Here is a 53,503-nt window from a genome sequence, read left to right as displayed (position 1 = left end):
TCCTTCTTTATGAGTTCCCTGATAGCTTCCCGAATTGCTTCACTTCTGTTGGGATACACCCCTCTTTTGACTAAGACATCAAGAGCATTTATGAGTCCCTGTGGCAGCTGGACACTAATGATTCTCATCTTTGCCATTCTGCCCACCATTACATGAGTGCATCTAACGTATATCTAGTTTTAATTAGTTAAATACTTTTTGCCTCTGCTTTAATATTGGCATATTATTAATTTCAAAAATTTTTAAAAAAATTGGAAGATAATTAAAATATTTTTATTGAGTACACATTTCTGTATAAGCAAAAAATTTAATAAACAACGAAGCAATAAGCTTGGGGAGATAGAATGAAGGTATTAAACTACGGCACAATTAAGATCGCAATTGCAAAGATTTTGCTCGATGATATTGCAGATATTTTTGAAATTCTCCCAGATAATGTCCAAATATTGAACGTAAAATGTTGGGAACAGGTAGCTTTTTCTACTATATTGGCCCTAAAATCGTTTGAAAGAAAAACAAACAAAGCGAAAACAATTAAAGGGGAGATACTTCTTAGGGCAAGTGGAACACTTCAGATCAAAGATGCTATTAAAGCGGTGGGGGCAAAAAAAGGCGAGAACTTCATAGTAGCATTTGGAGACAATGCAGAAAAAGTTCTCCAAGAAATACTTTCAAAGATACCTGCGGAAGAGATACCATTCAATGACTGTGAAAAAGAGGAAGTAAAAAAACTCTTTGAAAAGGCTGCTTTAGTCGATGTTCTCTAATACCGGCGTGTTCACTTATTTTCTGGCAAAATTTCGAAGAATTTTTATTATTTGTGCCCAGTTTTGAAACTTTTCTCTCGATAAATTTATAAGAATTTGGCATCACTCATAAATGCTCTTGGAGGGATGAATCATGCGTTATAAAAAGCATAAATATTTCGTTGCGGGTCGTATAAATCTTATCCAGAGATCAAAGATTAGGGAGCTTTTTGAAAGGGCATCAAAGATGCAGAACGTCATTTCCCTCGGAATAGGCGAACCAGATTTCGAAACCCCTCAAAATATAAAGGAAGCAGCAAAGAGAGCTCTCGACGAGGGGTGGACTCACTATACACCAAATGCAGGTATTCCAGAGCTTAGAGAGGCAGTTTCGGAGTACTATAAGAATCACTACGGATTGGATGTCTCAGCAGAAAGGGTAATCGTAACGGCTGGAGCTTATGAAGCCACTTACCTTGCCTTCGAAACTCTGCTGGAAAATGGTGATGAAGTAATAATCCCCGATCCGGCTTTTGTATGCTATGTTGAAGATGCAAAGGTTGCAGAGGCGAAGCCGGTTAGGCTGCCCCTAAAAGAAGAGAACGGCTTTCAACCTGATCCAGATGAGCTTCTTGAACTTATTACCAAGAGAACGAGAATGATTGTGATTAACTACCCGAATAATCCCACTGGTGCAGTTTTGGATGAAGAAGTTGCAAAGGCTATAGCGGATATTGCTCAAGACTACAACATTTACATTCTTAGTGATGAGCCCTATGAGCACTTTCTATACGATGGGGCAAAGCATATACCAATGATAAAGTATGCCCCCGATAATACAATCCTGGCAAACAGTTTTTCAAAAACTTTCGCAATGACCGGATGGCGCTTAGGATTTGCAATAGCTCCGGAAGAAATAATAAGGGACATGATAAAACTCCACGCTTATATCATCGGAAACGTTGCCTCTTTTGTCCAGGTTGCGGGAGTTGCGGCCCTTAGGGAAGAGGCAAGCTGGAAAGCTGTGGAAGAGATGCGCAGGGAATATGCGGATCGGAGAAAACTCGTTTTAGAGCATTTAAAAGAAATGCCCTATATAAAGGCTTTTGAGCCAAAAGGAGCATTTTATATTTTTGCCAACATAAGGGACACGGGAATGAAAAGCGAGGAGTTTGCAGAATGGTTGTTGGAGAAGGCAAAAGTAGTTGTTATTCCAGGAACGGCTTTTGGACCTAATGGCGAAGGCTACATCAGAATAAGCTATGCAACAAGCAAGGAAAAGCTCTTAGAGGCTATGGAAAGAATGAAAAAAGCTCTTGAGGAGCTTTAGTTCTTTAATATTCTTTTTGAGGTGGTAACGTGAAGGAGATCCTTTATGTCTTTGTTGCAATATTCCTTGCAGAATTGGGAGACAAGACTCAGTTAGCCACAATTGCCTTTGCTTCTAAGTATGGGTGGATCAAGGCATTTTTAGGGGCAATTTTTGGTTTAGCATTGGTCAATTTGATTGGGGCAGTTTTAGGGGACAAAATAGGCGATGCATTGCCCCTTGAAGTTATTCACAAGGGAGCCGGCATTTTGTTCATTGTCTTTGGAGTACTGATGCTGCTTGGAAAGCTGTGAGGTGATAACTATGAAACGCTGGAAATCCGTTATATTGGATACGCTGGTCATGACTGCAGGATTTGGAACTTTAAGCATGATGAGTGTTGCAAAGCCGGATATAATTTCCCACTTTGGGATAAGTGCCGAGGCTTATGATCTCCAGCACGTGGCATATGTGTTTGGTCTTTTTATAGCGTTCTTGCTTGGACACACAAGGCTCTACGAAGGGAGTTTCAAAAGAAGTGTTGCTATAGCTCTCAGCTTTGCAGCGATACCCCAAGCTTTGATCCCTTATGTTGGGAACTGGTATTTGGTGGTCTTTCTCAGGTTTATCCAGGGTTTTGTTGTGAGCTTGGTTCCCCTGTTCAGCACCCAGATAGCCAATTACTTTGTCGCAGAAAGGCCGTTTGCTAAAGGTATTATCCTTTCAGGTATATTTTGGGGAGGCGTTTTTGGTTCAATGAGCGCCAAATATCTGGTAAGTGCCTTTGGATGGAAAACGGCTTTCCTGATAACGGTTGCTATAATGTATGCCGTTCTTTTGATATGGTGGCTATTTACGGAGGACTTTGAGATAATTCACAAAAAAGAAGGTAGAGACAAGGTAAACATCTGGAAGATGAAATTTACATGGGTGCTTGGATTCACTTTCTTCCCAGCACTATGGGTTATCTTCACAATTGTTGGTTTCTCATCCTCCCTGGGATACGAAGCCGGTTGGAGCAAAAACCAAGTAGCCACTTTAAGCACGAATCTTAACATATCAAAAGCCCTTTGGTCAATAATTATGGGATTCGTTGGCTTCCAGCTTTCCAAGAAAAATCCAAGTCCAAGAGGCCTCTTTAAGGCCATCGTTCAGGTTATGATACTTTCCTACGCTATGGCGTTTGTTGGGTTAAGCGTTTACTCTAGGGCAATGCTTCAAGGGAATTACTCATTAGCATTAGCTTCAGTATGGCTTATTGGTGCTCTTCAAGGTACAGGGCCGGCATTCTGGACTTCTGCTCCAGCAACTTATCCAAAGAGCATTTATCCTCGGGCATCCTTTGCTTTGGGACTAATTTCTAACTCAGCAAATGCAATTGCTCCCTCTATAACGGAAGCCCTAGCAAGGCATAGTGAAGCATTAGCACTCGCAGAGCTTGCTTTTATGCCAATACTAGGAATATTGACTTTAATAGCAGTGTCGAGAATGAAGCTACCTGTGGAGGAACTCGGAGATGAGGCTTAAACCCGTTGTTTCTCTCTTCTTTTTCTTAATGGGAGTATATTTTGCTGGAATGGGCGTGTTGAGTTCAAGTGAGAGATCAACTGCGCTTGGGTTTTTTATAATCGCTCTGATTCACTTCCTTATTCTATTGGGGATTTTGCTAAGCAGGGAGATTGTTATCCAAATAGGGACATATATAACACTTCTGGACCTTATCTTTGGCATACTGTGGGTATTAGTAAGCTTTGAGCCCGCATCTGCTAGTTTAACTTTTCTGGCAGCAATTTGCCTTGTGCTGATAACCAGCGACGAATTTAAAAATGAAATAAAGTTTGGTTATTAATGAGGGTAATGAAAGGAAAGGGGTACATAACGGAGATAAGTCCAGACGGCTATGGGCTTTTGAAGCTGAAGAAAGAGGTTTATGTTCCTTACACTGTTATTGGAGATTTTGTGGAGGTTAGAAAAACATTCAGGAGGTTTGGACGTTTAATCGCGAAAGATTTCACAGTTCTTGAGGAGTCACCTTTGAGACAAAATCCGAGATGTCCCTATTTTGGAAGGTGTGGAGGCTGTTTTTGGCAGCACGTAAAGTACAAAGAACAGCTGAACCTTAAGATAAAACTCTTTGAGAAGATGACCGGAATTATGGCCCCAATAAAAGGTTCTCCCAAGCTTTGGGGCTTTAGAAACATAAGCAATTTTATTGTTTCAACGGAAGGCATTGGATTCAAGCAGAGGAACTCTCAACGTATTGTGAACATTAAGCAGTGCCCCGTTTTTTCTAACCGTACTTCGAGGTTCATAAAGGCTTTAAAACAGTTCATGGAGGAAGAAAAACTTTCCCCGTGGGATCCAAAAAAGAAAAGCGGCGATGTTCACTACCTTTCCGTTAGAGAGGGGAAGTTTACCGGGGAAACTATGGTGAACCTAATTGCACACCTTGAAAAAGCCTCACAAAGCTTCCCTGATTATTTTGACTTCGCAGATTCCATCTATTGGAGCTTTAAAGAAGATCCTAAAGACGACCCTAAAGGCATACCAAAACTTGTAAGTGGGTCTCCGTTTATAAAGGAGAAAATTGAGGGAACTATTTACTTGATACATCCAAACAGCTTTTTCCAGACAAATTCCTATGCCCTTTCCATACTTTTGAGGACTGTTTTAAATTTTGTTGAAGGGGAGAAAGTTCTTGACCTTTATTCTGGTGTGGGAACCTTTGGAGTGTTTTTAGCAAAGGAAGGAATTAGGGTTAAGGGAGTTGAAATAAACCCCTTTGCAGTTGAAATGGCAAATAAAAACGCTGAAATAAACGGTGTGGAAGCAAATTTTTTGGTAGGGGATGCCGAATCTTTCCCGATAAGAGATTACAATACAGTTATTGTCGATCCTCCACGAAAAGGTTTGAAAGATGGCGTAAAAACCCTAAAAAGAGAGAAACCAGAAAACATCGTTTATGTCTCATGCAACCCGCAAGCATTTAGCAAAGATTATTCCCACTTGAAGGAGATTTACAAGGTAGAGGATGCCATTTTAGTTGATATGTTCCCACATACTTCTCACATGGAGGCAGTTATAAAGCTCAAGCGGCGTTGATTTTCTTTATAAATTCTTCTGCACTTTTGGGAATCCTTATTCGAACATAGCTGTTGTCAAGGTTCATGAATTCCTCACCTGGTACTGTTAAAATCCCCTTACTGAGGAAATATTGGTAAGTATTGCCATTTCCACCACAAAGGAATATTGGTGTTGATTTGTCAGTTTTTGCGATGTGAAAGTTTTTACCTAATGTTCTCATGAGCTTCTCCTTGTTTTTTCTTGTCTGCTCTACCGTTTTTCTTAGAAAATCTTGATCCTCTAGGGCCTTTAAAGCGGCAACAAGTGAAATCGTTGTTACCGAAAAAGGAAAGTCAACTTTGGAAATTGCCTTTTTCATCTCATCGCCTTTAACAATGCAATATCCAATCCTCAGACCAGCCAGCCCAAATCCTTTAGAGAAAGACCTTGTAACGAGGATGTTTGGAAACTCAAGGTTTATTGCTGAATTTTTCTTGCTCATAAACTCTCCGAAAGCTTCGTCTACTATCACCACTACACTTTTTCTCTCTGCCACTTCTGCAATTTCCTCAATTTGTTTTAGCTTTAAGACCTGCCCTGTGGGGTTATGTGGATTGTCGATATAAATGAATGAGGTCTTTTCTGTTATCTTCTCTATTATCTCCCCAACGTCTATTGTAAAGTCGTTTTCTTTTCTAAGGGGGACATACTCGTAAACTGCCCCGTTTAATCGTGCGTCGTTGATATATGGAAGAAACTGTGGAGCGTAACCAAGGACGACTGAACCCGGGGAGAGGAGCTTGTTGATCTTCTGAAGACATCCCATGGAACCTGTCCCTAAGAAAATTTGTTCGCTTTTTACACCCCAATACGCTTTTATAGCCTCTTTGAGCCTTTCCTCTTCCCTTGGGTAGGGATAAACAGCTTGAGGGCGGATGTTTTTAATCTCCTCAATCACTCTGCTAGAGCACCCAAATGGGTTGTATGCGAGGGCACAGTCCAAGTATTCCCCTTTTGGCAGGTTTTTCCCGTAGTCTTTACCTATCTCTTCAATGTCCTTTGGAAGCATCAATATCACCAAAAATAAAAATTAAGGGGTTGAGGCCTTTGAAAGTTTGTAAAGAGCCCATATCAAAGGTCCATAGACTATGAGCACTACAAACAGGGCTATTATGTACACTGCATCCATTTGGATCACCCCAGCAGGAATTGTGAAATGTATATTACAGCTATCACTATTGGGTATAGGAACTTTACCCAGGGCTTCCAGAGTTCTGGCACATCTATCAGGGCTCCTTTTTTAAGTTCCTCATATGCTTTGTCTACTCCAAGCTTTATCAGTGCTAGAGCGGCTATTAAAGCTCCCAATGGCCCTATGTAAACCGTTGAGATGTTAATCAGCCACTCAAAGTAGGATGGATTAACTGCAGAAGGTGCCCCTACTAGGAAAGTTAAGAGCCCCAAGAGGATTGAAGCGTTCCTTCTGCTCATGTTGAGCTTTGTAATAGCTGAGTCTACATAAACTTCGAGCATTGAGACCGTTGAAGAAAGCCCGGCGAATATTAGCAAGAGGAAGAATAATGCGCCAAAGAACATTCCTCCAGGCATTTTCTGGAATACCATTGGTAACGTTACGAAAACTAACCCTGGACCGGCTGTAGGCTCAAGACCAAACGAAAAAACCGCAGGAAATACTAGAAATCCAGCTGTAACGGCTACCGCTGTATCCCCAAAGGCCGTTGCTATTGCTGATAATGGGATGTCGTCTTTCTCTTTTAGATAACTTCCGTAAACTACCATTGTAGTTCCTAAGACGCTTAAGGAAAAGAACATCTGCGACAGGGCTATCATCCAAGTTTTTCCACTCATCACTTTGCTCCAGTCTGGAAGGAGATAGAACCTCAAACCTTCATACGCATTTGGCAATGTAACGCTCCTTATCGTTAATATCACCAGTAGCACAAACAGAGCAGGCATCATGACCTTGTTTGCCCTTTCAATTCCCTTTTGAACGCCCATAGCTACTATGGCTACCGTTATTGCTATCACGATAAACTGCCATAAGATAGCCTCTTTACTGAAGGCTAGGCCGTCAAAAAACGCCCCTGGATTAACTCCCGTCAGTTCTCCTGTTAGAGAGGCTATGAAATACCTAAGTATCCATCCAAGCACCAGGGAATAGAAGGCAAATATCATGACCATTATCGCATTTACAAGTATTCCAAGGTATTTTCCTCCCGGCAGTGTTTTGGCAAATGCCTCTATGGGCCCTCCTTTAGTTGCCCTTCCCAGAGTCCACTCCACTGTAAGGCCAACTACTCCCACTGCAAAAAGCAACACTAAGTATGGAAGCAAGAATGCCGCTCCACCGTAGAGACCTGCTCTCATTGGGAACATCCAGATGTTTCCTAGCCCTACTGCACTTCCTACTGCAGCTGCAACAAACCCTACTCTACTTCCCCAAGTTTCTCTTGCCACAAACTACACCTCCAAAAGGTTTTATTGGATCAGCGCCAAAAACAATCCCTACCTTGAATTAATAATAGAAGAGGTTCACCAACTATACTCCCAAAAACACTCACTCCTGAACGTCATAGGGCATCAACGCATTAGAATGTTCTTCCCCTATAAAAATATTTTCCAGTTTTGTTTGTCATTATGTCAAAAAAGTCGAAGCTGAATAAGGGTTTTTGGTTATTCGTAGAGAATTATGCACTCAGGAGGAACAAATTTAATTATACGAACATTCTTCCCAGCTTTGTAAATTCTGTAGCCTTTTTTCCTCAGACATTCAGCATCTACCAAGATAGCCACCACATCTCGTCCATACCTACGCCCTGTTTCGTAGGCCTCTTCTTTGCTTGTTGTTAGATGGACAAACTTTCTTTTCATCGATTTTATGCCTTCTTTTAGTATCTTTTCAAGGTTTCTTCGAGGAGTTCCATGATAGAGAACCTTAACTTCAACATCTTCCTCATGATCCAAAGAAACATCAAAAGTGTGTCCGTATCTGGCTCTTATTTTGTTTCCTCTAGTCTCAAACCTGCCCTTTGGGTCGTTCTCGATTATCCAGAGGAGGTGCTCTTTTTCTACCCATGGATAGGACTTTTTAACAGCCCTGACAACCTCTTCAATATTGGCGAAACCTTCTTCATCTACCTCAACGTCAAATTCCCAAGGAGCGTGCCTTAAGATGTAGCTCATTAGTTTGCTAATTTTAATCCTTTCTCTGCTCCTCAAGAACTCGTCTTTGCTCCTCATCATTTTAAAAAATAGAAAAAGGATCATTTAAACTTTCTCAATGCCATTTCAGCTGCGACTGTAATCGGGTCTATTGTGGGGCTTATCGGAGGAGCGTAGGCAGTTTCTCCATAGGCTATATCCTCCACCGTTGCCCCCTTCTGAGCGGCAAAGCTAAGAGCCATTATTCTGCCCCATACCCTCTCTCCACCAACTATCTGAGCTCCTATTAATCTCCTGTCTTTCTTTCTAAAGATCAGCTTCACGGTTATTGGTTTTCCTCCGGGATAATATTCTGGCTTTGTTGAGCCCTTGAATTTGCCCACAACGACGTCAATTCCTTCTTTACTTGCCCTCTCTTGAGTTATCCCAAACGTCCCAATTTCTAAGTCAAAGAGCTCAGTTATGGCAGTGTTAAAAACGGGTCTGAATTTTACGCCTTTTCCAAAGACATTTTCCGCCGCCACCTTTGCCATTCTTACTGCCGTAGTGCCGAGTTGGCTTAGCGTTCTTTTTCCCGTAACCGCATCGAAGACCTCAGCACAATCTCCAATGGCATAGATGTCGGGATCGCTTGTTCTAAGGTATTCATCAACAACAATCCCTCTGTTAACTTCCAATCCGGCTTTTTGGGCAAGATCGACGTTAGCCCTTACACCAGTTGCCACAAGAACAAGATCTGCTTCAATCTCTTCTTCTCCTATTTTAACAGCTCTCACAGGGTTTCCAAGAATCTCACTTACTGCAACGCCGAATTTAAACTCTATTCCCCTTTCCTCAAGATGGGACTGGACTATTGAGGCAATATCCTTGTCCAGCATTGTTGGGAGCAAATGCTCGAGCAGTTCGACAACAAGAACTTCCAGTCCGAGCTCCCTAAATGCCACCGCCCCTTCTAATCCTATCAAGCCCGCTCCGATCACAACGGCTTTTCTTGGTTTTCTTTCCTCCAGATATGCTTGGATTTTCTTTACGTCCTCCATTGTCTTTAGGGTAAAGACCCCCTCACTTTCCACGCCCTTTATTGGAGGAACAAACGCTTTAGAGCCTGTGGCAAGGATGAGCTTATCATAAGGGACTTCACCTTTGTCTGTAATCACGACCTTCCTTTCTCTGTCTATTTCCTTTGCCTCAGTGTCCAACATCATCTGAATCTTCTGTTTTTCGTAGAATTCGTTTGGAAATACTATGATGTTTTCCAGCTTTGGTATCTTCCCGCTTAAAACAAAGGGCAACGCACATGGAGAATACTGCATTGTTTTTTCTTTTCCTATCACGATGATTTCCGCTTTTCTATCAAGCTTCCTTGCAAAGAGGGCAAAATTACTTCCTGCTGTTCCGGAACCGATAACCACTATTCTCATAATTATCACCAAATAGGAGAAAAGCCAGAGAGTATAAAAAAATTGTGAACTCAAGGTTCAACTAGAGTGCCCTTGTGTTTGCCCTTTATTGCGTCGAAAAGGTTTCTTGCATCATCCTTACCGATAATTAGGGTTCTTATTTTGCCCCTCTGAATGAATTTAGCCGCTAACGCATCAACAACACCACTTCCACCTGCTTTGCTCTCGCTCTGCATAGCTATTTCCACGAGCTTCTCAGTTGAAATCCTCTCCAGCTTCTTTGCGTTTGGATTCTTTTTAGGGTCGCTATCGTAAACGCCATCAACGTTTGTTATAACCACCAGCAAATCTGCTTGGAGATACTCGGCTAAGAGAGCAGCAACGGCGTCTGTTGTATGTCCGGGATGCGTTCCACCCATTATGGGTATCTTTTTGAGTTGCATTACTTCCCACGCTTTTCTAAAATCGCTCACCACAAACGGGTACGCTTTTTCTCTGAGTGCCGCTATTAAGAGCATTGCGTTGGCCCTTGTTATGTGTATTCCGATATAGTCTTTGAATGTTTCATTTGGAGTAAAAGCCTTTGCGGCGTGAATGTATTCTCTTGCCACTTTTCCTCCTCCGACGACGACTGCTACCTCGTGATCTTCGCTGATTTTTGTCAGCTGATAGGCAATCTCCTCTATAAATTCAACATCAGGCTTGTCGGGAACTAGAACAGAGCCTCCAATGTCGAATACTATCCTCATGGTAACCCTCCATAAGTAGGAGCCCTTTGCTTTATAACGTTTTCCAAAATTAAAATAAAAAGTCAGAGCTCAAAAAATCCCTTCCATTTGATAAGACCAAGTAGAAACTTGTGGGGGAGCTTGTCGTGGTATGGATAAACTCTAACGGCATAGTGCCAGCAGGGATGGCCGAGATTTTTGAGTGCGTTCCCTTCATAGCGGTAAAGCCATCTGTTGCCTCCGAGACTTTGAGGGTGTTTAAGCTCTATGACGTAGGGTTTTTCTATTGCGTATCCTTCTGCTTTGACTCCATAATAAATTTCAACCTTTACATCCTCTGGGCTTAGGCCGTCGAGGTTTACTATAACTTCAACTCCAGTGGCATCATGGGTTATAATGCGCTCTATCTCTACTTTATCCCAAGAGTTGAAGATCTTCGCTTTCCACGATGCAATTTCCCTTGCTGCTTTAAAGCTGTCTCTCTGGAGAAGGATAGCATTTGCCAGAGCTTTTGAGTAGAACTTGTCGACGTACTCTTTTACCATTCTGTGGGTGCTGAACCTTGGTGCAATGCTCTTTATGCTCTCCTTCATCATGTAAATCCATCTTGCCCTGTTCTCGTAGTATGTGGGGATTACTTCATTTTCGAGAAGGTTATAGAGGCTCTGAGCGTCTCTAATGTCATCTTTCTCTGTTTCCGGTTCGAGACTTTCATCTCCTATGACCCATCCGTTTTTGCCGTTGTAACCTTCGACCCACCATCCATCATAGACGCTCAAATTCAAAACGCCGTTTAAACCTGCTTTCATTCCACTGGTTCCGCTTGCTTCTAGTGGTCTTCTTGGATTGTTGAGCCACACATCGACCCCTGCCACCATGGCCCTTGCAGAGCCCATATCGTAGTTCTCAAACACTATGATTTTGTTCTTAAATTCAGGCATCTGGGATACTTCATAGACCCTCCTGAGGAACTCCTTGCCTGCTTCATCCCTTGGGTGAGCTTTTCCTCCAAAAATTATATACACTGGTCTTTCTGGGTTGTTAACTATCTTTTTCAGCCTCTCCAAATCGGTTAAAATTAGCGTCGCTCGTTTATAGGTTGCGAAACGCCTTGCAAAGCCTATTATTAAGGCATTCTCATCTATTTCGGGGAGGGGTTCTTCAATCCCAAGGCGCTCGTTTCTCTCTTTTATCTTCCTTTTGATGAGTTCTATAAACTCTCTTTTTGCCTTTAAATGAGCTTCCCAGAGTTCCTCATCTGGAATTCTCTCCACTCCATACCAGAGACCCTCGAGCTCTGCATAATCTCTCCAGACTCTCCCAATATACCTATCGACGAGCTTCTTTATCTCGTTATGAAGCCATGTTTTTGTGTGAACGCCGTTTGTGATGCCCTCTACCGGAATCTCGTCTAAAGGAACACCGTTCCAGAGGTGTCTCCACATTTCTTTAGTTACCTTTGAATGGAGCTTACTCACAGCGTTTACATAGCTCGAGGTTCTTATTGAGAGGAGGGTCATGTTAAACTGATCTCCCTCTTTGCCTAAATTAAGGAATTCATCCTTTGGAAGGCCTTCAAGGAATTTGGCAAGTCTTTTCTCAACTTCTGCTATTGGGAATTTGTCATGTCCAGCTGGCACGGGAGTATGGGTTGTAAAAATCGTTGTGCCCCTTACGACAGTTAAAGCTTCCAAAAAGTTTAGACCTTCCTCCATATACCATGCTATTCTTTGGAAGTTTGCAAACGCTGGATGTCCTTCATTAAGGTGGATAACAGCTGGATTAATTCCCAGCATTCTTAAAAGCCTCATTCCACCAATACCTAGAAGTATCTCCTGCTTTATTCTCTTGTCTATCTCAGCGTTGTAGAGGTAGTCACAGATGCTCCTATCATCCGGAGAGTTTTGAGGAACATCAGTATCGAGAAGATACAACTTTACCCTACCGACATTGACTTCAAAGGCTCTTGCATATACTATTCTATCCTCTATTGGCACTTCTATGAGGAGTGGCTCTCCTTTCTCTGTGGTTAGGGGCTTAATCGGCATCTCCTCTGGGTTGTACTCTGGAAACACCTCTATCTGTCTTCCGTCTTTGTCGATTTCCTGTTTGAAATATCCGTGCTTATAAAGGAGGCCTATACCTATAAATGGTATTCCCAAATCGCTTGCCGTCTTTATGTGATCACCGGCGAGTATTCCAAGTCCACCGGAATAAATTGGGAGGCTCTTGCTTATCCCGTACTCCATACACAGATATATTACGGGCTCTTCCCATTTTGGATAATTGGTTGAGAACCATGTGCTTTCTGGGTTCATGTAATGCCTGAACTGATCAATTACGAGTTCATAGAGGTTTATAAAATCATCATCTTTTGAAAGCTCCTTTAATCTCTCCTCTGGAGTATCGAGGAGAAGTTTAACAGGATTTTTATATTTCCGCCAGTGTTCGGGATCTATTTTTTCCCAGAGTTTTGTGGCTCTCCTATTCCAGCTCCACCAGTAGTTATAGGCTAGATCCAAAAGACCTTCCAAATTTTCTGGGAGTTTTGATTTTATCTGATTAACAACAGTTTCCATGATATCACCCCACAAGCTTATGCAACTTTGTTACTCATTCGCAGTGATACATTATAAGGATTTTGGAGAAAATAAAAAGCGACGAGCGAATTCATATTAGAACCTTTTTGAGCTTCCTTTTTGCTTCTTCTATGCTCTTGGGTATTTCCAGTCCAAGACTTGAGAATAAATCTACCAGGGGAGGAACATCTAAATTATGATCTCTGAGAAGGTCTGCGTTTCCTAAAATCTCCTCTGGACGTCCAACTTTTATAACTTTGCCTCCATCTAAAAGGGCTATCCTGTCGCAGAGTGTAAGATACTCAGCTTCGTGAGAGGATAAGATTATAGTCTTTTCTCCTCTGAATTTCTCAATTAACTCCCTCAACATTTTCTTTCCCCGGAAATCAAGGTTAGCGAAGGGTTCATCAAACACTAAAATCTCCGGTTCCATTGCAAGTACTGTCGCTATTGCTACCCTCTTTTTCTCTCCAAAGCTAAGTTCTTTTGTTTCTCTGTTTTTATATCCCTCCATACCAACAAGCCTTAGGGCTTTTTCAACCCTTTCTTCTAATTCTCTTCCCCGCAAACCAAGATTGTAAGGGCCGAAAGCAACATCGTCAAATACCTTGGGGGAAAATAGCTGGTCGTTTGGGTCTTGAAACACTATTCCAACTATTTTTCTAACTTCTTTTGGATTTTTATTGACTTCTATCCCGTTTACAATAACTTTGCCCGTTTTGGGTTTCAATATGCCGTTTAGATGCATTATAAGGGTTGATTTCCCTGCTCCATTTGGGCCCAGAATTCCAAATACCTCCCCGTCGTTTATTTTAAGTGAAATACCCCTCAGCACTTCTCGGTTGTTATACGAGAAATGGATGTTCACGAGTTCTATCAAAGCAACGCCACCCCCAATGCGATTAGGGTTAGAACTATGGGTTCAACTCTTCTTTCTTCTGCTACTTTGGGAAATTCTCCAAAGCCCCTCGAAAGCATTGCCCAGTGTATTCTCACACTTCTCATGTATGCTCTGGCAAATATCTCGCCTATAAGCATTCCTAGCTTTTTATAGTACTCTATTTTTCCAATGTTAAATGCTCTAGAATCAAGTGCCCTTTTCATCCTAAGGGCCTCTTCTTCAAAAAGTTCAAGATATCGATAGGTGAATGCAAGAGTTAGCACCAGTATTCGCGGAAAGCGAAGGGTTTCCATCTCGGCTAATATGTAAGGGAATCCCAAAGAATTTGAGACTACAACAACAGCGGAAGATGAGAGAAAGGCCTTTCCAAGTAGGATGGAGAATCTTTGAAGGCCCTCGTAGGTTATTACTCCAAGGGGAGTCACTACTACGGGCTTTCCTGGTATAAATAACGCCAGAATAAAGAGTAGTCCCTCAAAGCCCAAAAGAAATCCCAAATGTTTAAAAAGCGCTCTTTTTGGTTTGAGTAATAATATCAAAGCCATCAGCACTGGGAGAAAATAAAACAGCTCAACTAAGCTTGTTCTTGTAACGATCAGCAGTGCATAAATAAAAATAAAAATGAGGTACAAGTCAGACACCTTTTATCAGTTTTCCAAGTCCGTAAGCTATTCCAAAGACAAGTGTTATCCCAATTGCTCCCATTATAAGACTTTGTCCCCATGTTTCGCCATAGTCGAGAGGAGCGCTGTAAACTGGAGATTCCTCCAGATGTACTTTTTCCATTGTTGCTTCAAGCCCATCTGGGTTTTCAGATGCAAAGGGCAAGGCAATTGCGAGCAGGATAAGGATTATGAGCAATCCTTTTATGATGTTTCTCATGCTGGAACACCCCCTATCTCGGGGAGTTTAGACTTGAGAGCGTTCACCACAAAGAGAGTTATTAAAGCCTCCCCAATCCCTATTACTGCATGGTAACCTACCATCAGACCCAATACTTTTCCAAAAGGCAAGCTGTGACTTATGCCTATCTCTATCGAAGTCAGAAATGCCCCTAAAACCACTGCTGACCAAGAGGCGAGGGCTATCCCAAACGCTTCATTGAAGTTCTTGAGCTTGGAGTATATCCAGTATCCAACAAAAGCCCCAACTATCCCCATGTTTAGTATGTTTGCCCCTATGGCAGTTATTCCACCATCTCCAAAGAGAAGGGTTTGGATCAATAGTACTGTGGTCATTACAAGCACTGCTGCATATGGGCCCAAGAGCACCGCTACAAGCACGGCTCCAAGTAAATGTCCGCTTACTCCCCCTATAATTGGGAAGTTTACCATCTGAGCAGCAAAGATGCCAGCCGCAAACAGCCCCAAAAGAGGGATTTTCTCTTCTGGGAAGTCCTTTAACTTCCTTAATGAATACGCAAGGATCCCAATTGTCACTGCATATGTTACCACTATCACGGGAAGACTCAACAGCCCATCGGGGATGTGCACATAGCTCACCTCCTCTGATTATCTAGTAGCACTATGTCTTAGTAAGGTAACACCAAATAAAAGCTTTTTTAAAACCTTCCTTTTCCAACTAGAGGTTGCTGTAATTAGTTCAAATAAAACACCTAAAGTGTTAAATAGTTTGGAGGTCAAGATAGATTATACGGAAACAAAAAAGTTTCCAAATATGAGGTGAAAAGATATGGGATTTAACAAAGTTTTTTCTCTGCTGTTGGTCTTTGTTGTACTTGGAGCTACAGCAGGGATAGTAGGGGCAGTGCCTGCTGAGAAAGTTCGAGTGATAATAACAATAGACAAGGACTTTAACGAAAACTCCGTCTTTGCACTTGGGGGCAACGTTGTTGCAAGAGGAAAGGTATTTCCAATCGTTATAGCGGAGCTTCCTCCACGAGCAGTTGAAAGACTAAAGAATGCTAAGGGTGTCGTGAGAGTAGAGTACGATGCGGAGGCCCATATATTAAAGGGCAAACCACCGGGAGCAGGTAAGCCAAAGCCTTCACAACCAGCTCAAACGATTCCATGGGGAATTGAAAGGATTAAAGCCCCGGATGTATGGAGCATAACTGATGGTTCAAGTGGTGGAGTAATTGAGGTTGCAATCCTCGATACTGGAATTGATTATGACCATCCAGATTTAGCGGCAAATCTCGCGTGGGGTGTAAGCGTACTTAGGGGCAAAGTGTCTACAAAGCCCAAAGATTACAAAGACCAGAATGGCCATGGGACTCATGTTGCGGGAACTGTAGCGGCACTCAATAATGACATTGGAGTGGTAGGAGTCGCTCCAGCTGTGGAGATTTATGCTGTTAGGGTTCTTGATGCAAGTGGTAGAGGATCTTATAGCGACATAATCCTTGGAATAGAGCAGGCATTGCTTGGCCCCGATGGAGTTCTCGACAGTGATGGAGATGGAATAATAGTGGGTGATCCAGATGATGATGCGGCTGAAGTCATAAGCATGAGCCTTGGAGGTTCAAGCGATGTTCAAGCCTTCCATGATGCAATAATAGAGGCATACAATTACGGAGTTGTCATCGTAGCGGCAAGTGGTAATGATGGAGCATCAAGTCCAAGTTACCCTGCAGCTTATCCAGAGGTTATAGCCGTTGGTGCAACTGACATTAATGACCAAGTACCTTGGTGGAGTAATAGGGGAGTAGAAGTTAGTGCTCCAGGCGTTGATATACTAAGCACGTATCCGGACGATACTTATGAGACACTTAGCGGTACTTCAATGGCAACACCTCACGTTAGTGGAGTTGTAGCATTAATCCAAGCAGCACACTACAACAAATATGGGTATGTCCTTCCAGTTGGAGTGTTTGATGATAATACCACGAGTACTGTTAGGGGAATTCTACACGTGACAGCTGATGATGTCAATTCAAATGGATGGGATCCAGATTATGGATACGGAATAGTTAGAGCGGATTTAGCCGTTGCCACTATTGGCTGATTCCTTTTTTATTTTTCAGAAACTTTTAAATGGAATATTCTCGTACTACTATTTTGGTGATTTATATAGAGCCAAAAACAGCTCTCAATATAAGCAGATTCATTGTTTTCCTAGGATTTATAACTGCTCTCATCTATCAAAGGGTGGATCACATATACCGGACCCTTGTGGCCTTAATTGGCCTTTACATCCCGGATGTGGTTGAGAGATATTTCTCAAACCCCCATCCTAGATTGAGACAATTTTTGGCTCCAATCTACAACAAAAAGACGATGGTACTCTTGGGAGTTTTTATAGCGGTTCATGTTTCTCTTGTAAATGTTCCCTTCACTACGGTTGACCTATTCCACAAAGAATGGAGAAACGCGGACATGATAAGCCACTTCCTTGGAGGAATGGTTGTTTGGGCTATAATTGCTGAAGTTCTCCTTAACCTATCAGATGGAGGGTATTTAAGGTTAACAAGAAGAAAATTGGTTCTTTATTCTTTTTTGGCTCTTTTCATTTTAAGTTTTGGATGGGAAGTTGCTGAAAAGCTTAGTGAAAGCGAAATTTCGTTTATTCATGAGGATGCTGGGAATAAACTGAGGGACATCATTATGAACACATTTGGGGGATTGTTTGCTCTGTACTTAGTTCTCAAAGGAGGGTACCCATTTGAAATGGATTTGAACCATTAAGCAATCGAAAACTTTATTAACTTAATGTAACTAAATCTTATCTCGGAAAGGTTTAAATGGAATGAAAACCAATATAAAATTGAAGGAGGTGTCAAGAATGGTCGGGATTTCTGTCCAGGAAGTTATGACAGAAAAATTTGCAAAAATCGACATAAACGCCCCCCTTTCTGAGGCGATTGGAATTTTTGAAAAAGAAGATCCGGATTTAATTGTTGTTTTTGATGGAAAGCTGTATAAGGGTGTATTGACCCAAGACTTGATAATCCGCTCCCACTTAAAGTGGGATCCGACAAAGGCTAAGGTTAGGGATGTATACAAGCCCGCACCCGTTGTAAAACCTGATGAAGATCTAAGTTTAGCGGCTAAACTTATGATAGAGACTGACTTACGTTCACTCCCTGTTGGGGAGGATAAGAACAATGTTATTGGTGTAATAAGCGATATTGCCCTACTTGAGAGGGTTGCCAAGGAAGAATTTGGAAAAAGACCCGTAAAAGAGTTCATGAGCAGCGATGTAATCACTCTCAAACCGTATGATACCGTAGCTAAGGCACTTGCAACAATGAGAGATCATGCTATCTCAAGAATTCCAGTTGTAAACGAAGAGGGAAAGCTCGAAGGCTTGGTAACACTGCACGACCTGATTATCAGGTTTATAAAACCCAGATTCAGAGCACAGTTTGGAGAAGTAGCTGGAGAAAAAATCCCACCGTTCTCAACTCAGCTTAGGGAAGTCATGTTTAGAGGAGTGATAACAATAAAGCCTGAAGCAAGCGTTAGGGAAGCCGTGGAGTTAATGAAGGAGCACAACATCGATGGGCTTGTTGTAGTTGATAATGAAAACGTAGTTAGAGGAGTTCTTACGGTTAAGGATCTCCTGCTCCCAATATCAAGAATGGTTGAGCAGAAGGCCAGGTTCTACTTACAGCTTGGTGGAGATGCCCACTATTTAAGTGACTTTACAAGGGAGAGAATAATCTCCGACATAAGGAGATTTGTTGAGGGGTATGAAGACCTTCTCGGAAATGAAGGAATAATATACCTTAGGATCAGGAGATTCCCGGAGAAACTCCGCGGGGTTCACCTCTACCAAGCAAGGATGAGAATTGTGACTGACAAAGGGCAGTTTATAGCCACGGGTGAAACATGGGGAGCAATACAGGCAGTTCATGATGCCTTGAGGGCCATAGAAAGGCAGATACTCCAAAAAGTGGAGCTTCAAAGAGAGACAAAGCACACCAGGAGGTTTATAGAGTATCTTGGCTTCTGAGTTTTCTTTTTTATATTCTGTTGCTAAATTCTCTTTCTAGAAGTGCCATCTGCTTCTCGGTTAGGGTTCTCGGGTCTATTATTAGAGCTATAACCTTTCCCTCGCTTACAACTCTATCCTTCAAATCAAATAGGAACTTAACGGCACTCTCAAATCCATTTTCTATCATTAAATACTCGAATCCGTCCATGTAAACTGCATTGTAACCGCTTTCAAGGTTCTTGGTTAGGAGATGAATCAAGATATCTATTCTCGTTGGCGAGACTGGATAGATTTTCCCGTCTGCTTTGATGCTACTCTCTTCCATTTTTGTGAGCCAGTAAACTAAAGTATTTTCGGGAACTTTTTCTTTTGGTGGGTTTCTTGTTATCATGATAACGTTTTGGTCAAAGAAATTTGGGATTAGTTTTTTCAGTTCTTCTTTGCTTTTGAAGATAAATGCGCCCTTAACTTCTGGAGGCTTTTGCTGTTTTGGCTTTTCAAATACTGCCATTTCGGAGGGATGTATTGCAAATTTCAATGCTCCAACTGCAGCCATTAATCGAAAAACTGCTGCCAGCAGAAATGCCACTGATGCAATTGACTCAATGTTTCTTGTAAACGGGTATGTTAAGTTTATTGCTCCCAAAAGAATTAATCCCCACGGAAAGAGTTCCTCAAGTGTGTTCTTGGAGATCACGTAGTTCCTCAACATGTATCCAACATAAATTAAGGAGGCTCCAAAGACGAAGCTGGGAAATGATGATTTGATCGCAAATGAATGTTCAAACCTGTCAAAAAACTCCGTTGCAAGTAGAAAGAGCCAGATATATGCTGCAATGGCGAATATCCCTAAAGTTACAACATCCCTAAACTCGCTCCTCTCTTTCCTTAGCTGAATTCCTCCCCAAGTTAGCAGGCCAGCTACAAAGAAATTTGGTATCTTAGAGGCAATGTCATACGCCTCTGGCCTAATGGAAACACCAAGAGGAGTTAGGATATAACTTTCCACATCAAGGGCGTTTACAAATAATGCAACGGTTATTAATCCCCATCTTTTTTCCCTAGTTTTTGCGGCTTTATAAAACACAGCAAGGAAAAGCAACCATCTTGAGAGGAAATTAAGGTAGGGAATGAAAGCCACTCCCCTCACCTTTCTATAATCTCTTTTTCCTGTTTAGCAACAACCAGCACATTGGGAGGGACGTTCTTATCAACTATCACACCTGGGCCAATAAAAGAGTTGCTTCCTATTTTTCTTCCCGGATATATCGTTACGTTAATTCCTGTTTTCACGTTGTGCCCTATTATCGCTCCCAGTTTCCTTCTTCCGCTATCTTCGAGTTTGCCTTTTATTTCCACCTTTATAGTTTTGTTGTCGTGTCTTAAGTTAGCCGTTATTGTTCCAGCCCCTAGGTTGGTGTTTTCTCCAACAATTGAATCTCCTACATAGTTCAAGTGAGGAGCGTTGCTGTGATCCATTATTATTGAGTTTTTGATTTCAACGGCGTTTCCTATGTGGCACTTGTTTCCAATGCTTGTGTAGGGTCTTATAAAGCAATTAGGCCCTATTTTGGAGTTTTTCCCGATTTTCACTGGCCCTATGATGTATGATCCGCTTCTAACAACCGTCCCCTCTCCTATTTCCACTGGGGGGAGAATTGTTGCTCCTTCCTCCACAATACCTTTTATACTGTGCCGGAGATGGTTTTTGAGAATGTACTCGTTTAGCTCTAAGAGGTTCCACGGTCTTCCTATATCGTTCCAGTAGCCCTCATAAACCGCATAGGTTACTTTCTTGCCTTCTTTTATCATAAGGTTTATTGTGTCCGTTATCTCGTATTCTCCGCGCTGGCTTTGTGGGGTGTTCTCTATGAACTCAAAAACTTCTGGCTTGAATAAGTAAATTCCTAAGTTTGCGTATCCGGAAACAGCTCCGGGCTTTTCTCTAATGCTCTTTACGAGCTCTCCCTCTACCTCCACCATTCCGAAATGGGTTAAATCCTCAAACCTCTTCACAAGCAACGCGGCATCAGCACTACTTTTTCTGAAGGACTGTAAAAGAGTTTTTATGCCTTCCCTCTCAAAGTATATGTCCCCGTTAACTGCCAAAAACTCCTCATTTTCTACGTATTCAATTGCGGAATAGATAGCTTTTGCTGTCCCTTCTCCTTCTACCTGCTCCACGTAGGTTATTGGCTTCCCACCGTATTCGTCTCCTAAGTAATCCATGAGCTTTTCCTTTTGATACCTCACAACTACTATGAACTCATCAACAAAGGGATATATATTTTCAAAGACGTAATCTATTATCGCTTTATTTGCAACCTTGAGCATAACTTTTGGTCTATCGTCTGTGAGTGGTCTTAGTCTTTCACCCTTTCCAGCCGCGAGCACTACACCCTTCATGCCAACACCCCCAAAAGAGATGCTATCAAAGCTATGAAACCAAAGAAAATGCAGAACTTGGAAAAGTTAAGCCGCTTGGCAATTTTCAGCATGACCTCAATCATAAGGAGGCTAACTACAAATGCAGTTATAACTGCAGCTAATGGGATTGTTAGGGGTTCAGAAGTACTTGAAACCTCGGGTAGCTCTAGAAATAGCGCTCCTGTAATAGCGGGAATTGCCATTAAAAAACTAAGCCTTACAGCTTTTTCTTGTTTTACGCCTAAGAGCAATAGACTCCCCACTGTCATCCCCGATCTTGATATTCCCGGGATTACTGCTATTCCCTGCGCCACTCCTGCAACTATTGCATCGAATATTGTAACTTCCTCTTTTTCCTTTTTTAATCCTTTTTCCAGCTTTTCCAAAGGAGCTTCTTGAGCTTTCTTTAAGATTACACCGGTAAGTATTAGGGCTATACCTATTATTCCGTTAATTGCTTCTCCATTGAATGAAGATGCAACAATCTTGAAAGTTTTGTAAATGGGCAGACCTATTATTCCCGTGAATAGGGTGGAATAGAATAAGAACCTTTCCTCTTCTTCCCATCTAAAGAGAATTAATTTGAGCAGAATTCTGCCCAGATCGTATCTAAATTTGAAAAATAAGGCCATGAGAGTCCCCAAATGCAAAAGCAACGAGTAAGAATAAGCCTGTTCTGGGGGAATCTTGAGAAGGTTTATTAAAAATAGCATTACCTGTCCAGAACTGCTTATTGGTAACCACTCCGTAATCCCTTGCAGTAGTCCAATAAAAATGGCTTGGTAATACTCCATTGCTGTCACTATGAAAAATAACTAAAGTATGATAAATAAACCTTTCGTAGCTCAAAGGTAAAAAATTAAGAGAAACGATCAAATTTGAATCTCTGGATTGGTTTTAGGAGTAAATAATATCAGATAACTTCAGCGAAGGCGAATTTTCTCTTCACACTGTTAATTACAATCTCTACTTCGTCCCCAACTTTTGTGTTTGGAACGAATACTACAAACCCTTTGATTCTAGCAATTCCATCTCCACCTTGTCCAATACTCTCTATCTTTACCTTATATCTTTCTCCAACCTTAACTGGAGCTTCAAATCTTCTTCCACCAAATCTATCTCCATACATTTCCAACAATCTCCTTTCAAATTTTCAGCACCCTAGAAGAGCGCTGAATTTAGTTCTTTTGAAGGTTTATAAAGGTTTGCATTTTGTTTTGACCATGTACAATAGTAATAGTTGGGGTAATTAAGAGTTGCTTAATGCATATTATTGTACTGCATAGTCTGTAACTTGGCAGAAGAAAACGCTTTTCTACATAACCTTTGGTTAAAAACAAGGCTTTTTGTACCTTTATTGTTAATTTAGACTTTTACAAAAGCCTTTTAAAAGAAATTGTTGAAATCTATATCGACAGAAGTAAAAACTGGTGAGAATTGGAGCCTAAATTGAAATTCGAGGTGGGAAAAATGAGTTTCATTGTTGCATTTATATGGTCGCTCGTGCTCTGGCTTGTACTTACAGCAGGTACTAAGGGAATGCTCTGGAGCACAGAAGAGGTGATAGCAGGGATTATATTCGCTATGATAATTGGGTTTTCAACAAGGAACATCATAGGAGAAAAGACACAGAGATTTCTAAATCCAGTAAAATGGCTTGGGTTTATTGTTTATGCATTGGGTCCCCTCTTCTGGGGAATGGTAAAAGCAAATTTAGACGTTGCTTATAGAGTGATTACCGGAAAAATAAAACCTGGAATTGTTAGAGTGCCCGTTGATCTTGAAAATGAGGCTCAATATACTATACTGAGCAATTCAATTACTCTCACTCCTGGAACTCTGACTGTAGATGCCTGTCCAGAAGAAAAAGCCCTCTACGTTCATTGGATTTATGTAAAAGAAGAAGAGCCAGAAAGTTCTGAGCCTGTCGCAGGTTCTTTTGAAAAATGGGCAAGGAGGTTGGGGAGATGATTTTTGCTGAATTTTTCTATGGAGTGATGGCAATCGCCCTTGGAGCATTTATAACTTTGATTCGCATCATGTTTGGCCCCAGTGTTCCCGATAGAGTTGTTGGCGTCGACACATTAAATACCCTTGTTGTAGCTGGAATGATTCTCCTAGGAGTAGCCTATGATAGAGTGATCTACATCGATATAGCCATAGTTTATGCTCTGCTCAGTTATATTGGGACTTTGGTAATTGCCAAGTATCTTCAGGGGGGATTAGAATGATTAAAAGTATAATCTACCTTTTTCTAGCAATCAGTATTACCTTCAACTTGCTTGGGAGCTTTTCACTTCACAGATTCCCTGATGTTTATACCCGATTACACGGAGCCACAAAGTGCACAACCTTTGGGACAATATTTGCTGTTTTGGCCGTGATCGTTCATGCGATTTGGCAGATAAAAGAAACAGGTGATCCAAAGTACCTCCAAATGGCATTGCACAGCTTGGTTGCTCTGATAGCTTTGATGCTTACAAATCCAACAGGAGCTCATGCAATAGCGAAAGCTGCACATTTGAGCGGGTATAAACCAGCAAAAGCCGTGATCGATGCATATGAGAGGAAGTTGAGAGGTGAAGAAGCATGAACGTATTAACCGTTGATATGGCGATTCAGGCGGGACTGCTTATTGGGATACTCCTTTCCTCATACTGGATGATAACTACAAGGGATTTGCTTTCAGCAGCTTTGGCTTCTGCAGCCATGAGCCTCCTTCTTAGTTTGGAATTCTATATGCTCCATGCACCAGATGTTGCTATAGCGGAAGCGGCGGTTGGTGCGGGCGTTGTTACTGCAATAGTTGTTTATGGAATTTCAAAAACAGAGAGATGGGAGCGTGAGGGTCCATGAGAAGGACTTTCGGAGCATTATCCTTGCTCTTTATATTTGGGATATTACTCCTAATCGCTAATCCAAATTATGGCTTAAAATTTGGTTTAGGTGGAGAAGACTGGCAAAAATATCGCTACACCGACCAGTATTACATAGATCACGGAGTTGAAGAAGTGGGAGGAACTAACGTTGTTACTGACATAGTCTTTGATTACAGAGGATACGATACCCTTGGAGAGGCTACTGTTCTTTTCACTTCAATAGCGGGAGCTGTTGCATTGCTTAGAAAATGGAGGGATGAAAATGGGGAGTGACATGGGGCTTATAGTTAAAACAATGGCGAGGGCTACGATACCTCTCATTGGGATCTTTGGAGCTTACGTGATCTCTCATGGTCACCTTACCCCCGGAGGAGGCTTTCAGGGAGGAGCAACAATTGCTGGAGCAGGGATATTGTTCCTTATAGCATTTGGTATCAATGAGGCCAAAGAAAAGATAAACAAAAGCTTATATTCTGCCCTTGAGGGGTTAGGAGGGCTAGTTTTTCTAGCAGCAGGCATGCTTGGTCTTGGTGTAGCGTTCTTTTACAACACATTGTGGCACAACGGCCCAATTTTCAATGGAGAACCAGGTACACTTCTCTCAGCGGGTTACCTCCCAATAATGAACTTAGCTGTAGGGCTGAAGGTTTATACTGGACTAGTGAGCGCTGTTTTCGCAATGGCCCTTTTTAGGAGGTGGAGGAAGTGATACCTCTCCAATTTGTTACAGCATTTTTAATGATTTTCATGGGCATTTATGCGTTCTTGTACAAGAGGAACCTCATCAAGCTAATCTTGGCTCTCAATTTAATTGATGCAGGCATACACCTCTTGCTGATAAGTCTTGGATACAGATTGGAAAACGGAGTTTTACCCACGGCACCAATTTACACCGGGTATGAAACATTAAAGGGCACTCCAATGGTTGGTCCAATACCACAGGCTTTAGTGCTCACAAGCATAGTCATTGGAGTTTGTGTGCTTTCATTGGCGATGGCACTGACAATAAACGCCTACAGACACTACGGAACACTTGATGTTAACAAGTTAAGGAGGTTGAGAGGATGACGCTCCCGTTTCTGGTTATACTTCCATTATTTGGGGCATTTTCAATGCCAATAGTTAGCTTACTTGGGAAGAAACTCAAGGAGTATTGGGCGGTTATCATCAGCGGCGCTACATTTGCAGTTGCCGCCAAAATATTTTATACGGTATGGAAGACCAATGAAATCATCCTTTATACCCTTGGAAGCGATAATCCAATTGGTCGGGGAGTGAATTTCCCGATCAGGATTGTGTGGGAAGTGGACTTATTTGGGGCACTCTTAGCCTTAACAATAACTTTTGTAGGCTTTTTGGCGATAATTTATTCTCTCGGATATATGAAGCATGACACTGGCCTAGAGAAGTACTACACGCTAGTGCTTGTTTTAGAGCTAGGAATGTTGGGAATTGTTGTTACCGGGGATATTTTCAACTTCTACGTATTTTTGGAGATAATGAGCATTGCAAGCTATGCTTTAGTTGCCTTCAGAAACGACACGTGGGAAGGAATTGAAGCAGGGATTAAATATATGTTCGTTGGCTCATTGGCAAGTTCCTTTATTCTCTTGGGCATCGCATTGCTTTATGGTCAGTATGGAACGCTTACAATGAGCTATCTCGCCATAAAAATAGCCGAAAATCCAACACTTGTGGCAAAAGTGGCTTTGGCTTTCCTTATTGGTGGGCTGCTCTTTAAGAGTGGTGCGGTTCCGGTTCACATGTGGCTAGCTGATGCACACCCGGCAGCTCCAAGTTCAATCTCTGCAATGCTCTCGGGATTAGTCATCAAAGCTGGTGGAGTTTATGCTATAGCAAGGATAATATTCAGCATTTTCAATCCAGGATTGCACACATACTTGAGAACATTCAATGCTCCCGCAATCAATATGGACGTAATTGGCTGGGTTATAGTGTTCTTTGCTTGCTTAACACTTCTTGTGGGAAATGCCATGGCGGTAGTGCAGACTGACATGAAGAGGCTTTTTGCCTTCTCAAGTGTAGGTCAAATAGGATATATCATGCTTGGAATTGGAATCGGAGTCCTCGCTTATGGCACTAGAGCAGGGGAATTAGCGCTGGCTGGAGCGATATACCACATAGTGAACCACGCATTGATAAAGGCTCTCCTCTTCCTTGTGGCGGGAGTTGTTATCCATGAAGTTGGCACAAAGAACCTTAATGAATTGAGTGGACTGGCAAAAAGAATGCCGTTGACGACGTTCTTCTTTATAATTGGAGCAGCTGCGATAATAGGTCTCCCACCGCTAAATGGGTTTGCGAGCAAGTGGATCATTTACGAAAGCTCCGCTATGTACAATCCAATCTTAGCTGCCATTGCCGTTGTTGGCACAGTGTTCTCTCTTGCAGCATACACTAAAGTGCTCTTCACGTTCTTGGGCAAAGAGAGTGAGAGAGTAAGGGACGCAAAGGAACCAGAAAAGAGCATGTTACTTCCAATGCTGATCCTAGTGGTAGCAATAATCGTGATGGGGCTCCTTCCATGGCAAATAAGCGACAAAATAATGATACCGGCTGCAAAAATGCTTGAACAACTCAATGGTGAGTACATACTTGCTCTCTTAAAATTCATTGGAGGTGCATGAAATGTTCGGTTATTGGGATGCTCTCTATTTCATTTATGCTTTCTTAATTGGCCTGGTGATTAGCTACTTACTCATGAAATGGGCAGAAAAAGTTAGCACTGGCACTAGGAGAGCAGGAGATGGAACGAAGATATACATCAGTGGTGAGGATCAAGATAAAATTATCCCTCATTTTGAACACCTTAGAGGTCACTTTACAGGGAGACATGTAATGTGGGGTTTGATAAGAGGGGCCCACAGAATGTTTTTGGTGTTTAGAAGGGAGCACACTGGTCTTCTTACAGATTATGTTGCATACCTATTGCTCACTGTAGCAATAGTGCTTGGAGCGCTCGTCATTGGGGGGTGAAACTATGAGTGAGAGAGAAATACTTGAGAAAAAAATTTCAAAACTTTGTAAGTATCTTGGGAGATCGCCATGGGTGTTTCACGTTAACAGTGGTTCATGCAATGGATGTGACATTGAGATAATAGCCGCTCTCACACCTAGATACGATGCGGAGAGGTTTGGGGTAAAACTTGTTGGAACACCAAGACATGCGGATATCTTGTTGGTAACTGGACCTATTACAGATCAAAGCCTTGAAAGGGTTAAATTGATATATGAACAAACTCCCGATCCAAAAGTTGTTGTTGCTGTGGGAGCATGCCCAACTGGTGGCAGCGTATTTTTTGAGAGTCCCTTTACAAATGCCCCCCTAGACAAACACATCCCTGTGGACGTTTTTGTTCCAGGATGTCCTCCCAGACCAGAGGCAATACTCTATGGTGTGGTTCTAGGATTAGAAAAGCTCATAAAAAAGATAGAAGGTGAGAAAGAATGACCCCTGAAGAGTTCTTAGAGATAATTTTAACAAAATTCCCTAATGTTGAGGGAGAAGTTCGTGAAAACAAACTTCCCCATCCAAGAAAGAGGGTTTGGATAAACGTCGAGAGAGAGAACTTCAAGGATCTTATGAAACTTATCAAGGAGATTGACCCTAAAGCACAGTTTTCCATAATAATAGCTAGAGATGGTGGAGAGTATTTAGAGGCTAAATATCATCTTGAACTATTTTACGAGCAAACTCCCAGTATCTCCCTTATAGTTGGAACTAAATGCCCCAAAGATGACCCAAAACTTCCCACTGTTACAGATGTGTTTCCGAGTGCACTCCCCTATGAGAGAGAAGTTCAAGAATTCTTGGGATTGTTCTTTGATGGGATACCCGACCCAAGAAAGCTGTTTTTACCAGAAGACTTTCCAGAGGGCGTTTATCCTTTAAGAAAAGATGAGAAAGGTATTAGCAGTGAAATGATAAAGAACGCAGGCCATCCTTACAAAATGAAAAAGGAGGGTTAAAAATGGAGAATAGAGTTGAATATTGGGTTAAAATCCCAATTGGTCCTATTCACCCAGCACTTGAAGAACCTGAAAAGTTCATCATTACCCTTGATGGAGAAAGAATAGTAAATGTTGATGTAAAGCTTGGATACAACTTGAGAGGCGTAGAATGGATTGGCATGAGAAGGAATTACATCCAGATACTTTACCTTGCTGAAAGAATGTGTGGGATATGTTCTTTTTCTCACAACTATACGTATTCTAGAGCAGTCGAAGAAATGGCGGGGATAGAGGTACCAGAGAGAGCCGAGTACATAAGGGTGATAATAGGAGAATTGGAAAGAATCCACTCTCATTTGCTCAATCTTGGAGTTGTAGGGCACGCTATAGGCTATGACACTGTCCTTCACCTAAGCTGGCTTGCCAGGGAGAGGGTTATGGATCTCCTAGAGGCAATAGGGGGGAACAGGGTAAACTATGCTATGAACACAATTGGAGGCGTGAGGAGGGATATAGAGGATAAGCACAAAAGGGCGATTCTGGAGATGATAAAATACTACCGCGAAGAAGTCATGCCAAAGATTGAGGAAATATTCCTCTATGATCCAACTGTTGAAGCTAGACTTAGGGATGCAGGAGTCATACCCAAAAGGGTAGCCATTGAGTACAGCGCTCAAGGTCCAACAGCAAGGGGGAGTGGCGTTGAGAAGGACGTTAGGTACAATGAGCAACTGGGAGTTTATCCAGATTTGGGAGTTAAACCAATAACTCCAAAGGAATTCACGGGAGTTATCAAGGGAGACGTGTTTGATAGGATGGTCGTCAGAGTTGGAGAACTTTGGCAGAGCATGGGGCTCATAGAAAGGGCTTTAGACCAAATGCCAGAAGGAAAAATAAAGGCATTTCCGAAGGATAACGTAACTTTGATCCGGCTTAAAAAAGCAGAAGGAGAGGGCATCGGTAGGTATGAGGCTCCAAGAGGGGAGCTCATTCACTATGTGATGGCCAACCCTGGAAGCGAAATTCCAGAAAGGTGGAAAATGAGAGAACCTACTTTTCCAAACCTCTTTGCAGTTGCGAGAGCACTAGTGGGAGAACAGCTTGCTGATGTGCCAGTTGCAATAGCATCAATAGATCCCTGCCTGAGCTGTACAGATAGAGTAGCCGTTATAGATGCCAAAACCGGCAAGAAAAAAGTTCTTACAGAAAAAGATCTTCTCAAGGCTTCAATTGAGAAAACAAGAGAAATTAATCCCAACATAAAGGCAAAACCAGAACCCGTTGGGGGTTCTTGTGGGGGTGTTAGGCTATGACCATCGTTTATTTAACTTTGGGGCTAATAGCGATTTACCTTTACGTCTCCTCTGCTTCTCTCCTTTGGGAAGGAATAGATAGAAAGCTCGTTGCGAGAATGCAGAGAAGAATGGGTCCTCCTATACTCCAACCGTTTTATGACTTCCTAAAACTGGTGAGTAAAGAGTCCATAATCCCAAGAGACGCCAATAAACTCTTTGAAATCGCTCCGGTATTAGCTTTAGCATCTTCAATAGCCCTATTGGCTTACACTCCTCTTGGATTTGAGCCACTCTTAGCAACAAAGGGTGATGTAATAGTTTTCATTTATCTACTTGGTCTCATAGCTTTCATAAGAGTAATCGGTGCCGTTAGCTCAGGCTCTCCATATGCACAAATAGGGGCTCAGAGAGAGATAATTATGCTTGCTTCCAGGGAAGTGCCTATGATGTTAGGACTCTTTGCAATACTCTGGCGCTTAAGCAAGCTCGGAGTTGAAAAACCCTTTAGCCTGGGAACATTTTATCAGTACAACATCTGGGAAATTGGCACTCCTTTGACGATCGTTGGTACATTTGTTCTCCTTATAGTGTTCTTGCTCTGGCTTGCAAGTGAGATTGAAGTTGGTTACTTCAACATTCCGGAGGCAGAAACGGAAGTAGCAGAAGGGCCCATGGCCGAATACAGCGGAAGACATTTAGCATTATTTAAGCTAAGCAATGCTCTAAAAGAATTCGCGAGTGCTAGTTTAGTTGTGGCTATCTTTTTCCCATGGGGTATAAGCGGGTACATCGGTTTAACCGGTATTGCAGCAATGGTTCTTGACTTAGTATTCCATACGCTTAAAGTTTTTGCAGTGCTTTTTGTTAGTATGAGCGTATTTAGAGCTATAACCGGAAGACTCAGGATTACACAGGCAGTTGGCATGTTTTGGAGCAGGATACTTCCAATGAGTCTAATAGGCGTATTGTTGTTGGTCATAGACGTTCTGGGGGTGATTGCATGAAGATTCCCCCAACTCTCTCCGTAGTTTTAAGCAACCTCTTCAAAAAGCCTGCAACAAACCCATTTCCTCAAAGTGATCCAGTTCCAACTCCAGAGGGATTTAGGGGGAAACTAATTTATCACGTGGATAAGTGTATAGGCTGTAAGCTCTGTATTACAGTTTGCCCAGCAGGAGTGTTTGAATATGTGCCAGAGCTCAAAAAGGTGACCCTCTGGCTAGGAAGATGTGTCTTTTGCCAGCAGTGTGTCGACGTTTGTCCGGTAAATGCACTAGAGATGAGCAATGAGTTTCTCTTGGCTACTTACGATAAATACGACGATAACCTCAGATGGCTTAAAAATGAGGAAATTGAAGAAATGCTTGCCAAACAGGGAGGAAAAACAAAGAAGTATCGCATAATTGCAGAGAAATGTAAGGGATGTACACTATGTGCCAGAAACTGTCCTCAAAATGCTATTGAAGGAGCACCTGGGAAAGTGCATAAAATTGATCCAAATAAATGTGTTGGATGCGGAATATGTGCAACGGTATGTCGCTTTGGTGCAATAGAAGAATACGAAGAGTGAACGCTATCTCTTTTTCTCTGTTACTTTTATGGTTCTTAGCTGAAAATTCTGTCCATTTATTGTCATAACCCTCAGATTTTTTAACATCACTGAACTTTTTTGAACATTTTTGTATTCTTATGTTCTATTTTATGTAAAGCTTTGTTACCTTTATATTTGTCAAATTACATGTTTTTAACCTTTTGTTAAAGAAACGTATTTAATGGATTTTGGACAAGCAGATAATGGAGATAGTTTGAAATATGCTCTTAAAAGGTTTAAAACCTAAAGTTGAGGTGGGAGAATGCCCTTTACGACATCTTTCCTATGGTCGTTGATTGTGTACCTGATCTTAACAGCAGGTTCCGGTAGTGTTTTACTATGGAGCCCGGCAGAGCTAGTGGCGGGAATTATAATAGCAGCTCTCATAGGTTATGCAACGAGAAACATAATGGACGAAAGACTTGATTATTTCTTTAATCCAAAACGATGGGTGCTTTTCCTGATTTATGCAGTAGGGCCGTTCTTTTATGCCATGGCAAGGGCAAACCTTGACGTTGCTTACAGAGTTATAACAGGAAAGATAAGGCCAGGAATAGTGAAAATATCCCCGGGATTAACTAAAGATGAAAGCAGGACTCTTCTTGCAAATTCAATAACCCTCACTCCTGGAACATTTACTTTGGAAATTGACGATGAAGGGAACCTATACGTGCACTGGATTAACGTTCCGCCTGGAAAAGAAAAGCCAACTCCCGAAGAACTTTGTGGATACTTACCAAAATGGGCAAGGAGGATTGCGGAATGACGCCTGAAAGTTTGTTTATGGGGGCAATGATACTGCTCTTCCTTTCAGCCACATTAACGATGATAAGAATGCTAATCGGACCAACAATTCCTGACAGGGTTGTGGCATTGGATGCCTTAACAACCACGACTGCCGGTGCTATGGTTCTATATGGAGTAATTACGGAGCAAGCGGTGATTATCGATGTTGCACTTGTCTATGCGGTCCTTAGCTATATCGCAACTCTGTATATAGCGAGGTACTTAGTAAAGAAGAGGGTGGGATTGGCATGATAGAAGGAGTTTTGGCAATACTCCTTGCAATTGGAGTTGGGTTTAATCTACTAGCCAGCGTTGGAATACTGAGGTTTCCAGACGTTTACACAAGGATCCACGCCTCGACAAAATGCACTACCTTTGGAACAATTTTCATAGTCTTGGCAACCGTAGTGTACTCAATTTACAGATGGCTTCCAAACCACGACGCAAGATGGATCACAATAGGAATTCACTCAGCACTTGTGGTGATCTTCTTAGTACTAACAAACCCAGTTGGAGCCCATGCAATTGGTAGGGCAGCTAGAAAATCCGGGATAAGGCCTTATGGCGCTGTAATAGATGAACTGGAGGGATACTATGAACTTTGAAAACTTTTTCTGGATTCTACAAATCTTCATTGCAATCGGCCTAATAGGGAGCTCAATAGCCGCCATTAGGTTCAAAAACTTAATTGCTGCTGTAATAGCAATGGCAGTCTTTAGCTTAGCTCTTTCCGTGGAGTTCTACGTTCTACAAGCTCCAGATGTTGCTATAGCAGAAGCAGGTGTTGGAGCTGGACTTACAACAGCAATGTACCTTCTCGCTATCAGAAACACCACCGACGAGGAGGTGATAGAATGAGAAGAGCACTCGGATTATTTGCGTTCTTATCGTTCATAATCTTCCTTCTAGCTACAGCTATAAGCTTGAGACCTTTTGGAGAACCTCCTCATGCAGAGATGGACACTTACTTCATAGAGCATGCCCAAGAAGAAGCCTCTGCAAACAACGTTGTTACGAGTGTTGTATTTGACTACAGGGGTTTTGATACTCTGGGAGAGGCAACAGTCCTTTTCACCGCAGTTTCTGGCGTTCTAATGGCATTAAGACACTACGGAGGGAAGGAGAAATGACCACCACAATCATAAGAACAACAACAAAAATTTTAGCACCTTTAATATTGGTATTTGGTTCGTATATCATTCTACATGGTCACCTAACACCTGGTGGAGGTTTTCAAGGCGGGGCGGTATTTGCAAGCGGCTTAGCTCTGCTGATAGTGGCAAACAACAAAGAAAAGGTCAAGGAACTCTTCGATAAGGTTCCTCTAAGTCAGTTAGAAAGCCTTGGAGCTTTGGGATTCTTGGGAATTGGTGCATTAGGCCTTATGGGATATACGTTCTTGAAAAACGTAATTGCAAACAGCGGATTCCTCTTTGGAGCACCAACACCTAAAGGGATCAATCCGGGTTATCTTAACACCGGTGGAACGCTTTCGTACCTCAACATCTTCGTAGGAACGAAGGTATTAGCCGGTCTTACAAGTATAGTTCTGATATTCTTCCTTATACTAAGGAGGGAGAGAGATGAATGGTAGTGTCTTTGTGAACTTCCCGTTTATCGTAGTTGCAGTGCTGCTTGCTCTCGGCTTTTACACAATCGGATTCAAGCGGAACCTCATAAAGGTCGTAATTGGTGTTGAAATCCTTGAAGGAGCAGTAAATATGTTCATTGTGGCGTTAGGTTATGTAAAAGGTGGCTACGCTCCAATTTATACTCAGGCACCGCCTGAAGCTGTAGGAAAAATGGTTTTGCCAACGCCACAGGCACTAACGCTTACGAGCATAGTTATCGGTGTTGCTGTAACCGCTCTAATGCTGGCTTTTGCCGTTAACATCTACAAACACTATGGAACTCTCGACGTTACCAAGATAAGGAGGTTGAGAGGATGATTGAGCACTTACCTGCCTTAATGATTGCCGTTCCCTTATTTGGAGCATTTACAGCACCCCTATTTAAGAAACACTACAAGGAAGTCTCAATATGGGCAATTATAATAACCGGCATAACTGTAATACTCTCCCTCCTGCTTGCCAAGGAAGTGGTTACCGGGGGAATAATGGTCTACGTCTTTGGAGCAGACAAGCCAACCCTCGTGTTACCCTCTGGTTACTCTGTTCCAATAAGGATCATGTTTGAAGTAGACGCTATGAGTGCCTTTATGGCAATATCCGCAACGCTGATGAGTTTTATAGGGGCTCTCTACTCTTACAGCCATGTAGATAGAGAAACAGGTCTTGAAAAGTACTATGCCCTGTTAATGCTCCTTGAGGTGGGAATCCTTGGCATGGTGCTTACGGGAGATCTCTTCAACCTCTTTGTGTTCCTAGAAATAGCTGGTATAGCGGGATCTGCATTAGTAGGATTTAGGAACTATCGCGGTGAAGCAAGCGAAGCGGGAATAAAATATCTCATTGTTAGTGCTGTAGCCTCTTTAATGGTGCTCTTTGCAATAGGTATACTCTATGGACAGTACGGAAACTTAAACCTCGCATACATAGCCAAGAACGTGTCCTTTAACATGGTTGATATGATTGCGCTTGGATTGCTCTTTACGTCCTTTGCAATGAAATGTGGTGCTGTCCCAATGCACTACTGGGTGCCGGATGCGTATACAGAAGTTCCTGCAGGAATAAACCCACCCCTCCTGGTAGCGACTTACGCAAGCCTTTATGCCCTCTTTAGGGTGAGCTTCACACTCTTTGCAAACGTTGTAGTAGATTTGGCAAGAGTAGGATGGATCATGTCTATCCTAGGAGTGCTTACAATGTTCATAGGCGTTACAATGGCTCTGGTGCAGAAGGACGTTAAGAGACTAATGAGCTACCACGCTATTTCCCAGACCGGCTATATGCTTCTTGGTGTCGGTGTTGGTTTGACAGTCTTACACGATCCTTCAAAGCTCGCTGAGTTCGGAAGAGATGCCATGGCTGGTGGAGTGTTCCACATAATAAACCACATAATCTACAAAAGCTTACTCTTGATGACCGCTGGAGCTCTGTTCTACGTTACGGGAACGAGGAACCTTAATGAGATGGGAGGATTGGCTAGGAAGATGCCTATAACCGCAATAAGCTTCATGGTAGGAGCCGCTGCAATATCTGGCTTGCCGCCGTTTAACGGATTTGCGAGCAAACTTCTCATATATGAGACATCATACAGGCTCAACCCACTCCTAACGGTGTTTGCAATGGTTACCAGTGTTTTAACTCTGGCTTCGTTCGTCAAGGTATTTGCATCAGCCTTCCTTGGTCCTCCGCTTGAAAAGTTCGAGAATACAAGAGAAGTTCCCAAGCCAATGATAATTGCAATGATAATCCTAGCAGCGCTCTGTATAATCTTCGGTCTCTTCCCGAACTTGGTACTTGACAAGCTTGTTTATCCGGCTGTTGATGCGTTAATTAACTTTGCTCAATACCACAGCTGGGGTGGTCTGGCATGAGCTTTACACTTACTACTCCTTCGGGATTTTGGAATCCACTCCTATGGCTGCTATTCCTAGCCCTCTTTGGCATAATAGCCTATCTGATATACTCTAGGGGCAACCCCTCGTATAAGAAGGATACCGAACAGATAAAGCCCTATTTGAGCGGTAATCCAGAGCCTACAAAGGAAAAGGTTCAGGTAAAGGCTGGAGACATCTATTGGGGATTCATTGAGGCTTTGAAAGGATACTACAAAGTACTCCAAGCAATCCATACCGGCGACATGAGAGACTACATTTTGTGGTATCTTGGCATTGGGGCTATAATAACATTCATACTAATTGGAGGGGTGTAATATGGGCAAGCTGACCAATTTTAAGCGCTCTCTTTGGGTTTTCCATGCTTCAGGGGGTTCATGTAACGCATGTGATATTGAAATAGTGGCTGTGCTTACTCCAAGATATGACGCAGAGAGGTTTGGAATAAAGCTCGTTGGTTCTCCGAGACATGCAGATGTTTTACTTGTCACGGGAGCTATTCCAAGAGACTTTGCTGACAAGCTTAGGCGTATCTACGAACAGATGCCCGACCCAAAGGCCGTTGTTGTAATAGGGAACTGCGGAACCACGGGAGGGGTCTTTTACGACTCTTACAACATAGCTGGACCCATAGACGAGATAATACCCGTAGATGTCTATGTTCCGGGGTGTCCTCCCAGGCCAGAGGCAATAATAGACGGAATTGTAAAAGCATGGCTCAAGATTGAGAGGCTTGAAAAGGAGCTGGAGGGGAAGGAGAAATGACACTAACCGCTGAAGAAATCCTTGAGAGGTTAAAGGAAAAACTTGGAGATGCGATATTAAACTATGAGATAAAGGAATACAAAATGGGTGTTAAAAGGCCTAGAACTTATCAGGAAATCTGGATGGAGATTAACAAAGATGCTTTCAGGAAGGCAGTTGAGGCAATATTCGAAATAGACTATCCGCATTTACACTTTATAGCCGGAGAAGACGTTGGCGAGGTAATCAAGATGATATACTCCTTTGGGGTCTTCCACTCCCATCCATGGGGTGAAGTGAGTATAGTAATGAAGCTTGACCTCCCGAAGAGCAACCTTGTTCTCCCCACGATAACGGATCTTATGATAGGTGCAGAGACTAATGAAAGGGAAATTAGGGAAATGCTTGGTATTGAGTTTGAGGGACTTAAGAACAAGAGACACCTCTTCTTACCTGATGACTGGCCCGAAGGAAAGTATCCGTGGAGAAGAGATGAGTATGGGGTTGAAGATATGATCAAACACACTCATAAAAGTGTAAAAGAAATTAGAAAGCAGAGGGGTGGGCAGAATGGCTAAAACAACTTACTACGTCCCCATTGGTCCGATTCATCCAGCATTAAAGGAACCGATAAGAGTAGAAGCGGAGGTTGAGGGAGAGAAGATAGTGAAGGTTGACGTTAAGAGGGGCTTTGCCCATAGGGGAATTGAGTACATGGGAATGAAAAGGAATGCAATACAAACTTTGTACCTCTCGGAAAGAATATGTGGGATATGCTCGATATCTCACCCGTATGCATTCGTCATTGGCAGCGAAAAGGCTTTAGGCATTGAGGCTCCCCCAAGAGCTCAGTACATAAGGACAATAATAGCCGAGCTTGAGAGAATTCACTCTCACATCCTCTGGCTTGGAGTTATAGCACACGAGATAGGCTTTGATCCGCTCCTCTTTTGGACATGGAAGGGAAGGGAAAAAGTCCTTGATATTCTTGAAGCCATTACGGGCAACAGGATAAACTACTCCATGTACATGATTGGAGGAGTCAGGAGAGACTTGAAAGAGAGCCACATAAAAGCCTTGAGAGACATGATAACCTACTATTGGGAGTTCACAGAGCACATGAAGGAAGTCTTCTTGTCTGATCCAGTTTATAAGGCTAGGACAAGGGGAGTTGCACAGCTCTCAAAGGAGATGGCATTGAAGTTCAACGTAGTCGGGCCAACAGCGAGAGCGGCCGGCTTAAGAATGGACATTAGGCAGGATATTCCATACGACGCTTATGCGGATATGGACATTAAGGCGGTTGTTCCTCAAGACATAGTTGGAGAAGCAAGGGGAGATGCCTACGATATTACAATGGTGAGGCTTTACGAGATTGAGCAGAGTTTGGATATAATAGAATTCTGTCTTGACAACCTTCCAGAAGGAAAGATACTTGCAATTCCAAACTACGTAGCGTTGCTTAACAAGATCAAAAAGACCGAGGGAGAGGCAATTGGAGCACATGAAGCTCCAAGAGGAGAAGTTATCCACTACTTCAAGTATGATGGAAAAAGGGATGGTCCGGCGGTTTGGAAGGTCATAGCGCCGAGTTACAACAACATAAATTCATGGGCGCCATTATTGCTTGGAGCAGAGGTTGCTGATATTCCTGTGGTTGTGGCTTACATAGACCCGTGTATGTGCTGTAACGATAGGGTGGCTGTCGTGAAGGATTCGAGCGGAAGAATTCTTGACTACTCTTACTTACACAAGAAAGCTGTAGAAAAAACTAGGAAACTCGAAAAGGAGCTGGGGGTGAGAAAATGACCCCCGAAACTCTCTTTTATGCTATAGGAATGCCAATAATAGGAGTATTCCTTGGGTTGGTGTACAAAGGTATTGACAGGAGAGTATCTGCAAGAATGACATCGAGAATAGGGCCTCCAATAAGACAGCCCTTCTGGGACGTTGGAAAGCTTCTCCTTAAAGAAACCGTTGTACCGGAAAACGCAGTAAGGTGGATCTTCAACGCAATGCCTATCTTGGCATTTGCTTCATCAATGACTCTCCTCCTTTATATCCCATTCGGCATCTTAAAGGCGCCTTTAGAAGGATACGGTGATCTGGTAGTCATCTTGTACCTCTTAACTCTTCAGGCGCTTGCAATGGCTATTGGAGGATTTGCCTCAGGCAGCCCGTTTTCTTCAGTGGGAGCACAGAGAGAAATGGTTCTAATGATGAGCTACGAAATGCCCTTTGCAATAGTTATAACGGGCTTTGCTCTAATTTACAAGAGCTTTTCGTTGAGCACAATAGCCTCTACTCCCGTATGGAGCATTGTAGGTCCTTTGGGAGGATTGGGAGTTCTATTGCTCTTGATAGCATTCCTATGGGTAACTCCAGCAGAGCTTGCAAAGCTTCCGTTCGATATAGCAGAGGCTGAAACGGAAATAGCAGAAGGTATGCTTGCGGAGTACAGCGGGAGAAATCTTGCCTTGTTCTACCTTTCAGATGCAGTTAGGGGCTTTGCTATGATAGCAATAGAGGTGGTCTTGTTCTTCCCCTTCACATTGAGCTATTTATTTGGCTTGAATCTCTCGGGAGCCGCTCTCTATATAGCTGAAGGTCTGTGGTTCCTCTTCAAAGTGCTGGTGCTTTATATTCTAGCAGTAACGCTGGTCAGGACATCCTTCGCAAGGTTCAGGATAGAGCAGGCATCGAGGATCTTTTGGGTATATGTGAACATAATAGCCCTGCTTGGACTTTTACTGATATGGGCGGAGGTGATGTGAAATGCCAACAAAAGCAATGTTCCTAATGATAAAACAGATGCTTCAGAGGCCGTTCACAAATCCATTTCCAGTAAAGCACGCTCCAAAAGATGTAACATCGCTCGTTGAAAAGATCCAAAAAGGGGAAGTAAAAATATATCCCCCCGTCCCTGTTCCAGAAGGATTTAGAGGGAAGCTACACTACGATCCCGAGAGATGCATTGGGTGCAGGCTGTGTATAATGGTATGCCCTGCAAACGCCATGGAATGGATCCCGGAGCTTAGGAAAATAAGGCACTATGTTTCCCGCTGTATGTTTTGTGCTCTCTGTGTAGACGTTTGTCCAGGTAAAAAGTTCCCAGGAGAAGAAAAAGCTGTAAAGGCACTATCAATGAGCGATGAATTCCTCATTGCTGATTACGACAAGTACAGTGACAACCTTATAGAAGAACCTCCCGAAGCTAAGGAAAAAAGTATTTAATTACCTTTTCTTTATTCTTTATCATGATACTCGTCGGAACATGTGGTTTTTGTGAGGCCAAGAAAAGATATTTTGAAGACTTCAGCACTGTGGAAGTTCAGCAAACTTTTTACAAAATCTTGCAGGAAAAGACCCTTCAAAAATGGAGAAAAGAGGCTCCAGAAGATTTTGTGTTTTCCATTAAGGCATTTCAGGGTATAACACATCCCTCAACCAGCCCAACTTGGAGACGGAGTAATGTAAAGCCGTCTGGGAATGTAGGGTTGCTAAGACCAACGGAGGAGGTTTTTAAATACTGGGAGCTTACACTTAAAGAAGCTGAGGCGTTAGGGGCAAGGTTTATTCTGATTCAGCTTCCCAAAAGCTTTAGAGAAAGTGAAGAGAGCTTTGCTAATGCAGAAAAGTTTTTTGAGCAGATAGAGAGAAAAGAGTTTGAAATTGCAGTTGAACTTAGAGGCTGGAGTGAAAGGGGAATAAAGAAATTCGTTAGGGAGTTTGATCTCATCGATGTCACAGACCTTACAATACGGGAACCCACTCATGGGGGAGTGATCAATTACTACCGCCTTCACGGAGCTTATCAGGAAGGAAGGATAATATACAAACACAAATACAGTGAAGAAGAGTTAAGGGGAATAGCCAAAAAAGTCAAAGAGTGGAACAAGGCAGAGAGCTACGTTTACTTCAACAACGTTTATATGTGCGACGATGCCAAGCGTTTTATTCAAATCTGGCTTTCTAATTTTTACTTTTTTCTTTTGAAAGCCTCGCCGTTCACGGCGAGGAGGAGGTCAGAACATCTTTGTTGACAAGGTTCGGTGGGATTTCACCTTTGGCAAATGCTATTAAGTTCTTTGCAACCAGCTCTGCCATGCCTTCTCGAGCTTCATGAGTTGCGCTGCCTATGTGTGGAGCTAAAACAACGTTCTTCAACTTGAAAAGCTCCTCGTTATAGTAGGGTTCTTCTTCAAATACATCCAAGCCTGCTCCAGCAATCCGCCCTTCTTTTAATGCTTTGATTAGAGCATTAGTATCGACAACTGCCCCTCTAGATGTGTTTATTAAGATTGCGTTGGACTTCATAAGCTTGAGCTCCTTTTCTCCTATCATGTGGTAGGTCTCTTTGGTTAGGGGAACGTGAAGGCTTATAAAGTCGCTCTCTTTCAAAAGGGTCTCAAAATCCACATACTCTGCACCAATCTCTTTTTCTGCTTCAGGTTTACGTGTTCTTGAGTAATAGAGGATTTTCATCCCGAACCCTTTGGCTCTCTTTGCGAGGGCCTGGCCGATTCTTCCAAAGCCCACTATTCCCAAAGTCTTTCCTTTCAATCCATATCCTAGAAACATTAGAGGATGCCAGCCGACTTCGCTTTTCTTCCATTCGCCACTCCTCACAAAGGCATCAGCCTCTACAATTCTCCTTGCCACTGCTAGAAGAAGGGCAAATGCAAGGTCAGCCGTTGCGTCTGTAAGGACTCCAGGAGTGTTTGTAACGTATATTCCCCTTTTTGTAGCCTCTTCTATGTCTATGTTATCATAGCCGACTGCATATTGGGCTATTATTTTTAACTTGGGAGCGTTTTCCAGTAGTTCTTTATCTACTTTGTCCGTTACAAGGGTCACTAAGGCATCAACCTCTCTGACTTTCTCTAGAAGCACTCCCCGTGGAGGTGCCTTCGGATCTTTCCAGAGTTCTATTTCATAGAATTTCTCAATCATCTTAATTCCATTTTCCGGAATTTGTCGGGTTATAAACACCTTGGGCTTCATGGTATTTCCCTTTCTAAGATAATGGTCAAAACGTATAAATATCTTTATGAAGATTAGTTAATGGTGATGTTGAATGGATTACACAAAATACCTAGCCGGAAGGGCGAATTGGATTAAGGGCTCAGCTTTGGCCGATGTGATGAAAAAGGCATCGGAACTCCAAAAGAAAGGGGTGAAACTAATTTCTCTCGCAGCTGGGGATCCTGATCCAGAGTTAATTCCAAGGGCTGTTCTTGGGGAAATAGCAAAAGAAGTTCTTGAAAGGGAACCAAAATCCGTTATGTATACTCCGGCAAATGGAATCCCCGAGCTTAGGGAAGAGCTGGCAGCATTCTTGAAAAAATACGACCATTTAGAAGTTTCTCCAGAAAACATTGTTATTACAATAGGAGGAACGGGAGCATTGGATCTTCTTGGAAGGGTTTTGATAGATCCTGGAGATGTCGTGATAACAGAGAACCCATCGTATATAAACACTCTGCTAGCATTTGAGCAACTGGGAGCCAAAATTGAGGGGGTTCCAGTTGATAACGATGGAATGAGGGTTGATGTGTTGGAGGAGAAAATAAAGGAGCTTAAAGCTAAAGGACAGAAAGTTAAGTTGATCTATACTATTCCGACTGGCCAGAATCCAATGGGCGTCACTATGAGCATGGAACGGAGAAAGGCACTACTTGAGATTGCCTCTAAATACGACCTCCTAATAATTGAGGACACTGCTTATAATTTCATGAGATATGAAGGAGGGGATATAGTCCCCTTAAAGGCTTTGGACAATGAAGGGAGAGTTATCGTGGCGGGAACGCTCAGCAAAGTCCTTGGAACAGGATTCAGAATTGGATGGATAATAGCAGAGGGAGAAATCCTCAAAAAAGTTCTCATGCAGAAACAGCCAATTGACTTCTGTGCTCCAGCTATTTCCCAATATATTGCCCTGGAATACTTAAAGAGGGGCTATTTTGAAAAGTATCACTTGGAGGGAGCACTGCTCGGTTATAAAGAGAAGAGGGATATCATGCTGAAGGCTCTTGAAAAGCACTTGCCAAATGCAGAATTTACAAAGCCAATAGCGGGAATGTTTGTTATGCTATTCCTTCCAGAGGAAGCAGATGGTATCTCATTTGCCAACGAGCTCATGGAAAGGGAGGGAGTTGTGGTAGTTCCGGGAAAGCCTTTCTACACAGACGAGTCTGGAAAGAATGCTATAAGGCTTAACTTCTCAAGGCCAAGCAAGGAAGAAATTCCAATAGGAATCGAGAAACTTGCTAAGCTTTATAAGGAAAAGTTTGGCGAGTGAACTCTTTGTTTTTACATTTTTCTTTTGGGTCGTCATATTCTCGATGGGGAGAAGGTTAGTTTGTTTTTAATGCACTCAGAAAAGTTCTTTTTGGTGCGGGGGCGGGGATTTGAACCCCGGAACCCCTACGGGACGGGACCCTCAATCCCGCGCCTTTGACCAGGCTCGGCAACCCCCGCAAGAGCGCCGTTTATTTGTCTTCTTAGTTTGTTTATAAATTTTTCTGTCCCCTTTAACCGAAAGGTTTATAAATAGCCTTCAATCCTTATTGGATTGGGCGTGGGCCGGTAGCTTAGCATGGTTAGAGCGGCGGACTCTTAATCCGCAGGTCGGGGGTTCAAATCCCCCCCGGCCCGCCAAATAGGCTCTTCTACAGGGAGTTCATGTTCCAAAAAATTTATGTATGATGCCGGGTTAATTAAACTGGATAGTGAATAAACCGGAGGAGATGTTCAATGCAGCCTCATGAATTCAAGATAAATGAAGACGGTTTAAGAGCAGTTCTACCTCCAATGGAAGCCGAGATAATGGAGTATATGTGGAATGTGAAGGTTGCAACGGCTGGAGAGGTTTATGAATATTTAAAAGAGAAACATGAGAACTTAAGACGTTCTACAGTTAGTATACTAATGAACAGGCTCTGTGAAAGAGGGCTATTAAAGAGAAGTGTGGATACGGGAAGGGGAGGAATGAGATACGTTTACAGTGTGGCTACAAGCAAAGAGGAGTTTGAGAAGAAAGTTGTAGAGAGCATTTTGAATGCCCTCATGAGTAATTTTAAGGAGGCAACCGTTGCGTACCTCTCAAAGATAAAGAAGTGATAATAGATGCTTAAACTTATATTCCTCGCCCAAGTGTTGATTACAATTTTGTACTTGGGAAAACTTGGCCTGTTATTCGTAGTTGGGGTATTTCTTATTCTTGCTGGACTGTACCTGTGGACTATTAAGAGCTCCTTAAAGAAGAAACAAAGGAAGCTTTCCTATGAAGACCTCCCATGGCTCTACGATGGAATAATGAGGATGGCAAATAAGGCTGGGATAGCAACTCCAGAAATTTATCTGCTGGATGACTATATACCCAATGCTTACTCTTTTAGAAATTCGATTGTACTTTCCATGGGTCTATTTGAGGTTCTCGATGAAGAAGAAATCCTTGCAGTTGCGGCCCATGAGATAGGCCATATAAAAAACGGAGATACTGTTCTCTTCCCGCTCATCTCTTATGGGAGATACCTCATGCTCGCTATAGCCCTTTTGAATTTCCTAATCTCAAGAAACACTTTGGTTTCATTGGCTTCCTTCATATTTTGCCTCCTCTACGAGGTTCGTAGGTCTGATTATTTAAAACAGAGAGAATTTAAAGCTGATGAAACAGCATTGCGCTTAATACCTGTCCCATTGGCTCTAAAAAGAGCCCTCGAAGAACTTAAGTACTACGAGGACTTAAGGATCGAGGTTAAGGAATCTGCGTTGCCCTCTATAGAGCCAAAGATAGAAAGACCTCACCAAAAATCGCTCTTTGAGACACACCCAAGCTATGAAGAGAGGATATGGAAGATTATGGCAGAAGTTGAAGCTATGACCCTCAGGGAGAGAATTTTCAACTGATCAAAAATTCTTTTAAGCTTGTTGCTTCTTTTTTATTAGGTGGTACTATGGAGGTAGAAATAGTTCTAGATAAAGAGCGAGCAGAGCATATAAAGAAAATACGTCCCACGAAAGATGAATACTTCATGCTCATTGCAAAGCTCGTGAGTCTAAGGGCTACATGTCCTAGACTTAGGGTTGGAGCAGTTGCCGTAAAAGACGGCTACATTTTGGCGACAGGCTATAATGGGGCCCCGAGGAACATGGATCACTGTATAGATGTGGGTTGCCTGATAGTCGATGGTCACTGTCATAGAGCGGTTCATGCAGAACAGAACGTCATAGCAATGGCGGCTAGAAAGGGGATAAGCCTTGAAGGGGCCACACTTTATGTTACCCACTTTCCATGCGATGTCTGCTTTAAGTTACTGGTAAATGCGGGAGTTAGGGAAATAGTTTACGAGGAGATGTATCCAAACAAGGCAACTGAGATTTTGCTGAAAGAAGCTCAAGAGAAAGGGATTGTGAAAATAAGACAGTTTAAAGTCCCCAAGGAGAGGGTTAAGGTATTCCTGGAAGAGCTTTTTGGAAATGACTAATCCCTTTCTAGTTTTTCTAGCATTTCCTTGATTTCCTGAAATTCTATTGCGATCCGACGTGTTAGTTCGGTTATTTCCCTTTCAGCTTTGTCTATTGCGATGTAAAGCCTAAACAACAGCAGGTAGCTGAGGCCTATAGAGACCACAAACAATGCATCTAGACCCCTTCCAAGCCCGAGTATGTTTTTTATTGTTAAGGAAATCTCCACCGGTTTCAGGGAAATTATCAGCATTATGAGGAGCAAAGCTTCCCAGAACACCAGATCCTGCCAGTCAAGCTCTTTTCTCCCGTATTTTCCAAGTACGTATACCATAAGTGCCAAGATAATAATAACGGCGATGTATTGTACGGCATACATTTTTATCACCTCATCCTATCCAACAGCAAGTTAAAAGCTATTTTTACGCCCTCTAAAATATTGGTCCCTTTCTTTTTGGAATATTCGGTATAAACCGCTTTTATGGGTACTTCAACTATTCTGCATCCGTTCTTTGAGGCTTCGATTATTATTTCACTTGAAACAGCGTATCTATCGCATGTGATTTTTATTTTGGATGCACATTCTCTATTCAAGCACCGCAATCCGCTTTGGGAATCGGAAACGTATTTTTTAGCAAACACTGCCGTTATAAAGTCAAGAACAAAATTTCCAAAGCGTTTTACAAAAGGCATTTCACTTACGTCCCCTTTCAATCTTGAGCCCACGGCAAAATCTGCCTTCCCTTCTGCAACTGGCTTCATTACTCTTAGGGCATCATCAACTAAATGCTGGCCATCTGCATCAAAGGTCAATATTAATTCAGCTCCTTTAAGGAGGGCATATCTTATCCCTGTACCCAATGCTCCTCCAAGCCCTCTGTTTACGAGGTGTGTTAACACTACCACGCCTTTTTCTTGAGCCACTTCTCTAGTTTTGTCTCTGCTCCCGTCATTTACGACCACAATCTCTTCTCCTTTGAAATACTGGAGCAAGTCCCTCAGGACGTTACCTATTGTTTTCTCTTCATTGTACGCCGGTACAACAACGTATGTCTTGAGTAATCGCTTGAAAAGTTCAATCGCCTCTTTGACGTTCATTACTTCAAAGTTTGCGTCTTCTTCAATTTTAAAGCTCATTCTTCCGCTTTCGTTGGAGGTTATAAGTACACTCAGACACCTTAGTTCTTTTGCCGGGAGCAGGTCATATCCATGATCTCCCACTACAACTACTTTTGTTGGTGGAACATTAAAATGCTCTAGTATTGTCTTTAAATGGCCGGGATTTGGCTTAACATCTTCTGGAGGTACATCATCCCTGGTAACTACAAGGTCAAAAAATTCCTCAATACCATGTTTTTTTAGCACATATTCTGTGGCCTTTCTAGAGCTCCTAGTCATCAGGGCGAGTTTTATCCCATTTTCTTTTAAAAGCTCTAGCAACTCTCTGGAACCTTCGAACAAATAGCTGTCCTTAGCCCTTTCTACTTCCAGTTCAACGAGGAATGAATGCAGATATTCAAAATCCATACCTGTATTTTGGGATATCTTGAGCAGAGTTTCATACATGGGCGTCAAATCACCGATGAGCTCCTTTGATATTCCCTCCTTCTCAAGCCTCTCTCTTAATCTCTCCTTTACTTCTGCAAAGTCCATTGGCGCACCCACAAGGGTTCCATCGAGATCGAAGACAACTAGCTGGATGTCCATGCTTTTTCACCCTGTGACATTTCTTATAGTAGCGGAAGAGTTATTAAGTCCTTGCTTAATTTAGCTTGGGTGGTTATAATGATAACGCCTGTTGTAGGTTTTATCCTTTCCCTTCTTCTTACCCCCTACATCGGCTCGCTAATGAGAAAAGCCGGCATAGTTGGAAGAGATATTCATAAGCTAGATAAACCCGAGGTTCCAGAAATGGGAGGCATTGCTCTTTTACTCGTATTGCCTCTAAGTCTTGTGTCTCTTCTAAATGAAACTCTCGCAAAGGCTCTTCTGATATTTCTTCTCTTTGGGATTATAGGTATAATAGATGACATAACTCAGCTTAAACAGTCTCATAAAGTTCTGTTATCTTTGCTGGTCTCCTCAATAGTAATTTCGATATCCATAGATACTAATCTGGATATTCTGCTGGCTTCCTTTGAACTGGGCTTACTATACTATCTCTTTGCAGTACTCTTTATCACTGGCTCTGCCAATCTGGTGAACCTCTTAGCAGGATTCAATGGGCTGGAGGTGGGGACTTCCGCTATAGCCCTCTTCTTTTTGGGATTGATAACTTCTGGAGACGCTCAAATTTTGGCATTGACGGGAAGTGCTGTAGCCTTTGGATTTTTGTGGTGGAATAAATACCCCGCTAGAATCTTCCCCGGGGACACTGGAACGTTGTCCCTTGGGGCATTGATAGGAGTGGTTGGCATTTTAGGTAAAGTTGAAGTATTTGCAGCATTTTTGCTGCTACCCCATTTTGTGGACTTCCTCCTTAAGTCTAAAATACGATTTAAAGGCAGACCTTTGGGAAGGACAGAGGTTTTGGAAGATGGAACTTTAAAAGCCCCACCTTACCTAAGCTTTCTGGGTTTGCTGATGAGAATAAAGAAAGTAAAAGAGCCTCAGCTCGTTGCCATGGTTTGGGGGATAGAAACAGTCTTAGGCACTATTGTCCTTCTTCTTCATCAATTACTTTAACCATCCCGAAACCATAGCTGGTTTTGTCTCCAAAGCCGTTTTCGTATCCAAACTTTGCTATCTCCTTCGACCCATAATACCGGAAAACCATCAGAGAGCCTCTGTAATACGTCTTACCAACCTTTATTCTCACAGGCTTGAATTTTATGACATCAAGGTGAAAGTCGGTATCCTCCGGGAGTCTGCCATTTATCTCTGAAAACTTTGTAAGCATTATTTTCCTGAGTTTGTCTTGGAATCCTTCGTTGTTTGGATAAAGATCCCATATCTTTACCTTATTGTCTTCGAACTTGGCTGTCCTAACAACTATGGGGCTTAACGTTGAAAAAAGCGTTCCATCCCTTATCTTTGGCTCCCGGAGTATTTTTATGTCGGCCATGGAGAACGTTGCTTCTCCCACCTTTAAGATAGGATTCGAGATAAACCCCTCTGCAATTGCCTTTATGATTTCGGTGAGAGAAGATGAAACGTAGAGGGATATATCATCCGAGAGCACTTTAATTCCTTTATCGGGAATAATCTCCCTCTCTCTAATCATTATCCTGGAAAAGGTGAAGTAATCCTTATACTCCGTTTGAAGCACCTCAGCTAAATCTGGCGCCGCAAGGAAAATCTTTTCAAGCAGCTGGTCATGAATTTCATCGTTGTAATTAAAGGGCACTATAGCATTCTTATTTTCAGGTTTAAGTTTGATTTCAATTCTCATTAACTAACCCTCCGCTCTAAATAATATCTTTGCCTTTGATGTTAATAAGAATTTCGAATGCAGATTGTCTTCCTGCTTATTTTCTAAAAACGTAAAACATCTCAAGGGCAAACTTTTTAAAGCCCTTTTATCACCCACTATTGGCAATCTTATAAGGGGCGGCTGGCAGTAGCTGGCCGTCACCGGGAGGTGTTGGAAATGGCAAGGTTGCATGCAAGAAAAAGAGGAAAGTCCGGATCAAAGAAGCCACCGAGGACAGCCCCACCTACATGGGTGGAGTACACTGCTGAGGAAGTTGAAAATCTTGTTGTTAAGCTTAGGAAGGAAGGTTATAGTGCTGCCATGATAGGCACTATTTTGAGGGATCAATACGGAATTCCGAGTGTTAGACTCATCACTGGCAAGAAAATAACCAAGATACTCGAAGAGAACGGCCTTGCTCCAGAGATTCCAGAGGATTTAATGTTCCTCATTAGAAAGGCAGTCAAACTTAGGAAGCACCTAGAACAACATCCCAAAGACCTTCATTCAATGAGGGGTCTTCAGCTTACTGAGAGCAAGATCAGGAGACTTGTAAAATACTACAGGAGAACCGGAAAGCTACCAGCAAAGTGGAGATACGATCCAGAGCAAGCAAAGCTTCTCGTTCGCTGATTTTCACCTTTTTCCTTATTAAGGTGGTATAATGGATAAGAACGCATTTTTGGAGAAGGTTAGGGAAGGTGCAGAGCTAATAAAGATGCACATTGAGTTAGGCCATACTATCCGTATTGTTTCACACAGGGATGCAGATGGCATAACTGCCGGTGCAATTCTAGCAAAAGCGCTTGCTAGGGAAGGTGCGGATTTTCATCTCAGCATAGTGAAACAGCTTGGGGAAGATACGTTAAAAGAGCTTGCAGAAGAAAAGCAGAAAATTTATGTTTTCAGTGATCTTGGAAGCGGGTCTATAAAGCTGATTGAGAACTATCTAAAGGATGCTAGTGTTGTTATAGCAGATCACCATCCCCCAGAAGATGGTGAAATCGAACAAGAAAACCATATACTCGTAAATCCCACCCAATTTGGAGCAGATAGCGTTAGAGACTTGAGCGGTTCTGGTGTTGCTTACTTCATAGCAAGGGCGATAAACGAAAGAAACAAAGACCTAAGCTACTTGGCTTTGGTTGGTGCAGTTGGTGATATGCAAGAAATCGACGGACAATTTCATGGAATGAACATTGATATAATAGAAGATGCAAAAGAGTTGGACTTGATAGAACTCCGCAAAGAACTGAGGCTCTTTGGAAGAGAAACTCGGACTTTGGCTCAAATGCTTGCTTATGCATCAAATCCAGAACTTCCGGGTATTACAGGGGATTTGAGAAATGCAATAGAATTCCTGCGTAGCAAGGGCTTTGATCCAGATATGAAGTACTGGCAGCTTAGAGAAGAGGAAAAAAGAAAGCTCCACGATGCACTTGTTATTCACTTGATTAAGAACAACGCTTCTAAAGAGGACATTGACAGGCTTATCGGTGACGTTGTGCTAATTAAGCTCTATCCTGAAGGAGACCCTAGGCACGAGGCAAGGGAATTTGCTACCCTCCTAAATGCTACAGGAAGGCTTAACATGGGCACTTTGGGCGTTGCAATATGCTTGGGGGACGAGAAGGCATTCAAAGATGCATTAAAACTCGTGGATGAGTACAAGAGAGAGCAAATAGAGATGAGGAGATACCTGATACAAAACTGGAGCAATGCAGTTGAAAAAGAACACGCTTACATATTCTACGCAGGCAAAAACATCAAAGACACAATGGTTGGAATAGCAGCAACAATGGCGATAAATGCCCAGCTTGCAAAGCCAGAAAAGCCCGTTATTGTCCTAGCAGACAGCGAAGAGGACGGATTGGTAAAAGGTTCTGCTAGAACGACGAAAAAAGGAATTGAAAAAGGATATGACTTGGGAGAAGCCTTAAGGAAAGCCGCAGAAATTCTTGGAGGAGAAGGAGGAGGGCATGCAATAGCAGCAGGCATAAGAATTCCCAAAGATAAAATAGACGAATTTGCTGAGCTAATAGACAAGCTCCTTGAAGAGCAGAACTCAAGCGGTGGGACAGATGAAAATTAAAGCCAGGGCAGAGATAATTTGGGAGTATGGGGATGAAAGTATCGCCAAGGCAATTGCCGAGGCCGTTGAGGTGGACAATCTGAATCTACCAGAAAACTTTAAATTTAGAACTTACTGGGAAGATGGTAGAGTCATAACAAAAGTTAAATACCTTGGTGAGATTGAAAGCTTGATAGTAGCGCTGGATGATTTGGTGTTTTCAATCAAGATCGCTGAGGATGTCATAAAGAAATGAAATTGGAGGTGTTAAGATGGCAAGAGCTAACCCAAGGAAGAGGGCTGCCGCTGCAAGGGATAAGTGGAAGCTTAAGAACTGGTATATAGTTTACGCTCCAGAATTTTTCGGGAGCAAGGAAATTGGTTTAACTCCCGCAGATGATCCCGAAAAAGTAAAGGGAAGGGTAATTGAGACCACTTTGAAGGATCTAACCGGAGATTTCACAAAGGGTCAGGTAAAGCTTTACTTCCAGATTTACGACGTTAAAGGGCAGAACGCCTACACTAAGTTTAAGGGCCACAAGTTGGCGAGAAGCTACATAAGAAGCCTTGTTAGGAGAAGAACCACGAGAATCGATGGTATCTTCAACATAACAACAAAGGACGGTTACAAGCTTAGAGTTATGGGTATGGTTATAGCAATAAGAAGAATCCAGACAAGCCAGGAGAGGGCTATCAGGGAAATAATGGAGAACATAATCCGTAAGAAGGCAGAGGAGCTTAACTTCACAGACTTTGTGCTTGAGGCAGTTAACGGAAAAATGGCTGCTGAAATAGCAAGAGAAGCCAAGAAGATATATCCACTCAAGAGAGCTGAGATAAGAAAGATAAAGGTCCTTGCAGAGCCAGAGGCTTGATTATTTCTCTTTTCTCTTAGCTTTTGGTGGTTTTCATGAAGTTTTTAATTAAAACCCAGCGGGGAATGGAGGCTGTTGCTGCCAATTACATTAAGGATGTTCTTGAGGATGCCAAAGTTTGGATAGCTCCTCAGGGGTATTCTGGTCTTGTTCTTGTGGAAACTGAAGATAAAGATGTGGAACAAAAGCTTTTTGATATTCCCGAGATTGAAAGAGTTATCCCCGTGCTCTTTGAAGTGCCTGCAACAATTGAGGACATCTTAAGCGTCTCAGAGCAAATAGCTGCTTACATAAAGGAAGGCGAAAGCTTTGCAGTAAAAACTAAAAGAAGAGGAAAGCATGGGTTCTCAAGTGTTGATGTTAACGTAGCTCTCGGGGGAAAGATAAAGGAGCTTACAAACGCCGAAGTTGATTTAACTTTTCCAGATAAAACAGTTTTGGTGGAGATCATCGGAGATAGGGCTTACATATCCATCACCGGAAAAGAGGAGTGGAAGAAGTTTACTCCAGAGAAGATAGACGCAAGAAAGCTCTTTAAAAAAGTTACAATAGTTCAGATGCCCTATTGGGGTGATTACAAGGCTTGTAGAAATTTTGGGGAGAAAATCGGGAGAGCCGCTCAAGCTTTTGAGGTGAGAGAGCTTATTATAGCACCTAAAGAGAAAATGGATGCTTATGAGCTGATGGAATTCATAAAAGGGGTAAAAATCGGTCAGGAGTCTAGGCATCAGATCCAGCGGGAGGCATACCCCTGGAAAGTGGAAAAAGTCCCAGTTAGCGTGTGGGATCTTTATCAAGTTATAAGGGACAAAAGACGAAACAAAAGGTTGCTTATAATAACCGATCCAAAGGGGCACAGCGTTTCTGAAGTAAAAGAAAATCTTGCAAAAGACCTATACTATGCCAAGGAAGTTGTGGTTTTTATAGGTTCGAGGGAAGGCATCCCGAGGGGACTTTTTAGATACGCAGACTATGTCATTGATCTTGCTCCGTATATGACTTTTGCAACGGAACACGGAATTCCAGCTGCTCTAATTGCCCTTTGGACTATTTATGGGGAAGAATTAAGGAAAAAAGGAGACAAAGTGTAGCTCAGATCCTAAGGTCGTCATCACAATTCAGCAATCCGCCATCTCATCACAGCAGGGAGCGGAAAATTACCCCTCCAATTATTCCCCCTATGATAGTGGCTAAAAAGTTTGTGTGGTGGTTGTTTATAATCCCCTTATTCTCAAGTGTTGCCCCGAGTAAGCTATCAATGTTGCACCCTATAAATCCACCAAGGGTTACTGCAAAGAGCATTTCCGTTTTTTGAGGAGTTAAAAACACCGAAAAAATGCTTATAACAAATGCTCCAATTAGGGCTATGAGCTCACCTTGCCATGAGATAGCACCATTTTCTCCCACATTTGCTGGCTTTAGATTTGTTATCATTTTTGGGGCCTTGCCGAATATCTTCCCCAGCTCACTGGCGAGAGTGTCAGCATTTGCAGTCGCTATTGCGGAAAACGTAGCTGCCCAAAAAACATCTTGCTTGGTGTAGTATTCAATTAGCAAGAATATTACAGCGGCAAGACCATTCCCAAGAACATTCTGCCAGCTTCTTGTCCCCTTTCCTTCTTGAGCGATTCCTCTTTTGACTTTTTCTGCAAGGCGATACTTAGTCGCAAAAACTCCAAGAAGGACAAAGGTAAGTAACGCCAAAAATGGGAAAATCCCCCCAAATACGATAGTCATTACTCCAATAAGTGCAGCTACTATAGTGCCTTTGGCATCGAGGGCCTTTAGTTTATATGCCAAAGTTCCCAATACTGCAATTACTGCAACAGTGGCAATGTTCATTGTACTCACCGCTTATGACTCTGCCAGTCTCTTTTATCCGAGCTTTTATTAGCTTTTCTTTCACATATTGCCGAAAAAAGGAAAGTTTTCAGACGAGCTCAAATTTAACTATATCTGTTACAAAACTTATGTCATAACTTTCTAACCCTTCCACTTTTTTAGAAAGTTCGTGAATTTTTCTTTCAATCTCTTTCATATTTTTGGGAGCCACTATGTGAACTATTAATTGATGATATCCAATGGCTCTTTGAATAACTTTAATTTCCTCGTCTTCTTTTAGGGTTTCAATAATTTTATCCACAGGAGCACCAGGTTTTAGTGAAAGTCCAATAGCTACGTAGGTGTATCCTAATCTATCAAAGTCTGGAATTATAGTATATTTCTTTATTATTCCTTCTCTTTCAAGTTTTTCTAAACGTCTAGAAACTCTCTGTCTTGTTGTGTTTAGAAGTTCTGCAAGTTGTCTATAATTTATTCGGGAATTTTTTGCTAGTATTTTCATAATTTGTAAATCAAATTTATCGATTTTCTTTTTCATATACAAGTCACCTTGTATATTTCTTGGTTATTAAATTATATAAATATTTTGAAAATTGCTTAACATAATGGATTGTAGTTTGTCACTATCATTGGTAAAACGTTATGGATACTGTCAGGATAAGCAGTGGGGTGTCAGGTTTAAATCTCAGACACTCCCTCAGAAAAAGAAAGAGGGGAATATGCAAGCTGAAACCATTATCCACTGGATGGTTTCAGCCTTAAAACCTTTTCGCCGAAACAAAATCCCACCAGAAAAGAAAATCAGAGCAACA

69 protein-coding genes and 2 tRNA genes (1 of these 71 cut by a window edge) are annotated in these 53,503 nt (G+C 42.3%); 49 read left to right on the top strand and 22 right to left on the bottom strand.

Features of this window, described 5'->3' with window-relative positions:
• A protein-coding gene (locus NF859_RS06800) for a ribbon-helix-helix domain-containing protein (protein ID WP_058946861.1) crosses the window boundary here: on the bottom strand, positions 1–137 show its 5' portion. The gene continues 55 nt to the left of window position 1, outside the view; 137 of the gene's 192 nt are visible here — the first part of the coding sequence; the start codon lies at positions 135–137; its stop codon lies beyond the left edge, outside the window.
• A 207-nt stretch (positions 138–344) separates the two neighbouring features.
• Here NF859_RS06800 and cgi121 point away from each other — a divergent pair, with 207 nt between their 5' ends.
• From cgi121 to rlmD, 6 genes are all read left to right on the top strand, one after another.
• Positions 345–767 (top strand): KEOPS complex subunit Cgi121, encoded by a 423-nt coding sequence (gene cgi121 / locus NF859_RS06795; RefSeq protein ID WP_252743582.1) that lies wholly within the window; start codon positions 345–347, stop codon positions 765–767.
• Positions 768–900: 133 nt separating this feature from the next.
• On the top strand, positions 901–2,076 hold the full coding sequence (locus NF859_RS06790) for a pyridoxal phosphate-dependent aminotransferase (protein WP_252743581.1): 1,176 nt from the start codon (positions 901–903) through the stop codon (positions 2,074–2,076).
• A gap of 29 nt (positions 2,077–2,105) precedes the next feature.
• Complete coding sequence (locus tag NF859_RS06785; RefSeq protein ID WP_042702497.1) at positions 2,106–2,369, top strand: TMEM165/GDT1 family protein; 264 nt, start codon at positions 2,106–2,108, stop codon at positions 2,367–2,369.
• A 10-nt stretch (positions 2,370–2,379) separates the two neighbouring features.
• Positions 2,380–3,582 carry an MFS transporter gene (locus tag NF859_RS06780; protein ID WP_252743580.1) on the top strand — a complete coding sequence of 401 codons (1,203 nt, stop codon included), beginning with the start codon at positions 2,380–2,382 and terminating at the stop codon, positions 3,580–3,582.
• Complete coding sequence (locus NF859_RS06775) at positions 3,572–3,904, top strand: hypothetical protein (protein WP_087037591.1); 333 nt, start codon at positions 3,572–3,574, stop codon at positions 3,902–3,904. Before NF859_RS06780 ends, NF859_RS06775 begins: the two co-directional genes overlap by 11 nt.
• A gap of 8 nt (positions 3,905–3,912) precedes the next feature.
• Positions 3,913–5,157, top strand: a complete 1,245-nt coding sequence (gene rlmD, locus NF859_RS06770; RefSeq protein ID WP_252743752.1) for a 23S rRNA (uracil(1939)-C(5))-methyltransferase RlmD — start codon at positions 3,913–3,915, stop codon at positions 5,155–5,157.
• On the opposite strand, the gene NF859_RS06765 is transcribed toward rlmD, so the two are convergent.
• The 10 genes from NF859_RS06765 to NF859_RS06720 form a co-directional block, all read right to left on the bottom strand.
• Complete coding sequence (locus NF859_RS06765; RefSeq protein WP_252743579.1) at positions 5,144–6,187, bottom strand: pyridoxal phosphate-dependent aminotransferase; 1,044 nt, start codon at positions 6,185–6,187, stop codon at positions 5,144–5,146. The two genes, rlmD and NF859_RS06765, sit on opposite strands and share 14 nt — an antisense overlap.
• Before the next feature lie 125 nt (positions 6,188–6,312).
• Positions 6,313–7,596, bottom strand: coding sequence for a sodium-dependent transporter (locus tag NF859_RS06760; RefSeq protein ID WP_252743578.1), 1,284 nt, complete (start codon positions 7,594–7,596; stop codon positions 6,313–6,315).
• Positions 7,597–7,812: 216 nt separating this feature from the next.
• The gene (locus NF859_RS06755; RefSeq protein WP_252743577.1) at positions 7,813–8,382 is read right to left on the bottom strand and encodes an RNA 2'-phosphotransferase; all 570 of its coding nucleotides are present in this window, start codon (positions 8,380–8,382) and stop codon (positions 7,813–7,815) included.
• 20 nt (positions 8,383–8,402) lie between these two features.
• Positions 8,403–9,722, bottom strand: a complete 1,320-nt coding sequence (locus NF859_RS06750; RefSeq protein WP_252743751.1) for an NAD(P)/FAD-dependent oxidoreductase — start codon at positions 9,720–9,722, stop codon at positions 8,403–8,405.
• 50 nt (positions 9,723–9,772) lie between these two features.
• On the bottom strand, positions 9,773–10,450 hold the full coding sequence (pyrH, locus tag NF859_RS06745; RefSeq protein ID WP_004066515.1) for a UMP kinase: 678 nt from the start codon (positions 10,448–10,450) through the stop codon (positions 9,773–9,775).
• 62 nt (positions 10,451–10,512) lie between these two features.
• The gene (malP, locus tag NF859_RS06740; protein WP_252743576.1) at positions 10,513–13,008 is read right to left on the bottom strand and encodes a maltodextrin phosphorylase; all 2,496 of its coding nucleotides are present in this window, start codon (positions 13,006–13,008) and stop codon (positions 10,513–10,515) included.
• Between the two features lie 91 nt (positions 13,009–13,099).
• Positions 13,100–13,888, bottom strand: a complete 789-nt coding sequence (locus NF859_RS06735) for an energy-coupling factor ABC transporter ATP-binding protein (protein ID WP_252743575.1) — start codon at positions 13,886–13,888, stop codon at positions 13,100–13,102.
• Positions 13,885–14,541 carry an energy-coupling factor transporter transmembrane component T family protein gene (locus NF859_RS06730; RefSeq protein WP_252743574.1) on the bottom strand — a complete coding sequence of 219 codons (657 nt, stop codon included), beginning with the start codon at positions 14,539–14,541 and terminating at the stop codon, positions 13,885–13,887. The genes NF859_RS06735 and NF859_RS06730 overlap by 4 nt, the downstream gene beginning before the upstream one ends.
• Before the next feature lies 1 nt (position 14,542).
• On the bottom strand, positions 14,543–14,791 hold the full coding sequence (locus tag NF859_RS06725; RefSeq protein WP_252743573.1) for a PDGLE domain-containing protein: 249 nt from the start codon (positions 14,789–14,791) through the stop codon (positions 14,543–14,545).
• Positions 14,788–15,402 carry an energy-coupling factor ABC transporter permease gene (locus NF859_RS06720; RefSeq protein WP_252743572.1) on the bottom strand — a complete coding sequence of 205 codons (615 nt, stop codon included), beginning with the start codon at positions 15,400–15,402 and terminating at the stop codon, positions 14,788–14,790. Before NF859_RS06720 ends, NF859_RS06725 begins: the two co-directional genes overlap by 4 nt.
• A 199-nt stretch (positions 15,403–15,601) precedes the next feature.
• On the opposite strand from NF859_RS06720, the gene NF859_RS06715 reads away from it, so the two are divergent.
• From NF859_RS06715 to NF859_RS06705, 3 genes are all read left to right on the top strand, one after another.
• The gene (locus NF859_RS06715; RefSeq protein WP_252743571.1) at positions 15,602–16,876 is read left to right on the top strand and encodes a S8 family peptidase; all 1,275 of its coding nucleotides are present in this window, start codon (positions 15,602–15,604) and stop codon (positions 16,874–16,876) included.
• Between the two features lie 56 nt (positions 16,877–16,932).
• Positions 16,933–17,556, top strand: coding sequence for a DUF2238 domain-containing protein (locus NF859_RS06710; protein WP_252743750.1), 624 nt, complete (start codon positions 16,933–16,935; stop codon positions 17,554–17,556).
• Positions 17,557–17,653: 97 nt separating this feature from the next.
• A complete protein-coding gene (locus tag NF859_RS06705) occupies positions 17,654–18,826 on the top strand; it encodes a CBS domain-containing protein (RefSeq protein ID WP_252743570.1) in 1,173 nt (390 codons plus the stop codon).
• 10 nt (positions 18,827–18,836) lie between these two features.
• Here the strand turns inward: NF859_RS06705 and NF859_RS06700 are convergent, their stop codons facing one another.
• The 4 genes from NF859_RS06700 to NF859_RS06685 form a co-directional block, all read right to left on the bottom strand.
• Positions 18,837–19,949 carry a DUF835 domain-containing protein gene (locus NF859_RS06700; RefSeq protein WP_252743569.1) on the bottom strand — a complete coding sequence of 371 codons (1,113 nt, stop codon included), beginning with the start codon at positions 19,947–19,949 and terminating at the stop codon, positions 18,837–18,839.
• A gap of 5 nt (positions 19,950–19,954) precedes the next feature.
• A complete protein-coding gene (gene glmU, locus NF859_RS06695) occupies positions 19,955–21,214 on the bottom strand; it encodes a bifunctional sugar-1-phosphate nucleotidylyltransferase/acetyltransferase (protein ID WP_252743568.1) in 1,260 nt (419 codons plus the stop codon).
• Positions 21,211–22,029 (bottom strand): undecaprenyl-diphosphate phosphatase, encoded by an 819-nt coding sequence (locus tag NF859_RS06690; RefSeq protein ID WP_252743749.1) that lies wholly within the window; start codon positions 22,027–22,029, stop codon positions 21,211–21,213. The genes glmU and NF859_RS06690 overlap by 4 nt, the downstream gene beginning before the upstream one ends.
• Positions 22,030–22,148: 119 nt before the next feature.
• Positions 22,149–22,364 carry a TRAM domain-containing RNA chaperone gene (locus NF859_RS06685; protein ID WP_004066496.1) on the bottom strand — a complete coding sequence of 72 codons (216 nt, stop codon included), beginning with the start codon at positions 22,362–22,364 and terminating at the stop codon, positions 22,149–22,151.
• A gap of 341 nt (positions 22,365–22,705) precedes the next feature.
• Here NF859_RS06685 and NF859_RS06680 point away from each other — a divergent pair, with 341 nt between their 5' ends.
• The 29 genes from NF859_RS06680 (at position 22,706) to NF859_RS06540 (ending at position 40,065) form a co-directional block, all read left to right on the top strand.
• On the top strand, positions 22,706–23,206 hold the full coding sequence (locus tag NF859_RS06680; protein ID WP_252743567.1) for a monovalent cation/H+ antiporter subunit E: 501 nt from the start codon (positions 22,706–22,708) through the stop codon (positions 23,204–23,206).
• On the top strand, positions 23,203–23,466 hold the full coding sequence (locus NF859_RS06675) for a cation:proton antiporter (RefSeq protein WP_252743566.1): 264 nt from the start codon (positions 23,203–23,205) through the stop codon (positions 23,464–23,466). The genes NF859_RS06680 and NF859_RS06675 overlap by 4 nt, the downstream gene beginning before the upstream one ends.
• On the top strand, positions 23,463–23,828 hold the full coding sequence (gene mnhG / locus NF859_RS06670; RefSeq protein ID WP_252743565.1) for a monovalent cation/H(+) antiporter subunit G: 366 nt from the start codon (positions 23,463–23,465) through the stop codon (positions 23,826–23,828). Before NF859_RS06675 ends, mnhG (NF859_RS06670) begins: the two co-directional genes overlap by 4 nt.
• Positions 23,825–24,091 (top strand): DUF4040 domain-containing protein, encoded by a 267-nt coding sequence (locus tag NF859_RS06665; protein ID WP_004066478.1) that lies wholly within the window; start codon positions 23,825–23,827, stop codon positions 24,089–24,091. The genes mnhG (NF859_RS06670) and NF859_RS06665 overlap by 4 nt, the downstream gene beginning before the upstream one ends.
• The gene (gene mbhE / locus NF859_RS06660) at positions 24,088–24,387 is read left to right on the top strand and encodes a hydrogen gas-evolving membrane-bound hydrogenase subunit E (protein ID WP_004066476.1); all 300 of its coding nucleotides are present in this window, start codon (positions 24,088–24,090) and stop codon (positions 24,385–24,387) included. The genes NF859_RS06665 and mbhE (NF859_RS06660) overlap by 4 nt, the downstream gene beginning before the upstream one ends.
• On the top strand, positions 24,377–24,823 hold the full coding sequence (locus NF859_RS06655; protein WP_252743564.1) for a Na(+)/H(+) antiporter subunit B: 447 nt from the start codon (positions 24,377–24,379) through the stop codon (positions 24,821–24,823). The genes mbhE (NF859_RS06660) and NF859_RS06655 overlap by 11 nt, the downstream gene beginning before the upstream one ends.
• A complete protein-coding gene (locus tag NF859_RS06650; RefSeq protein ID WP_004066472.1) occupies positions 24,820–25,182 on the top strand; it encodes an NADH-quinone oxidoreductase subunit K in 363 nt (120 codons plus the stop codon). Before NF859_RS06655 ends, NF859_RS06650 begins: the two co-directional genes overlap by 4 nt.
• Positions 25,179–26,762, top strand: a complete 1,584-nt coding sequence (locus NF859_RS06645) for a proton-conducting transporter transmembrane domain-containing protein (protein WP_252743563.1) — start codon at positions 25,179–25,181, stop codon at positions 26,760–26,762. Before NF859_RS06650 ends, NF859_RS06645 begins: the two co-directional genes overlap by 4 nt.
• 1 nt (position 26,763) lies before the next feature.
• Entirely contained in the window at positions 26,764–27,111 is a 348-nt protein-coding gene (mbhI, locus tag NF859_RS06640; protein ID WP_252743562.1) for a membrane-bound hydrogenase complex subunit MbhI, read from the top strand.
• A 4-nt stretch (positions 27,112–27,115) separates the two neighbouring features.
• Positions 27,116–27,586 carry an NADH-quinone oxidoreductase subunit B family protein gene (locus NF859_RS06635; protein WP_252743561.1) on the top strand — a complete coding sequence of 157 codons (471 nt, stop codon included), beginning with the start codon at positions 27,116–27,118 and terminating at the stop codon, positions 27,584–27,586.
• Complete coding sequence (locus tag NF859_RS06630) at positions 27,583–28,104, top strand: NADH-quinone oxidoreductase subunit C (protein ID WP_252743560.1); 522 nt, start codon at positions 27,583–27,585, stop codon at positions 28,102–28,104. The genes NF859_RS06635 and NF859_RS06630 overlap by 4 nt, the downstream gene beginning before the upstream one ends.
• A gap of 2 nt (positions 28,105–28,106) precedes the next feature.
• Positions 28,107–29,399: a hydrogenase large subunit gene (locus NF859_RS06625; RefSeq protein WP_252743559.1), complete on the top strand. Its 1,293-nt coding sequence runs from the start codon at positions 28,107–28,109 to the stop codon at positions 29,397–29,399.
• The gene (locus NF859_RS06620; RefSeq protein WP_252743558.1) at positions 29,396–30,385 is read left to right on the top strand and encodes a respiratory chain complex I subunit 1 family protein; all 990 of its coding nucleotides are present in this window, start codon (positions 29,396–29,398) and stop codon (positions 30,383–30,385) included. Before NF859_RS06625 ends, NF859_RS06620 begins: the two co-directional genes overlap by 4 nt.
• Positions 30,382–30,951, top strand: a complete 570-nt coding sequence (locus NF859_RS06615; RefSeq protein WP_252743557.1) for a 4Fe-4S binding protein — start codon at positions 30,382–30,384, stop codon at positions 30,949–30,951. Before NF859_RS06620 ends, NF859_RS06615 begins: the two co-directional genes overlap by 4 nt.
• Before the next feature lie 283 nt (positions 30,952–31,234).
• Positions 31,235–31,738, top strand: coding sequence for a Na+/H+ antiporter subunit E (locus tag NF859_RS06610; RefSeq protein ID WP_252743556.1), 504 nt, complete (start codon positions 31,235–31,237; stop codon positions 31,736–31,738).
• Positions 31,735–32,010: a monovalent cation/H+ antiporter complex subunit F gene (locus tag NF859_RS06605; protein ID WP_252743555.1), complete on the top strand. Its 276-nt coding sequence runs from the start codon at positions 31,735–31,737 to the stop codon at positions 32,008–32,010. Before NF859_RS06610 ends, NF859_RS06605 begins: the two co-directional genes overlap by 4 nt.
• Positions 32,007–32,363, top strand: coding sequence for a monovalent cation/H(+) antiporter subunit G (gene mnhG, locus NF859_RS06600; protein ID WP_225807587.1), 357 nt, complete (start codon positions 32,007–32,009; stop codon positions 32,361–32,363). The genes NF859_RS06605 and mnhG (NF859_RS06600) overlap by 4 nt, the downstream gene beginning before the upstream one ends.
• Positions 32,353–32,616: a hydrogenase subunit MbhD domain-containing protein gene (locus tag NF859_RS06595; protein WP_252743554.1), complete on the top strand. Its 264-nt coding sequence runs from the start codon at positions 32,353–32,355 to the stop codon at positions 32,614–32,616. The genes mnhG (NF859_RS06600) and NF859_RS06595 overlap by 11 nt, the downstream gene beginning before the upstream one ends.
• On the top strand, positions 32,613–32,888 hold the full coding sequence (mbhE, locus tag NF859_RS06590) for a hydrogen gas-evolving membrane-bound hydrogenase subunit E (RefSeq protein WP_252743553.1): 276 nt from the start codon (positions 32,613–32,615) through the stop codon (positions 32,886–32,888). The genes NF859_RS06595 and mbhE (NF859_RS06590) overlap by 4 nt, the downstream gene beginning before the upstream one ends.
• Entirely contained in the window at positions 32,885–33,352 is a 468-nt protein-coding gene (locus tag NF859_RS06585) for an MnhB domain-containing protein (protein WP_058946214.1), read from the top strand. Before mbhE (NF859_RS06590) ends, NF859_RS06585 begins: the two co-directional genes overlap by 4 nt.
• A complete protein-coding gene (locus tag NF859_RS06580) occupies positions 33,342–33,707 on the top strand; it encodes a sodium:proton antiporter (protein ID WP_252743552.1) in 366 nt (121 codons plus the stop codon). Before NF859_RS06585 ends, NF859_RS06580 begins: the two co-directional genes overlap by 11 nt.
• Entirely contained in the window at positions 33,704–35,257 is a 1,554-nt protein-coding gene (locus tag NF859_RS06575; RefSeq protein WP_252743551.1) for a proton-conducting transporter transmembrane domain-containing protein, read from the top strand. Before NF859_RS06580 ends, NF859_RS06575 begins: the two co-directional genes overlap by 4 nt.
• Positions 35,254–35,595 (top strand): membrane-bound hydrogenase complex subunit MbhI, encoded by a 342-nt coding sequence (mbhI, locus tag NF859_RS06570; protein WP_252743550.1) that lies wholly within the window; start codon positions 35,254–35,256, stop codon positions 35,593–35,595. Before NF859_RS06575 ends, mbhI (NF859_RS06570) begins: the two co-directional genes overlap by 4 nt.
• A 1-nt stretch (position 35,596) precedes the next feature.
• Positions 35,597–36,043, top strand: a complete 447-nt coding sequence (locus tag NF859_RS06565) for an NADH-quinone oxidoreductase subunit B family protein (protein ID WP_252743549.1) — start codon at positions 35,597–35,599, stop codon at positions 36,041–36,043.
• The gene (locus NF859_RS06560; protein WP_252743548.1) at positions 36,040–36,600 is read left to right on the top strand and encodes an NADH-quinone oxidoreductase subunit C; all 561 of its coding nucleotides are present in this window, start codon (positions 36,040–36,042) and stop codon (positions 36,598–36,600) included. Before NF859_RS06565 ends, NF859_RS06560 begins: the two co-directional genes overlap by 4 nt.
• Positions 36,593–37,831, top strand: coding sequence for a hydrogenase large subunit (locus NF859_RS06555; protein WP_252743547.1), 1,239 nt, complete (start codon positions 36,593–36,595; stop codon positions 37,829–37,831). The genes NF859_RS06560 and NF859_RS06555 overlap by 8 nt, the downstream gene beginning before the upstream one ends.
• Positions 37,828–38,796, top strand: coding sequence for a respiratory chain complex I subunit 1 family protein (locus tag NF859_RS06550; protein ID WP_087037648.1), 969 nt, complete (start codon positions 37,828–37,830; stop codon positions 38,794–38,796). Before NF859_RS06555 ends, NF859_RS06550 begins: the two co-directional genes overlap by 4 nt.
• A 1-nt stretch (position 38,797) precedes the next feature.
• Positions 38,798–39,256: a 4Fe-4S dicluster domain-containing protein gene (locus NF859_RS06545; protein WP_252743546.1), complete on the top strand. Its 459-nt coding sequence runs from the start codon at positions 38,798–38,800 to the stop codon at positions 39,254–39,256.
• Positions 39,257–39,279: 23 nt separating this feature from the next.
• Complete coding sequence (locus tag NF859_RS06540) at positions 39,280–40,065, top strand: DUF72 domain-containing protein (protein WP_252743545.1); 786 nt, start codon at positions 39,280–39,282, stop codon at positions 40,063–40,065.
• On the opposite strand, the gene gyaR is transcribed toward NF859_RS06540, so the two are convergent.
• A complete protein-coding gene (gyaR, locus tag NF859_RS06535) occupies positions 40,031–41,026 on the bottom strand; it encodes a glyoxylate reductase (RefSeq protein ID WP_252743544.1) in 996 nt (331 codons plus the stop codon). The genes NF859_RS06540 and gyaR overlap by 35 nt on opposite strands.
• Positions 41,027–41,099: 73 nt before the next feature.
• Between gyaR and NF859_RS06530 the strand changes: the two genes are divergently transcribed.
• Positions 41,100–42,323, top strand: coding sequence for an aminotransferase-like domain-containing protein (locus tag NF859_RS06530; protein ID WP_252743543.1), 1,224 nt, complete (start codon positions 41,100–41,102; stop codon positions 42,321–42,323).
• Between the two features lie 91 nt (positions 42,324–42,414).
• On the opposite strand, the gene NF859_RS06525 is transcribed toward NF859_RS06530, so the two are convergent.
• Positions 42,415–42,502 (bottom strand) — tRNA-Leu (locus NF859_RS06525).
• 102 nt (positions 42,503–42,604) lie between these two features.
• Between NF859_RS06525 and NF859_RS06520 the strand changes: the two genes are divergently transcribed.
• The 4 genes from NF859_RS06520 to NF859_RS06505 all read left to right on the top strand — a co-directional run bounded on the left by NF859_RS06520 (position 42,605) and on the right by NF859_RS06505 (position 44,511).
• Positions 42,605–42,682, top strand: a tRNA-Lys gene (locus tag NF859_RS06520).
• Between the two features lie 96 nt (positions 42,683–42,778).
• Entirely contained in the window at positions 42,779–43,144 is a 366-nt protein-coding gene (locus NF859_RS06515; RefSeq protein WP_252743542.1) for a BlaI/MecI/CopY family transcriptional regulator, read from the top strand.
• 6 nt (positions 43,145–43,150) lie between these two features.
• Positions 43,151–43,933 (top strand): M48 family metallopeptidase, encoded by a 783-nt coding sequence (locus NF859_RS06510; protein ID WP_252743541.1) that lies wholly within the window; start codon positions 43,151–43,153, stop codon positions 43,931–43,933.
• A 47-nt stretch (positions 43,934–43,980) separates the two neighbouring features.
• Positions 43,981–44,511, top strand: a complete 531-nt coding sequence (locus NF859_RS06505) for a deoxycytidylate deaminase (protein WP_252743540.1) — start codon at positions 43,981–43,983, stop codon at positions 44,509–44,511.
• Here NF859_RS06505 and NF859_RS06500 read toward each other — a convergent pair.
• Both NF859_RS06500 and NF859_RS06495 read right to left on the bottom strand, forming a co-directional pair.
• Complete coding sequence (locus NF859_RS06500) at positions 44,508–44,870, bottom strand: DUF2304 domain-containing protein (RefSeq protein WP_252743539.1); 363 nt, start codon at positions 44,868–44,870, stop codon at positions 44,508–44,510. The genes NF859_RS06505 and NF859_RS06500 overlap by 4 nt on opposite strands.
• Before the next feature lie 5 nt (positions 44,871–44,875).
• Positions 44,876–46,198 (bottom strand): HAD-IA family hydrolase, encoded by a 1,323-nt coding sequence (locus tag NF859_RS06495; RefSeq protein ID WP_252743538.1) that lies wholly within the window; start codon positions 46,196–46,198, stop codon positions 44,876–44,878.
• Positions 46,199–46,276: 78 nt separating this feature from the next.
• Here NF859_RS06495 and NF859_RS06490 point away from each other — a divergent pair, with 78 nt between their 5' ends.
• Positions 46,277–47,176: an MraY family glycosyltransferase gene (locus NF859_RS06490; RefSeq protein WP_252743537.1), complete on the top strand. Its 900-nt coding sequence runs from the start codon at positions 46,277–46,279 to the stop codon at positions 47,174–47,176.
• On the opposite strand, the gene cas6 is transcribed toward NF859_RS06490, so the two are convergent.
• The gene (gene cas6 / locus NF859_RS06485) at positions 47,145–47,882 is read right to left on the bottom strand and encodes a CRISPR-associated endoribonuclease Cas6 (RefSeq protein WP_087035386.1); all 738 of its coding nucleotides are present in this window, start codon (positions 47,880–47,882) and stop codon (positions 47,145–47,147) included. The genes NF859_RS06490 and cas6 overlap by 32 nt on opposite strands.
• A gap of 198 nt (positions 47,883–48,080) precedes the next feature.
• Between cas6 and NF859_RS06480 the strand changes: the two genes are divergently transcribed.
• Genes NF859_RS06480 through NF859_RS06460 form a run of 5 tightly spaced genes read left to right on the top strand, consistent with a single transcriptional unit; the run spans position 48,081 to position 51,940 of the window.
• Positions 48,081–48,536 carry a 30S ribosomal protein S15 gene (locus tag NF859_RS06480; RefSeq protein ID WP_004068616.1) on the top strand — a complete coding sequence of 152 codons (456 nt, stop codon included), beginning with the start codon at positions 48,081–48,083 and terminating at the stop codon, positions 48,534–48,536.
• A gap of 31 nt (positions 48,537–48,567) precedes the next feature.
• Positions 48,568–49,995, top strand: a complete 1,428-nt coding sequence (gene gan / locus NF859_RS06475) for a GINS-associated RecJ family nuclease (RefSeq protein ID WP_252743536.1) — start codon at positions 48,568–48,570, stop codon at positions 49,993–49,995.
• Positions 49,985–50,230, top strand: a complete 246-nt coding sequence (locus NF859_RS06470; protein ID WP_004068620.1) for a KEOPS complex subunit Pcc1 — start codon at positions 49,985–49,987, stop codon at positions 50,228–50,230. The genes gan and NF859_RS06470 overlap by 11 nt, the downstream gene beginning before the upstream one ends.
• A 16-nt stretch (positions 50,231–50,246) precedes the next feature.
• Positions 50,247–50,849, top strand: a complete 603-nt coding sequence (locus NF859_RS06465; RefSeq protein ID WP_004068622.1) for a 30S ribosomal protein S3ae — start codon at positions 50,247–50,249, stop codon at positions 50,847–50,849.
• Between the two features lie 35 nt (positions 50,850–50,884).
• On the top strand, positions 50,885–51,940 hold the full coding sequence (locus NF859_RS06460) for an SPOUT family RNA methylase (protein ID WP_252743535.1): 1,056 nt from the start codon (positions 50,885–50,887) through the stop codon (positions 51,938–51,940).
• A gap of 46 nt (positions 51,941–51,986) precedes the next feature.
• On the opposite strand, the gene NF859_RS06455 is transcribed toward NF859_RS06460, so the two are convergent.
• The gene (locus NF859_RS06455) at positions 51,987–52,691 is read right to left on the bottom strand and encodes a DUF92 domain-containing protein (protein ID WP_252743534.1); all 705 of its coding nucleotides are present in this window, start codon (positions 52,689–52,691) and stop codon (positions 51,987–51,989) included.
• A gap of 88 nt (positions 52,692–52,779) precedes the next feature.
• Positions 52,780–53,229, bottom strand: a complete 450-nt coding sequence (locus tag NF859_RS06450; protein WP_252743533.1) for an Lrp/AsnC family transcriptional regulator — start codon at positions 53,227–53,229, stop codon at positions 52,780–52,782.
• Positions 53,230–53,503: the final 274 nt, after the last annotated feature.

It is taken from the genome of Thermococcus alcaliphilus, from assembly GCF_024054535.1.
Taxonomy (GTDB): domain Archaea; phylum Methanobacteriota_B; class Thermococci; order Thermococcales; family Thermococcaceae; genus Thermococcus_A; species Thermococcus_A alcaliphilus.
The sequence above is the reverse complement of the archived record's forward strand: the minus strand, read 5'-3'. Positions and strand labels throughout refer to the sequence as shown.

What these genes read in the sequence shown, in the direction of transcription:
- cgi121 (WP_252743582.1), top strand. Translation starts at nt 345, where the DNA reads ATGAAGGTATTAAACTACGGCACAATTAAGATCGCAATTGCAAAGATT.
- NF859_RS06790 (WP_252743581.1), top strand. Translation starts at nt 901, where the DNA reads ATGCGTTATAAAAAGCATAAATATTTCGTTGCGGGTCGTATAAATCTT.
- NF859_RS06780 (WP_252743580.1), top strand. Translation starts at nt 2,380, where the DNA reads ATGAAACGCTGGAAATCCGTTATATTGGATACGCTGGTCATGACTGCA.
- NF859_RS06775 (WP_087037591.1), top strand. Translation starts at nt 3,572, where the DNA reads ATGAGGCTTAAACCCGTTGTTTCTCTCTTCTTTTTCTTAATGGGAGTA.
- rlmD (WP_252743752.1), top strand. Translation starts at nt 3,913, where the DNA reads ATGAAAGGAAAGGGGTACATAACGGAGATAAGTCCAGACGGCTATGGG.
- NF859_RS06765 (WP_252743579.1), bottom strand. Translation starts at nt 6,187, where the DNA reads ATGCTTCCAAAGGACATTGAAGAGATAGGTAAAGACTACGGGAAAAAC.
- NF859_RS06755 (WP_252743577.1), bottom strand. Translation starts at nt 8,382, where the DNA reads ATGATGAGGAGCAAAGACGAGTTCTTGAGGAGCAGAGAAAGGATTAAA.
- NF859_RS06750 (WP_252743751.1), bottom strand. Translation starts at nt 9,722, where the DNA reads ATGAGAATAGTGGTTATCGGTTCCGGAACAGCAGGAAGTAATTTTGCC.
- pyrH (WP_004066515.1), bottom strand. Translation starts at nt 10,450, where the DNA reads ATGAGGATAGTATTCGACATTGGAGGCTCTGTTCTAGTTCCCGACAAG.
- malP (WP_252743576.1), bottom strand. Translation starts at nt 13,008, where the DNA reads ATGGAAACTGTTGTTAATCAGATAAAATCAAAACTCCCAGAAAATTTG.
- NF859_RS06725 (WP_252743573.1), bottom strand. Translation starts at nt 14,791, where the DNA reads ATGAGAAACATCATAAAAGGATTGCTCATAATCCTTATCCTGCTCGCA.
- NF859_RS06715 (WP_252743571.1), top strand. Translation starts at nt 15,602, where the DNA reads ATGGGATTTAACAAAGTTTTTTCTCTGCTGTTGGTCTTTGTTGTACTT.
- NF859_RS06705 (WP_252743570.1), top strand. Translation starts at nt 17,654, where the DNA reads ATGGTCGGGATTTCTGTCCAGGAAGTTATGACAGAAAAATTTGCAAAA.
- glmU (WP_252743568.1), bottom strand. Translation starts at nt 21,214, where the DNA reads ATGAAGGGTGTAGTGCTCGCGGCTGGAAAGGGTGAAAGACTAAGACCA.
- NF859_RS06690 (WP_252743749.1), bottom strand. Translation starts at nt 22,029, where the DNA reads ATGGAGTATTACCAAGCCATTTTTATTGGACTACTGCAAGGGATTACG.
- NF859_RS06685 (WP_004066496.1), bottom strand. Translation starts at nt 22,364, where the DNA reads ATGTATGGAGATAGATTTGGTGGAAGAAGATTTGAAGCTCCAGTTAAG.
- NF859_RS06680 (WP_252743567.1), top strand. Translation starts at nt 22,706, where the DNA reads ATGAGTTTCATTGTTGCATTTATATGGTCGCTCGTGCTCTGGCTTGTA.
- NF859_RS06675 (WP_252743566.1), top strand. Translation starts at nt 23,203, where the DNA reads ATGATTTTTGCTGAATTTTTCTATGGAGTGATGGCAATCGCCCTTGGA.
- mnhG (WP_252743565.1), top strand. Translation starts at nt 23,463, where the DNA reads ATGATTAAAAGTATAATCTACCTTTTTCTAGCAATCAGTATTACCTTC.
- NF859_RS06665 (WP_004066478.1), top strand. Translation starts at nt 23,825, where the DNA reads ATGAACGTATTAACCGTTGATATGGCGATTCAGGCGGGACTGCTTATT.
- mbhE (WP_004066476.1), top strand. Translation starts at nt 24,088, where the DNA reads ATGAGAAGGACTTTCGGAGCATTATCCTTGCTCTTTATATTTGGGATA.
- NF859_RS06655 (WP_252743564.1), top strand. Translation starts at nt 24,377, where the DNA reads ATGGGGAGTGACATGGGGCTTATAGTTAAAACAATGGCGAGGGCTACG.
- NF859_RS06645 (WP_252743563.1), top strand. Translation starts at nt 25,179, where the DNA reads ATGACGCTCCCGTTTCTGGTTATACTTCCATTATTTGGGGCATTTTCA.
- mbhI (WP_252743562.1), top strand. Translation starts at nt 26,764, where the DNA reads ATGTTCGGTTATTGGGATGCTCTCTATTTCATTTATGCTTTCTTAATT.
- NF859_RS06635 (WP_252743561.1), top strand. Translation starts at nt 27,116, where the DNA reads ATGAGTGAGAGAGAAATACTTGAGAAAAAAATTTCAAAACTTTGTAAG.
- NF859_RS06630 (WP_252743560.1), top strand. Translation starts at nt 27,583, where the DNA reads ATGACCCCTGAAGAGTTCTTAGAGATAATTTTAACAAAATTCCCTAAT.
- NF859_RS06625 (WP_252743559.1), top strand. Translation starts at nt 28,107, where the DNA reads ATGGAGAATAGAGTTGAATATTGGGTTAAAATCCCAATTGGTCCTATT.
- NF859_RS06620 (WP_252743558.1), top strand. Translation starts at nt 29,396, where the DNA reads ATGACCATCGTTTATTTAACTTTGGGGCTAATAGCGATTTACCTTTAC.
- NF859_RS06615 (WP_252743557.1), top strand. Translation starts at nt 30,382, where the DNA reads ATGAAGATTCCCCCAACTCTCTCCGTAGTTTTAAGCAACCTCTTCAAA.
- NF859_RS06610 (WP_252743556.1), top strand. Translation starts at nt 31,235, where the DNA reads ATGCCCTTTACGACATCTTTCCTATGGTCGTTGATTGTGTACCTGATC.
- NF859_RS06605 (WP_252743555.1), top strand. Translation starts at nt 31,735, where the DNA reads ATGACGCCTGAAAGTTTGTTTATGGGGGCAATGATACTGCTCTTCCTT.
- mnhG (WP_225807587.1), top strand. Translation starts at nt 32,007, where the DNA reads ATGATAGAAGGAGTTTTGGCAATACTCCTTGCAATTGGAGTTGGGTTT.
- NF859_RS06595 (WP_252743554.1), top strand. Translation starts at nt 32,353, where the DNA reads ATGAACTTTGAAAACTTTTTCTGGATTCTACAAATCTTCATTGCAATC.
- mbhE (WP_252743553.1), top strand. Translation starts at nt 32,613, where the DNA reads ATGAGAAGAGCACTCGGATTATTTGCGTTCTTATCGTTCATAATCTTC.
- NF859_RS06585 (WP_058946214.1), top strand. Translation starts at nt 32,885, where the DNA reads ATGACCACCACAATCATAAGAACAACAACAAAAATTTTAGCACCTTTA.
- NF859_RS06580 (WP_252743552.1), top strand. Translation starts at nt 33,342, where the DNA reads ATGAATGGTAGTGTCTTTGTGAACTTCCCGTTTATCGTAGTTGCAGTG.
- NF859_RS06575 (WP_252743551.1), top strand. Translation starts at nt 33,704, where the DNA reads ATGATTGAGCACTTACCTGCCTTAATGATTGCCGTTCCCTTATTTGGA.
- mbhI (WP_252743550.1), top strand. Translation starts at nt 35,254, where the DNA reads ATGAGCTTTACACTTACTACTCCTTCGGGATTTTGGAATCCACTCCTA.
- NF859_RS06565 (WP_252743549.1), top strand. Translation starts at nt 35,597, where the DNA reads ATGGGCAAGCTGACCAATTTTAAGCGCTCTCTTTGGGTTTTCCATGCT.
- NF859_RS06560 (WP_252743548.1), top strand. Translation starts at nt 36,040, where the DNA reads ATGACACTAACCGCTGAAGAAATCCTTGAGAGGTTAAAGGAAAAACTT.
- NF859_RS06555 (WP_252743547.1), top strand. Translation starts at nt 36,593, where the DNA reads ATGGCTAAAACAACTTACTACGTCCCCATTGGTCCGATTCATCCAGCA.
- NF859_RS06550 (WP_087037648.1), top strand. Translation starts at nt 37,828, where the DNA reads ATGACCCCCGAAACTCTCTTTTATGCTATAGGAATGCCAATAATAGGA.
- NF859_RS06545 (WP_252743546.1), top strand. Translation starts at nt 38,798, where the DNA reads ATGCCAACAAAAGCAATGTTCCTAATGATAAAACAGATGCTTCAGAGG.
- NF859_RS06540 (WP_252743545.1), top strand. Translation starts at nt 39,280, where the DNA reads ATGATACTCGTCGGAACATGTGGTTTTTGTGAGGCCAAGAAAAGATAT.
- gyaR (WP_252743544.1), bottom strand. Translation starts at nt 41,026, where the DNA reads ATGAAGCCCAAGGTGTTTATAACCCGACAAATTCCGGAAAATGGAATT.
- NF859_RS06530 (WP_252743543.1), top strand. Translation starts at nt 41,100, where the DNA reads ATGGATTACACAAAATACCTAGCCGGAAGGGCGAATTGGATTAAGGGC.
- NF859_RS06515 (WP_252743542.1), top strand. Translation starts at nt 42,779, where the DNA reads ATGCAGCCTCATGAATTCAAGATAAATGAAGACGGTTTAAGAGCAGTT.
- NF859_RS06510 (WP_252743541.1), top strand. Translation starts at nt 43,151, where the DNA reads ATGCTTAAACTTATATTCCTCGCCCAAGTGTTGATTACAATTTTGTAC.
- NF859_RS06505 (WP_252743540.1), top strand. Translation starts at nt 43,981, where the DNA reads ATGGAGGTAGAAATAGTTCTAGATAAAGAGCGAGCAGAGCATATAAAG.
- NF859_RS06500 (WP_252743539.1), bottom strand. Translation starts at nt 44,870, where the DNA reads ATGTATGCCGTACAATACATCGCCGTTATTATTATCTTGGCACTTATG.
- NF859_RS06495 (WP_252743538.1), bottom strand. Translation starts at nt 46,198, where the DNA reads ATGGACATCCAGCTAGTTGTCTTCGATCTCGATGGAACCCTTGTGGGT.
- NF859_RS06490 (WP_252743537.1), top strand. Translation starts at nt 46,277, where the DNA reads ATGATAACGCCTGTTGTAGGTTTTATCCTTTCCCTTCTTCTTACCCCC.
- cas6 (WP_087035386.1), bottom strand. Translation starts at nt 47,882, where the DNA reads ATGAGAATTGAAATCAAACTTAAACCTGAAAATAAGAATGCTATAGTG.
- NF859_RS06480 (WP_004068616.1), top strand. Translation starts at nt 48,081, where the DNA reads ATGGCAAGGTTGCATGCAAGAAAAAGAGGAAAGTCCGGATCAAAGAAG.
- gan (WP_252743536.1), top strand. Translation starts at nt 48,568, where the DNA reads ATGGATAAGAACGCATTTTTGGAGAAGGTTAGGGAAGGTGCAGAGCTA.
- NF859_RS06470 (WP_004068620.1), top strand. Translation starts at nt 49,985, where the DNA reads ATGAAAATTAAAGCCAGGGCAGAGATAATTTGGGAGTATGGGGATGAA.
- NF859_RS06465 (WP_004068622.1), top strand. Translation starts at nt 50,247, where the DNA reads ATGGCAAGAGCTAACCCAAGGAAGAGGGCTGCCGCTGCAAGGGATAAG.
- NF859_RS06460 (WP_252743535.1), top strand. Translation starts at nt 50,885, where the DNA reads ATGAAGTTTTTAATTAAAACCCAGCGGGGAATGGAGGCTGTTGCTGCC.
- NF859_RS06455 (WP_252743534.1), bottom strand. Translation starts at nt 52,691, where the DNA reads ATGAACATTGCCACTGTTGCAGTAATTGCAGTATTGGGAACTTTGGCA.
- NF859_RS06450 (WP_252743533.1), bottom strand. Translation starts at nt 53,229, where the DNA reads ATGAAAAAGAAAATCGATAAATTTGATTTACAAATTATGAAAATACTA.